This is a genomic window from Limibacillus halophilus (assembly GCF_014191775.1).
GTDB classification, from domain to species: domain Bacteria; phylum Pseudomonadota; class Alphaproteobacteria; order Kiloniellales; family CECT-8803; genus Limibacillus; species Limibacillus halophilus.
The window spans coordinates 114,722-172,392 of the sequence record NZ_JACHXA010000006.1; the positions used below are offsets into that span (position 1 = coordinate 114,722).

The 57,671-nt window shown below is 59.5% G+C and carries 53 protein-coding genes and 1 riboswitch (2 of these 54 running past the window's edge); of the genes, 28 read left to right on the forward strand and 25 right to left on the reverse strand.

Translation table 11 applies throughout. From position 1 onward, the window contains the following. The 9 genes from FHR98_RS11550 to FHR98_RS11590 form a co-directional block, all read right to left on the reverse strand. A protein-coding gene (locus FHR98_RS11550) for a phosphoglucose isomerase-related protein (RefSeq protein WP_183416848.1) crosses the window boundary here: on the reverse strand, positions 1-198 show its 5' end (the start). Its footprint begins 1,086 nt before the window's first position; only the first 198 of its 1,284 coding nucleotides appear in the window; its start codon is at positions 196-198; the stop codon falls past the left edge of the window. A 109-nt stretch (positions 199-307) separates the two neighbouring features. Continuing rightward, positions 308-1,708 (reverse strand): M16 family metallopeptidase, encoded by a 1,401-nt coding sequence (locus FHR98_RS11555; RefSeq protein ID WP_183416849.1) that lies wholly within the window; start codon positions 1,706-1,708, stop codon positions 308-310. A gap of 16 nt (positions 1,709-1,724) precedes the next feature. Beyond that, positions 1,725-3,074, reverse strand: a complete 1,350-nt coding sequence (locus FHR98_RS11560; RefSeq protein WP_183416850.1) for a M16 family metallopeptidase — start codon at positions 3,072-3,074, stop codon at positions 1,725-1,727. Positions 3,075-3,252: 178 nt separating this feature from the next. Then, positions 3,253-3,852, reverse strand: coding sequence for a DUF3035 domain-containing protein (locus tag FHR98_RS11565; protein WP_221205863.1), 600 nt, complete (start codon positions 3,850-3,852; stop codon positions 3,253-3,255). A 26-nt stretch (positions 3,853-3,878) separates the two neighbouring features. Further along, positions 3,879-4,376, reverse strand: coding sequence for a signal peptidase II (gene lspA, locus FHR98_RS11570; protein WP_183416852.1), 498 nt, complete (start codon positions 4,374-4,376; stop codon positions 3,879-3,881). Between the two features lie 5 nt (positions 4,377-4,381). Further along, positions 4,382-7,219, reverse strand: a complete 2,838-nt coding sequence (gene ileS, locus FHR98_RS11575) for an isoleucine--tRNA ligase (protein ID WP_183416853.1) — start codon at positions 7,217-7,219, stop codon at positions 4,382-4,384. Between the two features lie 91 nt (positions 7,220-7,310). Further along, on the reverse strand, positions 7,311-8,258 hold the full coding sequence (locus tag FHR98_RS11580) for a bifunctional riboflavin kinase/FAD synthetase (protein ID WP_183416854.1): 948 nt from the start codon (positions 8,256-8,258) through the stop codon (positions 7,311-7,313). 99 nt (positions 8,259-8,357) lie between these two features. After that, complete coding sequence (locus tag FHR98_RS11585; RefSeq protein WP_183416855.1) at positions 8,358-9,806, reverse strand: hypothetical protein; 1,449 nt, start codon at positions 9,804-9,806, stop codon at positions 8,358-8,360. Further along, positions 9,803-10,159: a hypothetical protein gene (locus FHR98_RS11590; RefSeq protein ID WP_183416856.1), complete on the reverse strand. Its 357-nt coding sequence runs from the start codon at positions 10,157-10,159 to the stop codon at positions 9,803-9,805. The genes FHR98_RS11585 and FHR98_RS11590 overlap by 4 nt, the downstream gene beginning before the upstream one ends. Before the next feature lie 206 nt (positions 10,160-10,365). On the opposite strand from FHR98_RS11590, the gene FHR98_RS11595 reads away from it, so the two are divergent. Beyond that, entirely contained in the window at positions 10,366-11,544 is a 1,179-nt protein-coding gene (locus tag FHR98_RS11595) for a YncE family protein (protein WP_183416857.1), read from the forward strand. Between the two features lie 27 nt (positions 11,545-11,571). Here the strand turns inward: FHR98_RS11595 and FHR98_RS11600 are convergent, their stop codons facing one another. The 5 genes from FHR98_RS11600 to FHR98_RS11620 form a co-directional block, all read right to left on the reverse strand. Then, a complete protein-coding gene (locus FHR98_RS11600; RefSeq protein ID WP_183416858.1) occupies positions 11,572-12,690 on the reverse strand; it encodes a glycosyltransferase family 4 protein in 1,119 nt (372 codons plus the stop codon). An 89-nt stretch (positions 12,691-12,779) separates the two neighbouring features. Continuing rightward, on the reverse strand, positions 12,780-13,727 hold the full coding sequence (locus FHR98_RS11605; protein ID WP_183416859.1) for a calcium/sodium antiporter: 948 nt from the start codon (positions 13,725-13,727) through the stop codon (positions 12,780-12,782). A gap of 268 nt (positions 13,728-13,995) precedes the next feature. Then, positions 13,996-15,090, reverse strand: coding sequence for an energy transducer TonB (locus FHR98_RS11610; RefSeq protein ID WP_183416860.1), 1,095 nt, complete (start codon positions 15,088-15,090; stop codon positions 13,996-13,998). Continuing rightward, a complete protein-coding gene (locus tag FHR98_RS11615) occupies positions 15,087-15,899 on the reverse strand; it encodes an ABC transporter ATP-binding protein (RefSeq protein ID WP_183416861.1) in 813 nt (270 codons plus the stop codon). The genes FHR98_RS11610 and FHR98_RS11615 overlap by 4 nt, the downstream gene beginning before the upstream one ends. Beyond that, complete coding sequence (locus FHR98_RS11620; protein ID WP_183416862.1) at positions 15,896-16,897, reverse strand: FecCD family ABC transporter permease; 1,002 nt, start codon at positions 16,895-16,897, stop codon at positions 15,896-15,898. Before FHR98_RS11620 ends, FHR98_RS11615 begins: the two co-directional genes overlap by 4 nt. An 87-nt stretch (positions 16,898-16,984) precedes the next feature. Continuing rightward, positions 16,985-17,207: riboswitch (cobalamin riboswitch) on the reverse strand. Between the two features lie 224 nt (positions 17,208-17,431). Between FHR98_RS11620 and FHR98_RS11625 the strand changes: the two genes are divergently transcribed. Further along, complete coding sequence (locus tag FHR98_RS11625) at positions 17,432-19,294, forward strand: autotransporter assembly complex protein TamA (RefSeq protein WP_183416863.1); 1,863 nt, start codon at positions 17,432-17,434, stop codon at positions 19,292-19,294. A 29-nt stretch (positions 19,295-19,323) separates the two neighbouring features. Beyond that, positions 19,324-23,517, forward strand: coding sequence for a translocation/assembly module TamB domain-containing protein (locus FHR98_RS11630; RefSeq protein WP_183416864.1), 4,194 nt, complete (start codon positions 19,324-19,326; stop codon positions 23,515-23,517). Between the two features lie 22 nt (positions 23,518-23,539). Here FHR98_RS11630 and glxR read toward each other — a convergent pair whose 3' ends face one another. Next, positions 23,540-24,433: a 2-hydroxy-3-oxopropionate reductase gene (glxR, locus tag FHR98_RS11635; RefSeq protein WP_183416865.1), complete on the reverse strand. Its 894-nt coding sequence runs from the start codon at positions 24,431-24,433 to the stop codon at positions 23,540-23,542. A 38-nt stretch (positions 24,434-24,471) separates the two neighbouring features. Further along, on the reverse strand, positions 24,472-24,759 hold the full coding sequence (locus tag FHR98_RS11640; protein WP_183416866.1) for a superoxide dismutase: 288 nt from the start codon (positions 24,757-24,759) through the stop codon (positions 24,472-24,474). 236 nt (positions 24,760-24,995) lie between these two features. Here FHR98_RS11640 and FHR98_RS11645 point away from each other — a divergent pair, with 236 nt between their 5' ends. From FHR98_RS11645 to FHR98_RS11665, 5 genes are all read left to right on the forward strand, one after another. Next, a complete protein-coding gene (locus tag FHR98_RS11645) occupies positions 24,996-25,934 on the forward strand; it encodes a cation diffusion facilitator family transporter (RefSeq protein WP_183416867.1) in 939 nt (312 codons plus the stop codon). A 60-nt stretch (positions 25,935-25,994) separates the two neighbouring features. Beyond that, positions 25,995-26,780, forward strand: coding sequence for a SapC family protein (locus FHR98_RS11650; RefSeq protein ID WP_183416868.1), 786 nt, complete (start codon positions 25,995-25,997; stop codon positions 26,778-26,780). A 23-nt stretch (positions 26,781-26,803) separates the two neighbouring features. Then, positions 26,804-27,313: an Lrp/AsnC family transcriptional regulator gene (locus FHR98_RS11655; protein WP_183416869.1), complete on the forward strand. Its 510-nt coding sequence runs from the start codon at positions 26,804-26,806 to the stop codon at positions 27,311-27,313. A 163-nt stretch (positions 27,314-27,476) separates the two neighbouring features. Then, complete coding sequence (locus FHR98_RS11660; protein ID WP_183416870.1) at positions 27,477-28,973, forward strand: NAD-dependent succinate-semialdehyde dehydrogenase; 1,497 nt, start codon at positions 27,477-27,479, stop codon at positions 28,971-28,973. 46 nt (positions 28,974-29,019) lie between these two features. Then, entirely contained in the window at positions 29,020-30,429 is a 1,410-nt protein-coding gene (locus FHR98_RS11665) for an aspartate aminotransferase family protein (RefSeq protein ID WP_183416871.1), read from the forward strand. Positions 30,430-30,489: 60 nt separating this feature from the next. On the opposite strand, the gene FHR98_RS11670 is transcribed toward FHR98_RS11665, so the two are convergent. After that, on the reverse strand, positions 30,490-30,831 hold the full coding sequence (locus FHR98_RS11670) for a winged helix-turn-helix transcriptional regulator (protein WP_183416872.1): 342 nt from the start codon (positions 30,829-30,831) through the stop codon (positions 30,490-30,492). A gap of 150 nt (positions 30,832-30,981) precedes the next feature. On the opposite strand from FHR98_RS11670, the gene gstA reads away from it, so the two are divergent. From gstA to FHR98_RS11685, 3 genes are read left to right on the forward strand one after another with little or no spacing between them, the layout of a single operon-like run. Beyond that, positions 30,982-31,596 carry a glutathione transferase GstA gene (gene gstA, locus FHR98_RS11675; RefSeq protein ID WP_183416873.1) on the forward strand — a complete coding sequence of 205 codons (615 nt, stop codon included), beginning with the start codon at positions 30,982-30,984 and terminating at the stop codon, positions 31,594-31,596. A 40-nt stretch (positions 31,597-31,636) separates the two neighbouring features. After that, positions 31,637-32,011 (forward strand): nuclear transport factor 2 family protein, encoded by a 375-nt coding sequence (locus FHR98_RS11680; RefSeq protein ID WP_183416874.1) that lies wholly within the window; start codon positions 31,637-31,639, stop codon positions 32,009-32,011. Positions 32,012-32,044: 33 nt separating this feature from the next. Then, entirely contained in the window at positions 32,045-32,257 is a 213-nt protein-coding gene (locus FHR98_RS11685; RefSeq protein WP_183416875.1) for a tautomerase family protein, read from the forward strand. A gap of 9 nt (positions 32,258-32,266) precedes the next feature. On the opposite strand, the gene FHR98_RS11690 is transcribed toward FHR98_RS11685, so the two are convergent. The 3 genes from FHR98_RS11690 to FHR98_RS11700 form a co-directional block, all read right to left on the reverse strand. Further along, entirely contained in the window at positions 32,267-33,082 is an 816-nt protein-coding gene (locus FHR98_RS11690; RefSeq protein WP_183416876.1) for a hypothetical protein, read from the reverse strand. A gap of 77 nt (positions 33,083-33,159) precedes the next feature. Further along, positions 33,160-33,930, reverse strand: coding sequence for a 3-methyl-2-oxobutanoate hydroxymethyltransferase (panB, locus tag FHR98_RS11695; protein WP_183416877.1), 771 nt, complete (start codon positions 33,928-33,930; stop codon positions 33,160-33,162). Between the two features lie 9 nt (positions 33,931-33,939). Next, entirely contained in the window at positions 33,940-35,985 is a 2,046-nt protein-coding gene (locus FHR98_RS11700; protein WP_281369949.1) for a methylmalonyl-CoA mutase family protein, read from the reverse strand. Between the two features lie 281 nt (positions 35,986-36,266). Between FHR98_RS11700 and ccrA the strand changes: the two genes are divergently transcribed. Both ccrA and FHR98_RS11710 read left to right on the forward strand, forming a co-directional pair. Then, complete coding sequence (ccrA, locus tag FHR98_RS11705) at positions 36,267-37,577, forward strand: crotonyl-CoA carboxylase/reductase (RefSeq protein WP_183416878.1); 1,311 nt, start codon at positions 36,267-36,269, stop codon at positions 37,575-37,577. Positions 37,578-37,604: 27 nt separating this feature from the next. Then, positions 37,605-39,308 (forward strand): acyl-CoA dehydrogenase family protein, encoded by a 1,704-nt coding sequence (locus tag FHR98_RS11710; protein ID WP_183416879.1) that lies wholly within the window; start codon positions 37,605-37,607, stop codon positions 39,306-39,308. Here FHR98_RS11710 and FHR98_RS11715 read toward each other — a convergent pair. Beyond that, positions 39,305-39,739, reverse strand: a complete 435-nt coding sequence (locus FHR98_RS11715; RefSeq protein WP_183416880.1) for a hypothetical protein — start codon at positions 39,737-39,739, stop codon at positions 39,305-39,307. The two genes, FHR98_RS11710 and FHR98_RS11715, sit on opposite strands and share 4 nt — an antisense overlap. A gap of 163 nt (positions 39,740-39,902) precedes the next feature. On the opposite strand from FHR98_RS11715, the gene FHR98_RS11720 reads away from it, so the two are divergent. From FHR98_RS11720 to FHR98_RS11740, 5 genes are all read left to right on the forward strand, one after another. Beyond that, positions 39,903-40,097, forward strand: coding sequence for a twin transmembrane helix small protein (locus tag FHR98_RS11720; RefSeq protein WP_183416881.1), 195 nt, complete (start codon positions 39,903-39,905; stop codon positions 40,095-40,097). 16 nt (positions 40,098-40,113) lie between these two features. Then, positions 40,114-40,677 (forward strand): cob(I)yrinic acid a,c-diamide adenosyltransferase, encoded by a 564-nt coding sequence (locus FHR98_RS11725; RefSeq protein WP_183416882.1) that lies wholly within the window; start codon positions 40,114-40,116, stop codon positions 40,675-40,677. Positions 40,678-40,915: 238 nt separating this feature from the next. Next, positions 40,916-41,665, forward strand: coding sequence for an electron transfer flavoprotein subunit beta/FixA family protein (locus FHR98_RS11730; protein ID WP_183416883.1), 750 nt, complete (start codon positions 40,916-40,918; stop codon positions 41,663-41,665). Positions 41,666-41,668: 3 nt separating this feature from the next. After that, positions 41,669-42,601: an electron transfer flavoprotein subunit alpha/FixB family protein gene (locus tag FHR98_RS11735; RefSeq protein WP_183416884.1), complete on the forward strand. Its 933-nt coding sequence runs from the start codon at positions 41,669-41,671 to the stop codon at positions 42,599-42,601. Between the two features lie 125 nt (positions 42,602-42,726). Further along, positions 42,727-43,620 (forward strand): 3-hydroxybutyryl-CoA dehydrogenase, encoded by an 894-nt coding sequence (locus FHR98_RS11740; RefSeq protein ID WP_183416885.1) that lies wholly within the window; start codon positions 42,727-42,729, stop codon positions 43,618-43,620. 85 nt (positions 43,621-43,705) lie between these two features. Here FHR98_RS11740 and FHR98_RS11745 read toward each other — a convergent pair whose 3' ends face one another. After that, complete coding sequence (locus tag FHR98_RS11745) at positions 43,706-44,377, reverse strand: DUF6134 family protein (protein ID WP_221205864.1); 672 nt, start codon at positions 44,375-44,377, stop codon at positions 43,706-43,708. A gap of 76 nt (positions 44,378-44,453) precedes the next feature. Here FHR98_RS11745 and FHR98_RS11750 point away from each other — a divergent pair, with 76 nt between their 5' ends. Beyond that, a complete protein-coding gene (locus tag FHR98_RS11750) occupies positions 44,454-45,101 on the forward strand; it encodes a class I SAM-dependent methyltransferase (protein ID WP_183416887.1) in 648 nt (215 codons plus the stop codon). Positions 45,102-45,130: 29 nt separating this feature from the next. Here the strand turns inward: FHR98_RS11750 and FHR98_RS11755 are convergent, their stop codons facing one another. Next, positions 45,131-45,709 carry a TlpA disulfide reductase family protein gene (locus FHR98_RS11755; RefSeq protein WP_183416888.1) on the reverse strand — a complete coding sequence of 193 codons (579 nt, stop codon included), beginning with the start codon at positions 45,707-45,709 and terminating at the stop codon, positions 45,131-45,133. Positions 45,710-45,748: 39 nt separating this feature from the next. On the opposite strand from FHR98_RS11755, the gene argH reads away from it, so the two are divergent. The 4 genes from argH to FHR98_RS11775 are packed head-to-tail and all read left to right on the forward strand — an operon-like array spanning position 45,749 to position 51,281. Beyond that, positions 45,749-47,176 (forward strand): argininosuccinate lyase, encoded by a 1,428-nt coding sequence (argH, locus tag FHR98_RS11760; protein ID WP_183416889.1) that lies wholly within the window; start codon positions 45,749-45,751, stop codon positions 47,174-47,176. A gap of 9 nt (positions 47,177-47,185) precedes the next feature. Continuing rightward, a complete protein-coding gene (lptM, locus tag FHR98_RS11765; protein WP_183416957.1) occupies positions 47,186-47,383 on the forward strand; it encodes an LPS translocon maturation chaperone LptM in 198 nt (65 codons plus the stop codon). After that, on the forward strand, positions 47,383-48,681 hold the full coding sequence (gene lysA, locus FHR98_RS11770) for a diaminopimelate decarboxylase (RefSeq protein ID WP_183416890.1): 1,299 nt from the start codon (positions 47,383-47,385) through the stop codon (positions 48,679-48,681). Before lptM ends, lysA begins: the two co-directional genes overlap by 1 nt. Before the next feature lie 20 nt (positions 48,682-48,701). Beyond that, on the forward strand, positions 48,702-51,281 hold the full coding sequence (locus FHR98_RS11775; protein ID WP_183416891.1) for a TIGR02302 family protein: 2,580 nt from the start codon (positions 48,702-48,704) through the stop codon (positions 51,279-51,281). A 26-nt stretch (positions 51,282-51,307) separates the two neighbouring features. On the opposite strand, the gene FHR98_RS11780 is transcribed toward FHR98_RS11775, so the two are convergent. Next, on the reverse strand, positions 51,308-51,955 hold the full coding sequence (locus FHR98_RS11780) for a zinc-ribbon domain-containing protein (protein ID WP_183416892.1): 648 nt from the start codon (positions 51,953-51,955) through the stop codon (positions 51,308-51,310). Between the two features lie 219 nt (positions 51,956-52,174). On the opposite strand from FHR98_RS11780, the gene ftsE reads away from it, so the two are divergent. From ftsE to FHR98_RS11805, 5 genes are all read left to right on the forward strand, one after another. Further along, positions 52,175-52,855, forward strand: coding sequence for a cell division ATP-binding protein FtsE (gene ftsE, locus FHR98_RS11785; protein WP_183416893.1), 681 nt, complete (start codon positions 52,175-52,177; stop codon positions 52,853-52,855). Beyond that, on the forward strand, positions 52,852-53,733 hold the full coding sequence (locus tag FHR98_RS11790; protein WP_183416894.1) for a cell division protein FtsX: 882 nt from the start codon (positions 52,852-52,854) through the stop codon (positions 53,731-53,733). Before ftsE ends, FHR98_RS11790 begins: the two co-directional genes overlap by 4 nt. An 18-nt stretch (positions 53,734-53,751) precedes the next feature. Continuing rightward, positions 53,752-54,357 (forward strand): YdcF family protein, encoded by a 606-nt coding sequence (locus FHR98_RS11795; RefSeq protein ID WP_183416895.1) that lies wholly within the window; start codon positions 53,752-53,754, stop codon positions 54,355-54,357. Positions 54,358-54,360: 3 nt separating this feature from the next. Beyond that, positions 54,361-55,077, forward strand: a complete 717-nt coding sequence (locus tag FHR98_RS11800; RefSeq protein ID WP_183416896.1) for a lysophospholipid acyltransferase family protein — start codon at positions 54,361-54,363, stop codon at positions 55,075-55,077. Between the two features lie 78 nt (positions 55,078-55,155). Then, on the forward strand, positions 55,156-57,507 hold the full coding sequence (locus FHR98_RS11805; RefSeq protein ID WP_183416897.1) for an adenosylcobalamin-dependent ribonucleoside-diphosphate reductase: 2,352 nt from the start codon (positions 55,156-55,158) through the stop codon (positions 57,505-57,507). A gap of 6 nt (positions 57,508-57,513) precedes the next feature. Here FHR98_RS11805 and FHR98_RS11810 read toward each other — a convergent pair whose 3' ends face one another. After that, positions 57,514-57,671 carry the final stretch of a gamma-glutamylcyclotransferase gene (locus FHR98_RS11810; protein ID WP_246377772.1) on the reverse strand. 460 nt of this gene lie beyond the right edge of the window, so 158 of the gene's 618 nt are visible here — the last part of the coding sequence; the start codon falls outside the window, past its right edge; its stop codon occupies positions 57,514-57,516.

The window sequence follows — 57,671 nt, forward strand, 5'->3', positions numbered from 1 at the left end:
CAAAGCCTCTATCTCGTCCAGATCCGATCGCCACTCCGGCACCTGCAGCAACGCCATCTGGCCACTTGTCCGCTGCCTGGCAAGGCCTTCGCAGGCCCGCACGGCGCGGCGCAGCATGCCGCGATAGGTTGCCTCCGCCAGTCCTTGTTCGCCGATAACGCTGGCCAAGCAACCGTTGCTGTCAATCCTGTAGCTCATATCTGTTCACTGCCCCCCATTTTTTCATAGAAGAACCGCGCCGGTTCCACAATGCAAGGGAAGAAAGCGAACAGGAAGACATTGAGCCCCCGACCCTATCGCCCGGGCCCTACCCCTGGGTTTTTCCTTCGGTGTCGGCGGGCTGCCCAGCCGGCGGCTCCTCTGGCGCCGCGCGGGTTGGCACGACGTTCTGCGGCTGTCCGACAACGACTACCGTCAAGTTCTTCACATCAAACAGCTTACGGGCGACGCGGCGGGCATCCTCCAGCGTGACCGCGTCGATATAGTCGTTTCGGCGCTCCAGGTAATCGATCCCAAGATTTTCGATCTGCATGCCCAACAACATGCCTGCGATCCGCCCGCTGTTGGAGAACCTAAGTGGGAATGAGCCGGTCAGATAGGTCTTGGCCGCTTCCAATTCCTCTGCCGTCGGCCCTTCTTCGGCCAAGCGTTCCCACTCCGCACGGATCAAATTCAAGGAATCGCCCACTCGTTCACCCGCGGTTGCGACGCCGCCATAAACCAACGCCGTATGGTCGAGCGGCAGCAGATAAGAGTATACCGAATAGGCAAGTCCACGCTTCTCCCGCACCTCGGCAAACAGGCGGGAGGTGAAACCGCCGCCGCCAAGGATGTGGTTGACCACGTAGGCGACGTAGTAATCCGGGTCGTCACGCTTTAGACCCGGTTGGGCAAAGGCAACGATGGATTGCGGAATCGGCGCGTCGATCACGACCGTTTCACCCAGGTTGGCCGGCGCGACATCGGCAACCAGGGTCGTATCGCCGGCCGCTGGCAGCGCGCCAAACGCTTCGTCCAGCAGGCTCGCAAGCTCGCTCGCCGTGATATCGCCTACGACACCAATTTTCAGGCGTTTCAGGTTCAAACGTTCGGCCACGAAGGCCCGCAGGTCCTCACTATCAATCGCTGCAATGCTGTCCACCGTTCCCGAGGTTTCGCGCCCATAGGCATGATCCGGATAGAGCAGTTGCCAGAGCGTCCTTCCCGCCAGCGCGTCGGGGTCTTTTTCGCGCCGCGCTATACCGGTCAGTATCTGCGCCTTGATGCGCTCCAGCGGTTCGGCGTCGAAACGGGGCTCGGTGAGCGAAAGCCGCAAAAGTTCCACAGCCTTTTCCCGATTACGCGTCAAAGTCCGCAAGCTGCCGGAGAAGGTATCCTTGGTCGCACTGTAAGAAAGGCTGATCGAATTGTTTTCCAAGGCCGTTCTGAAGGCCGTTGAGTCATAAGAACCCGCCCCCTCGTCCAACAGGCCGGAAACCATGTTGGCAAGCCCTTCCTTGCCGACCGGGTCTAAAGCCGCGCCGCCGGAAAACGCGAACTCGATCGCAAGAATCGGATTGCCGTGATCTTCGATCAACCAGGCTTCAATTCCGCCTGGGCTGAGGACTTTCTGTACCTCCGCGGCGCGCACCGAAGCCGCGAGCGAGAGGATTGTCAGGAGGGCGAGCCCAGCAACAGCCGAGAGCCGCAAAAATCTGAGATGCAGCATGTTACGCTTTCCTCTCTTAGCTCGTAGGCTTTGGCAATAGCAGGCGCGTGACCGAGCTATTGTCCTTTAGAATGGCGCGGGCCGCCGCTTCCACCTGCTCGGGGGTCACCGCCTCGATACGTTCCGGCCAAGATTCAATATCATCCAGAGTCTGGCCGGTTACCAACGCTTGTCCGATAGCACGGGGCGCCGTGGAAAGATCGTCACGCGCGAAAATCGCTGCGGCGGTAAGACGTTGCTTGGCATCGCTCACCTCCTGCGGCGTGACACCCCCTTCCAAAAGCGTGGCAATCTCGGCTCGCAGCGCTTCTTCTGCTATCTCCACGTCCACACCGGGCCTAGGCGAGATGTAGAGGCCGAAAGATGACAGATCATAGTCGCTGGCGTCGTACCAGCTTCCGGCGCCTGCCGCCAACCCCTGGTCAACCACCAGGCGTTGGTATAGTCGGGAAGAACTAGCGCCACCAAGCAATTCGGAAAGAATTTCCAACGCGTAGGGATCAGCCTGCGCGAATTCATCAGTGCTCCGATTGTAGCTTGGCGCGAGATACTCGATCGAGAGAGAGGGCTGGCGCACCTGCTCGCTTTCCAGGGAAACACGGCGCGGGGCCGTCTGTGGTGGTTCGCTTGGACGCACGCGGTCTGGAACATCGCGGCGGGGCACAAGTCCGTATGTCGACTCGGCAAGCGGCTTCACCTCTTGTGCCGTGACATCGCCGGAGATCACCAACACGGCATTGTTAGGGGCATACCATTGCCGATAGAAATCGATAGCATCCTGGGTCGTCAGCGCAGAAACCTCCTGCGGCCAACCGATAATCGGCGTTCCGTAAGGGTGATGCAAAAACAGTGATGCACGAGCCATTTCCGAAAGCCGCCCACCCGGCTCATTGTCGGTCCTGCTGCGGCGCTCCTCCAGGACCACGTCCCGTTCCGGCAAAACAATGGCATCGACCAGTTTCAGATTGGCCATGCGATCCGCCTCGTGGCGCATCATGATCTCAAGACGGTCCTTTGCAACGGTCTGATAGTACCCGGTGTAGTCCCAGGAGGTGAAGGCGTTCTCGCTGCCGCCATTGGCGGCGACGATCCTGCTGAACTCGCCCGGTGCAAGCTTATCGGTTCCCTTGAACATGAGGTGTTCGAGAAAGTGGGCGACACCCGATTTTCCGACGGGTTCGTCCGCGGCGCCGACCTTGTACCAAAGCATATGCGTGACGATGGGTGCGCGCGCATTGTTCACAACAACAACCTGCAGACCATTGTCCAACGTGAAGGATTCGGGATCGAAGATGCGCGCAAAAGCCGGAACCGAGAGCGCCAGCAAAACCGGCAGAAACAGTAATGGTAAGGTGAATCGGCGCATGCTCTGCATTCCCATCTTGTTTCATCTACCCACACTTGCGACAGCCGCCACGAGGAGCAGCCTGCTCAGTAGATAGCGCGAAAGGAAGCTTACGCAACTGCAGGATCGCGGATTTGGCAGGCGCGCACGATAGTTTGATGGCGCACTTTATCCGGTCTCAAGCTACCCAAGAAAGAAACTAGAACAGGCTGCCGCCGTCCAGCAAACCTTCAAAGATCGCTTTTTCCTTGCGCTGTATGCTCGGTGTGTCACCGGTTGTGACGGCTTGTCCCAATGCTTCGTTCTCGCGCAAGCGCTGCGATTCAGCAGTGGCGTCGATCACGGTGCCCGGCTCTTCCTGCTTGCGCCAGAAAATCAAGCTGTTGATAAAGCTGTCCTGCTCTTCGGCTAGAGCAGCCGCCTCGCGATTGACCTCCTGGCGAATCGCTGGGTTGGCATTGAGAGCGCCCGCTTGACGCAGCAACGCTACTTCGCCTTCGCTGCGTCCGTCGCTGACAGTCACCTGCTGGTCGAGCGGAACCACCTGCCCTTCACGCCTGAACACCGCATTGCGCGCTTGGTCTGTCGCAGAACCTTCCTGCGGACGCACAGCACCGGGCGCCGGCGGACGCAAAGCAAAATCAGGCGGCAGCGATAGCGGTGCGCGGGCAACCACGCGGAATTCATCAGGCGGCCGCTTGCGCTCCAACCCGAACTGTTCGCGTACGCCGCCGCAACCAACCAGCAGCACCGCCATCAGGCAGAGAATCGCCCCATTCATCTTGCCTCGTGCGGTCATATTCTGTCCCTTCGTGGAAACGTCCCTCATTGGCCCTTCGTTTTACTCTTTGTCGCGCCGCCAAACAAGCCATCCAAAAGGACAAGTGCGACACCCAGGAAAAGCGCGCTGTCCGCGACGTTGAACGCTGGCCAGTGATAACCGGCGGCATGTAAATCAAGAAAATCCACCACGGCGCCGATCCGCACCCGGTCCAGCGCATTACCCAGCGCACCCCCCACGATCAGACCGAAGGCAGCGGCAACTCTTGGGCCTGCACTGCGAAAAGCCCAAACCGTCAACCAAAGAGAAATGGCCACGGCTAACCCTGCCAGCAGATAAGGTTGCCATGCCAAGCCGAGTCCGCCGAGCATCCCAAAGCTGACCCCCCGGTTGAAAACCAGAACCAGGTTAAAAAACCCAGTAACCTGCACCTGCCATCCGATCCCCTCGGCCAGATCCAGAATCGCCAGCTTGCTTCCCTGGTCCAACAGAAAGGCGATCAGCGCCATCGATAGGAAGAGAAAGCGAGGACCGCGCACCATCTCGGTCAGGCCACCCCGCCCAAGGCGCCGACGGCATCGGCGCAGCGACGGCAAGTCCGTGGTACTTCTTCGATCTCACCGACCTCGGGAAGGACCTTCCAGCAGCGCTCACATTTCTGCCCCTCGGCGGTTATCGGCACCACAGCGACGCCTGCGATATCCTCCAATCTGAAGGCTTCATCGGGCCCATTTCCTGCTTCAACACGAATCTGGGAGGTGATGCAGATAGCCGCCAGATCGACACTCCCGACGACGTCGCGAAGACCGGCATCTTCGATATGAACCAGAGGGCAGGCTTGGAGAGATGAGCCGATACGCTTCTCGGCCCGCTCCAACTCCAACGCGCCGGTCACAACACGGCGAACGCGTCGGACCTTCTCCCATTTGTCGGCAAGCGCATCGTTGCGCCAGTCCGCCGGGATCGTCGGATGGACCCTCAGGTGAACACTTTCCGGCGCCTTGCCGCGCGCCAGCCAGGCCTCCTCAGTGGTGAAGCAGAGAATGGGCGCCAGCCAAGAGGTCAGGCAGTCGAAGAGAATATCGAGCACCGTTCGGCAGGCACGCCGGGTGAGATCGTCCGGGCGATCACAATAGAGCGCGTCCTTGCGAACGTCGAAATAAAAGGCGGAAAGATCGACGGCGCAGAAGTCGTGCAGCGCGCGATAAAGCGCATGGAACTCAAAGGAATTCGCCGCATCGCGCACTTGCTTGTCCAATTCCTGGACCCGGTGCAAAACCCAACGCTCCAGTTCCGGCATCGCTGCGACCTCGACACGCTCTTTCTCCTCAAAGTCAGAAAGCGCGCCTAGCAGATAGCGCAGCGTATTGCGCAAACGCCGGTAGGCGTCGGCCTGATGCTTGATGATGTGCTCGCCGATTCTCAGATCCTCCGAGTAGTCCGATCCGACCACCCAAAGGCGCAGGATGTCGGCGCCATATTTCTGCATGATGTCTTCAGGCGCCACCACGTTGCCCAGCGACTTGGACATCTTGCGAGCCTTTTCGTCCAGAACGAAACCGTGCGTTAGCACAGCGTCATAGGGCGCGCGGCCGCGCGTGCCGGAGGACTCCAGCAATGACGAATGGAACCAACCGCGGTGCTGATCCGATCCTTCCAAATACAGGTCGGCCGGCCACTTCAACTCTGGACGCGCCTCAAGAACGAAAGCGTGAGTCGAGCCGGAATCGAACCAAACTTCAACCACGTCGCTGATCTGCTCATACTCTGCGGGATCATAGTCGTTCCCGAGGAAACGGCTCGCGGGCGACGAGAACCAGGCGTCGCCGCCCTCCTCCTCGAAAACTGCCGCGATGCGATCTACGACGGCTTGGTCCCTCAGGGGTTCGCCGGTCTGCTTGTTGACGAAAATCGGCAGCGGCACACCCCAAAGGCGCTGACGGGAAATGCACCAATCCGGCCGTTGGGAAATCATTGATCGCAGTCGCGCCTGTCCCCCTGCAGGCACAAAGCGCGTGTCATCGATGGCCTTGAGCGCCTTTTCCCGCAAACCGTTCGTTTCCATGGATATGAACCATTGCGGTGTGTTGCGGAAAATGAGCGGCGCCTTGGAACGCCAGGAATGCGGGTAGCTATGGCGCACACTGCCTTTGTTCAGCAGTTTTCCTGCCGCCGCCAAAGCCCGAATCACGGCGACATTGGCATCACCTTCCTTGCCGTCGCTGGTGTAAACCACCGTACCGGCAAAGAGGGGAACGTGCGGCAGAAAGCGACCCTCGCCGTCGATGTTGTTGGTGATTTCCAACCCCTTGCGGCGACCTAGGTCCCAGTCATCGGCGCCATGTGAAGGCGCCACATGGACGAAGCCGGTGCCCTGGTCCATGGTCACGAAATCAGCCTCGTAAAGCGGCACCTCGTAGTCATAACCCTGGCCGCGCAGCGGATGAGCGGCAACGCTGCCGGCAAGCGCGGACCCAGGGAACTCCGCTTCGACTTCATAACTTTCCAACTTGGCGTCGGACGCAACCTGTTCAATCAGTGCCTTGGCGATCACGATGCGCTCGCCTGGTTCGGCCTTGCTGTTCTCCAGCACCGACCCGACCTTCAGCACCACATAAGTTTCCTCCTCGGCGAAAGCCACGGCGCGGTTCGAGGGGATGGTCCAGGGCGTGGTCGTCCAGATAACGATGCTGGCTCCCTCCAATTCACGACGGCTCGCCGTGACAACCGGGAAACGCACCCAGATGGTATGCGACTTATGCTCGGCGTACTCGACCTCGGCATCCGCCAGCGCCGTCTTCTCCACAACCGACCAAAGCACCGGCCTGGCACCGGCGTAAAGCCCGCCGTTCATCAGGAACTTGCCCACCTCGCGAACGATTTGCGCCTCGGCGGAGAACTTCATGGTGGTATAGGGGTTCTCCCAGTCGCCGATAACGCCTAACCGCTTGAACTCGCCGATCTGGATATCGATCCACTTTTCGGCAAAGGCCCGGCATTCGCGTCGGAAAGTAACCTTGTCCACGGCGTCTTTATCCTGGCCACGCTCGCGGTACCCTTCCTCGATCTTCCATTCGATCGGCAGGCCATGACAATCCCAACCCGGCACATAATGCGCGTTCTTACCGAGCATCTGCTGTGCCCGGTTGATGGTGTCCTTAAGAATCTTATTCAGGGCATGGCCCATGTGAAGATGGCCGTTCGCGTAGGGGGGCCCGTCATGCAAAACGAACAATTCGCGGTCTTTCGATTCCTCGCGCAGGCGATCGAACAGACCGAGCTTTTCCCAGTGTTCCAGGATTTCCGGCTCTTTTTGCGGCAGACCCGCGCGCATAGGAAATTCGGTCTTTGGCAAAAAGACGGTGGACTTGTAATCGACGGTCATCACTCAACACCTCGGGAGAGCGCTAGATTCGCATGATGCGAATGCGCCTTAAAGAACTTCGCGCGCGATGTTAGTCATGCGCGGGGCCGGGTCAAGCATCCCCTTGCCCCAATCGCGCTCGGGCCAAGGCCGCATCGCGGTGCATCTGCTCCGTCATAGCCTCCAGGCTGTCGAAATTCTCTTCCGCGCGCAGGAAAGAAATCAATTGAACCCTTAGATGTTTGCCATAGAGGTCACCGGACCAATCAAAGAGATGAACCTCCAGCAGTGTGTCCTTTCCCGCGACGGTCGGACGGCGCCCCAGATTGGCCACCCCATCGATGAAGCGCGTCGCCCCGCCTGCGTCGATACCGGCACGCACGGCGTAAATGCCATGCGCCGGTTCCAGATAATCGTCCAGCCTGACATTAGCGGTTGGAAAGCCCAAGGTGCGGCCAAGCTGCTTGCCTTTTTCGACGCGCCCTTCGATCTCGAAGGGGCGGCCCAATAGACGCGCAGCGAAATCCGGTCGCCCAGCTTGCAGTTCCTGACGAATCAGGCTGGAGGAATAGATCGCCGTCGAACCGTCGCGCACCGGCTCGACCACCGTCACGCCGAAACCCAATTCCGCTCCCTTGGCCCGCAGCAGCGCAGCGTTGCCCTGGCGCTTGTTACCAAAACAGAAGTCCCAACCAATGACCACATGCCCAACCCCCATACCCTCGACCAGGATGTGCTGGATGAAGTCCTCGGCGCTGATGGAGGCAAAAGCCGTGTCAAAATGCGCCACCACCATGTGATCAATACCCAACGCCTCGAGCGTGCGGGTCTTGATGCGGAATGGCGTCAACCGAAAGGGCGGCAGGTCGGGTTGAAAAATGGAACGCGGATGTGGCTCAAATGTCAGGACAAGGCTTGGAACGCCCAGAGCTGCAGCGCGTGTTCTTGCCTCGCCTAGCAATACCTGGTGCCCCAAATGCAAGCCGTCGAAGTTCCCGATCGCCACCACGCCCTTGCGTGCTTCTTGCGGCAAACGTTCGCTATGCCTGTAAATTGCCATCCAGTCCGATCACCAAATCCATTGACTTGCCCGCCACCTCTGGCGCGCCGCACCATAGCCGCTGGCGCCACAGGTGAACAGACCCGACGCGCAAACTTTCTAGGGTGAGACGACGACCGGCTGAGCGAGTATCCACAGCGATGCCATGGTAAAGCCGATCATCATTATTGTGATCGGCGTTTGGCTGCGGATTGCCTTGTCATCATTCGGAAATTGGCGCAGCGCCTCGTAGTGGGCCAGCACGACTGAAATTACATGCCCGGATATGACGGAGGTGATGGCCAGGTACCAGACCGCCTTGGCGTTCATGACGCTAACGTCGATGACATAATCTCGGGTGCCAAAAACGTTCCAACCCAGGCCGAAGGGGTCGGAAATCAGGGGAATTGCGTACTGCCCGGCGAGCGCCAGATAGGAGAAGTAGTGCGCAAGGTGGTAGGCAATGGCGATCGGCAGCAGCGTATGGGCAAAGCCGCGGACCAACTGCATCGTGGTCAAACCGCCCGCCAGACGCGCTGATATCCAGCAGGTCAGGACATAGAAGCCGGTGACAATCAGCGGCGCGGCCAACAAACCCAGCGTCTTGATCGCAGTCAAAGGCTCTATATCGGCCCGGACGGCAACAAGAAGCCAGGGCCTGACCTCCGCGCTTTCGGCAAACCACTGCAATAAGTCCACCCAAAGCGGTGTTTCGGAGAAGCCGTCGAAGGTGACCGTGGCGAGCACGGCCATGACGAACACAACGCCGGAGACCTCTCTTGGGGGGTCGCCGAGCAATCCCTGGGCGGGCAAACGGACGACCGCGAAGGCACCCGGGTCCTCTATGGATCGACCCATGAAGCCAAAACGCCCGAGCAGGTTAAAGAAGCGATGAAACGGATCGACCCGATCCAGCCAAACCTGCCGCCCGTAGAGCGCCATGCCAAGCCAAGTCATGGCGCTGTAGGCTAGTATCAACCACCCCAAGCGACGCGGATCGTCACCGAAATCGCCGATCATCTCCGCCCAGGCAAACCCCAGGAACATTAGCACCGCCGGCCAAACCCCGAGCCAATCCGGCAAAGCGCGCGGCGCCACGAAATCCGCGATACGGCTCCAGGAGAAAAGCGCTGACCAAGGGTTAAGGGCATTCCAAATGTTGCCGACAAAGGCCGTGAACAGGGCAAAGCCAACCCACCAGATGACCCACACGATCAAGGTGGCAAAGTTTCGCGTTGGCGATGGGTCGCCGAAAAAAGCAACCGACAGCGCGAATAGAAAAATGCCGACCCCCAGGATACGGACCGGCAGAACCAACCCCGCCAGCATCTCGCCAAAACCCCAATCCGACACCAGAGGATATTCCAAAGGTTCTGGCGAACTACGCGGCCGCCCGATGACAGTCAGTATCAGGAAGGTGATGGCAACCGCCGTGCCGGCGGCAAAGAGGTAGAAACCAATAGGCAGGGGCAGGTCATAACGGCCCCCAAATGCATGGGCGATTGCGTCCGTCGGACGCAACGACAGGACAAGAGCGGCCGCTATCCAAAGCCAAGTGCGGCGCATCATTTTGGATAGACTTCGTAATAAAAGAGGACGCCCTTGCCATGACCGCCGTCATAGTGATGGATCTCGGCCGGGAAACGTCCGGTGAGATGGCTCGGCAGGTCAATCTGCAGTGGCGTTCCGGCCTGCAGCGCATATTCCAGGTCGTAACCGTGCAGATGAACGATCAACGCTTTATCGCTCACAAGCGATAGTGAGACGGAATCATCCTGATTGACGGTGATGGTATCGCCTCCTTCGCTCAAAGCGCCGCCGACAGCCTGCAGCGCAAAGCTGCGCGTGTCAGCCAGCGCCGTCGCCGCCACAACCAGCAGGGTGGAACTCAACAGAAAGCCTGAAATCAACTTTCGGTTCAAACCTTAACGTCCTTTCGATCGTAAATAGAGTCTGCTGTAACGGGCATTCTAATTGACGAAACCGGGTTGGTGGCAGAAGATTTGTCGAGCTGAGTAATTCAAAAAACTGCATGAGAGGCTCTCAGCCGAGCAGCCCCCGAAGGCTAAGCGGCGATCACATCAAGAACAACACTCGGGGCGTTTCACCTACTAGGGAGAGAGTTCCTATGAAAGTTCTTACGATGACAACAGCGCTTGGCATTGCAGCAATGCTTCTGAGCGGAACATCCACGCAAGCTGAAATTCTCGCCATGATGAACTACGAGAGCAAGACAGCGGACTCGCTGAAAGCGCTAAAGCTATCCGGACCGGGCGAGCGGCGAGAGGGAATAGCGATTATCGATGTCGATCCGGGGTCCGGTTCCTTCGGCAAGATCATCATGGACATTCCCATGCCCGCCGATCAGGTGGTCCATCATATCTTCTACGACAGGACCATGACCAAAGCCTACGTAACCTCACTTGCACAGCCCTCGCTGATGGTGATGGACATGCAGCGCTATCCTTATCGCTTGAAGCCCATCGCGCTGGAGGGTTGTCAGATGGCGGAGGATGTCATTTTTGACGAAACCAACGAGCGGTGGTTCACGACCTGCATGAACTCTGCCAACGTCTTCGTAGGTCGCGTCTCCAACGATGAAGTTTTGGCGGAGATCAAGCTGCCGGGCACCTATCCGCATGGTCTGGCAGTTAACAGCAAATCCAATCGGGTTCTGGTCACCAGCACGATCAGCGGCGACCTGAAGAGCCCTGATGAAGTTGTTTCTGTCGTCGATGCAACGACCTATCAACCGCTGGGATCACACCGGCTTTCGATGAAGCCCGAGGGGTCCGGAGAAGCCCCTGTGGAGATTCTTTTTGTCCCAGGAGCAGAACCTCCAATAGCCTACGTCACCAATATGTTCGGCGGAACGCTCTGGACCATGACCTGGGACGAGGGCTCACAGGACTTCAAGTCGGAGCAGGTCTTCGATTTCGCTTCGCTGGAGGCAGGCGTGCCCCTTGAGATGTACTTCAACGATGCAGGCGACCGGCTCTACGTAACGACTGCCAAGCCAGGGCATCTCCATGTCTTCGATGTCGGAATGGACCCCGGCAAGCCGAGCTTGATCGAAAGCCTTCCCGCCGGAGAGGGTGCTCATCACGTTGCCATCACCAAGGACGAGAAGTACGGCTTTGTGCAGAATGCCCTACTGAACCTCCCGGGCATGAGCGATGGCGCCGTCACGGTCATAGACCTTCAGCAGCATAAGGTCCTGGGGTCGATGGATACCCTGAAGAATGCGGGCTTCAATCCCAACTCGATCGTACTGTTGCCTGAATGGAATCACTTAGCCGGACACTGACCGGGCTCACGCTGGCACCCTGGAGGTTCACGTAATCTCGCGATAAACCTCCAGGGTCGCAGCGGTAATTTGGGCGTCGCTGAAACGCTCCAAAACCAAATCCCGGCTGGCCTTGCCAAATTGCGCAAGGAGATCTTTGTCGCCCGCGAGCTTTCCCATCGCAGCCGCCAGGGCCGGGATATTGCCCGAGGGCACGATGAAACCGTTTCTTTTATCCTGGGCGATGGCCCGGCAACCGGGCAGTTCGCTGGCGATCAAAGCTCGGCCAACTGAAGCGCCTTCGAGCAGACAGCGCGGGATGCCTTCGCCGTAGGCGCTCGGCAGGACCACCGCATGAACCGAAGCCAAAAGGCTCGGCATGTCGGCGCAGTAACCGACCCATTCAATCGTGCCCATGCTTTCCCACCGCTCCAGCAGGGCGCGCTCCAGTCCGTCCGGATGTCCTGAATCCAGATCGCCGGCCAACAAAAACTCAGCCCTGACACCGGCTGCCCGAAGCTCGGCCGCGGCAGCGGCATAGCTTTCTATGCCCTTCGACTTAAGAAGCCTGGAAGCAAGAAGAAACCGAGTGGGGCCTTTGGGCAGCGGCGCCGGAGCGAAGCTTTCGGTATCCACGCCCGATCCGTCGATAACACGGGCGCGGGCGCGCAGACCCGGCGTCCAGGCAAGAAGAGCCCGGTCGCCTGAATGTTCGGTCAACAGCCTGGCCTGTGCAGGCGTCGCCAGACAAACCGCAAGTTTCACCGGCCAGCGCAGCAACCGCCAATCCCAGGACTCGGCGGTAAAAAGGTAGCCCAGGCCCGTCACGGCATGAACCATCGCCGGAACCCGGGCCAAGCGGCCCGCAAGGCCGCCCAAGACGACAGCCTTCAACGTCACGTGGTGCACCAGATCCGGACGCCGGGTGCGGTAAAGACGCCAGATTGCCGCCAGCGACAAAAAGGCGCCAAGGAGGTTGCGGCCATGACGGCGGAAAGGCAGTGAGTGGACGACAAACCCCAATGCGGCGATCTCCGCTTGCCGGGCGTTGGGGGCCGTGGCCACCTCAACCTCCCACCCGGCCGCGCGCGCCGCTTTCGCCAATGCCAGGCGATGGCCCAAAAAGTATCCTGCATCTGGAACCAGAAAGATTAGCCTTCGCACCATTCATACCTCGACTTCGCCAGGCGCGCCGCCAAGCTCAGGCAGAGATAACGGCTCTGTCGCCAAGGGGAAACAGGAAACCGCTCTCGCGCTTAGCTGTAGAGATAAATGATGTAGCCCGCATAGGCGGCGAGAAGGAGACTTCCCTCGCTCCGTGACAAGCGCTTCTCGCTCAGAATCAAGACTCCCACCAGAAGCGTCGAGGCAATGCAGATCCAGACATCGACCTGCGCTATTTCCGGAGAAAAGGGGATGGGCGTAATCAGGGACGCCGCGCCCAGTATGGCAAAAACATTGAAGATGTTGCTGCCCAGGACATTTCCAAGCGCCACATCGGAATGCCGGCGGATGGCGGCGACAATCGAGGTTGCCAACTCCGGCAGGGACGTCCCCACCGCAACCAGGCTAAGACCAACGACGGCCTCGGAGATACCAAACTGCATCGCGATGTCTATGGCACCTTCGATCAGCAAATTCGATCCCAGCACCAACGTCGCAATTCCGGCTGCGGAGACAACGGTACCCACACCCAGATTCGCCGCCGTCGACTTGCTTGGCAAGCGCATCTCATCGAGCAGTTCTTCCTCGGCCATCGGTTGACGGCTCTGCCTGCAATAGGTGTAGACCAGGAACGCAGTAAGCAACGCCAACATGACAATGCCCTGCCAGAACACGATGATTCCCATATAGCCGAGCGGTATCAGCAGCAGCGCACCGAACAATACGGCCAGCGCCTCTCGCCAGATCTGATTGAAGCGTGCGGGCATCGGATAAATAACGGCGGCAACGCCAAGAATAAGCAGGAGATTGGCGATGTTACTGCCGACGATATTGCCTACGGCAATGTCCGGCTTGTTCACCAAGGCCGCCTCGACCGAAACCACGAACTCCGGCGCCGACGTTCCAAATCCTACGATAACCACACCGACGAAAAGCGGTGAAACGCCCAGCGCTCGGGCCAGCACAACCGCACCACGAACGAGTGCTTCGCCTCCGACAAAGAGGAGAACCAAACCTGCTCCGACCAGAAAATAACTCATGGAATGATAGGCTCGTGCTGCAGCAATTCTATCCCCGATGGGCTATCCGGGTACCGGAGCCAAACGTATACAGATAAACGCAACAATTGGCGCATTATACGAGGACTTTTCACCCGAGCTATCACCGGAAGGCAATGACGCGTCATATTGGACCGCGCTGCGTGATTGCAAGGGCTTAGTTAAATTTGCCGGCCGGGGAGAAACGGCGGCGCATCGGCCTTATCACGCGAAATTCCAGCGCGAAGGAAGTCAAACCTCCTTTCCGCGCCTAGTCGGTCAGGCGAAACCGAACGGGTATTTCAAGCGTCGCTGCTATGCTTTGGCCAGCCCGCACCGCGGGTTGGAACCGCCAATCTTCCACCGCATCGACAGCCGCCCGGTCCAGGATCGAATGCCCGCTGCTGGTTGCGATCTGCACCGCGGCCACCTGACCGGCGGGCGTGACTTCCACACGTAACAGCACAAGCCCTTCCTGGCCGCGACGGCGGGCGATGTTCGGATAAGCGGGGGGTCGATTGCCTGGCGCCGCGACCGCCAAGCTGCCGCCAGCACCGCCGACAGCCTTGCCGTCCGAGGAAGCCAGGCTACCAATCGGGTCGACATTGTCTCCCGGTCCCACATTTTGCTTTGCGTCCAACGTGGCTGAGTGATCGGGCAAAGCTGCCGTTTGTCTGTCGCCGGGTTGCTCCCGAGGTTCTTCTATCGGGGCCCTCGGCGTGAGCGCCTGTTGATAAGCGACACCGGCATCTAGAGGCGGAGCCGGTTTGATCGGCGGCGGGTTGGGCAAGGCCTTTGCGAGGGAAGCTTCCTGAGGTTTTTCTGCCGAGCTTGGCGATGGCCGAGGCAACGGCGCTTCAGGATGAACCGTCACAGGCGGCTCCGAGGATAGGATATCGCTAGAAAGGGGCGACGCCTGTTCAGGCATGGATCCCGGTGGTGTGACCGGGTCCACGACCTTGGCAACGCTCGACTGCGTCGCCGCCACATCGTCCGGTTTTGTCGCCAAGGTTGGGCGGCTGAACCGCGATTGGGGCGGCACGGCGTAGGGAGCACTGGGTGTTTTTTCCGCATTTCGTTCATTCTGTGCCTCGCGCTGCGAGGGCATCTCCCGCCCTTCAGACGTCGGCGAAGCACTCTCAACCAACAACACCTCGATGGTCTGAATGTCCCCCATCTCAACCTGAGCGCTGCCACTCCATCCGATGAGCGCGGCCAAGGCGACGCCGTGCAGCAGCAATGACAGAAATGCCGTGATCAAGGTTGGTACGCCCGCAAGACGGCCTGACGAAACGATCGCCGTCGGCAACAAAGGCCGCTCCACCGCAGCTTCCAGACTTACACCATGCCGCACCACTTGGGTCATCGTGCTTTCCCACCCTCGGCGCTTTCCGAGCGCCCGCCGTCCAACCTGCGCCAAGGAACAACAAAGAAGCGGTCTCCCTGCTCGCCTGTCAGCGCCTCGACCCGGTAAATCTCCGCCAAGCGGGCAGCGGTCATTTCCGTCCTGGGATCACCTTCCGCGACAAGGCGGCCCTGATTGAACAGTGCAACGCGGTCGCAAAAGCGCCCGGCCAGGGTTAAATCGTGCAGGACCACGGCCACACCCATCCCTCGACCAGCCAAAACGGTCAGGCACTCCATCATCTCCAGACGGTGATAAGGGTCGAGTCCGGCGACCGGCTCGTCCGCAAGCAGCATCTTGGGTCGCCCGGCTAGCGCTCTGGCCAGCATCACACGGGCACGCTCGCCACCCGACAACTCCGTTGCGATTCTCCCGGCAAGGTTCTCTACATCGCCGAGCTGCATAGCCTCGGCCACCGCGGCCTCACCCTCGGGATCACGACCCCAACCCGTCTGGTGCGGCAAGCGCCCCAAAGCAACCACGTCGCGAACCGGAAGCGGCCAGTGGACCTCGGCAGCCTGCGGCAGGTAGGCAAGATCACGCGCCAGAAAAGTACGATCCCAGGTTTCAACCGGGCGCTCGGCAAACCGCACCGTACCCGCGCTCAGCGGCAGCAAGCCGACGCAAGCGCGCAGGAAGGTCGTCTTTCCCGCGCCGTTTGGGCCGATCAATCCCAGAACCTCGCCGGGGTGCAGCGCCAGTGAGACCTGCGAAAGCACACTCCGCCCGGCAAGTTCAACAGAGATTTGATCGGATTCCAGAAGGGTCATAGTGCCCTCCTCTGTCGCAGCACAAGCCAAAGGAAGAACGGCGCTCCGATCAGGGCCGTCACCACGCCCAGCTTCAACTCCTGCCCGTTCGAGAAGAGCCGTACCACCAGATCGGCGGCGAGAAGCAGCAGACCTCCACCAAGCAGGCTAGCGGGAAGAAGACGGCTGGGCCGCTGGCCAACGAAGGGCCGCAGCAGATGCGGCACCACAAGGCCGACGAAGCCGATAGCCCCGGCGACCGCCGTAGCCGCGCCAACAGCCAATGCGGTACCGCCCACCAAACGCCAGCGCAAGCGCGCGACGTCGACCCCCAAAGAAGCCGCTGCGTCCTCGCCAAGCGTCAGGGCATCGAGCGAACGGCCCGTGGACAGCAGCAGAAGCCAACCCACGAGAATAAAGGGCAACACCAACCACAACTGCGGGAAACTTCGATCGGCGAGTGAGCCGAGCAGCCAGAATACGATCTCCAATGCGGCAAAGGGACTTGGAGCCAGGTTCAAAGCGAGCGACGTCAGGGCCGAGGCAAAAGCGCTCACGGCAACGCCTGCCAGGATCAGGGTCACGCTACCGGCCTGCCGCCCCGCCAAAAGCTGGACCAGCAGCACAGCCGCCCCGGCCCCCAAAATTCCCGCCACCGGCAACAAAGCCGCAAGTTGCCCCGCAAGCCCGAAATAGAAGGCTAGAACGGCGCCCAGGGATGCCGCGGCTGAAACGCCGATGATCCCCGGTTCCGCCAGGGGGTTGCGGAGATAACCTTGAAGCGCGGCGCCAGCCAGCCCGAGGCTGCCGCCAACCAGCAAGGCAAGAAGCGTGCGGGGCAGACGTAACTCGCCAAGGATTATGACGACCCGTTCGTCACCGCCAAGCAGGCCCCGCCAAAGATCCAGGGGACCTATATCGGCCGGGCCTATAGCAAGCGAAGCCACCGCCGCCAGGAACACAAGCAGCAGCAACACCAGATACAATATACCTGAGGAGGAGGTCGACCCCTCTGCCATCAAAGCACCCGTCGCTATCAGCCCTACACCTTTCGGTGCGCCACCGCTACGGCTGACCGCCCTGTCGAAACACCCCGTTCGTCAGGTGGGTGACGCTTCATTTGGGCCGGTCTCCTGACTTTGCGGGTCACAGCCAGCACTGCCGCCTTCCCAGTCGCTTCGCCGTCTCATGAAGCTATACCAGTGGCCGATTGGCAGTGCTGCTCGCCGCTTACAGTTGCGGGGGCAGCCGCGGAATGGCACCGCGTTCCCGTAAGCCCCTTTCTCATCACATCGAAAAAGAGGCAAAACCCAAACTTCCGCGCAGTATCGTGACTTGCCCTGAAGCTGTCAACGAAGCGAGAACGACCGGAAATTCGCCGACATTTTTGCCTTTGCCTCATATGCCTCTAAATTAACGGTTCCCACGGAATCCCTTTCCGTGGGAAAGAGGCATTTCTGCCGCAATTGTTTGTTATTGCCTTGAAGGGCGCAGAACCAGGGGAGAGATAGACTATCGACGCTTACCGGTTCACATACCTTGCTAGTCTGGCCGTGCTGGTTCTTCTCGGAGCCGCGCAAACCCTGTCGGCTGAGGAACGCGATCTCTCTTTGGTCGGCGCCCCGAACATCGCCGATGATCTGGCCAAGCCGGCGAGCGACCCTGCGAACGTCAACACCAACACGGATACCGAGGAAAGTACGGGCGGCGAATCCTACAGTGTGACGATCACAGGCCTGGAGGAGTCGAAAAAACTCGAAGAGCTTATCCAGCAAACCTCACAACTGCTATCGCTTCAGGATCAACGGCCGCAAACCCGCGGTGGTTTGCGACGGCGTATCGACAACGACATCGAGCGCTTTTCGAAGACGCTCCGTTCGGAAGGCTACTACGACAGCAAACTGTCCTATGAGATTTCGGAGGGCGACCCGGCTGCCGTGATCATCTCCATCGAGCGTGGCCCAACCTACCGACTGGCGGAATACAAGATCATTGATGAAGCCGAGAATCAGCCCGGCGCAGCTTACGAGCAACGTCTGGAGGACTTGGGACTGGGCCTGGGACGACGTGCCCACGCGCCGACTATTGCCTCAGCCCAAACCAAGCTTTTACAGATGCTGCGTCGCGAGGGCTTCCCCTTCGCCAAAGTCACCGACCGCAAGGTCTATGTCGAACACGACAAGCAGATTCTGTCTGTGGAATTGTACCTGGATAGTGGTCAGCCGCACAAATTTGGCGAGGTCCGCTTCAATGGGGTCGAGAGCATTGATGAAAGCTATTTGCGGCACCTGATCGTCTGGCAGGACGGCGCGCTCTACGACGAGCAGTTATTGGACGAAAGTGAACGCAATCTCATGTCCAGCGAGCTGTTCGACAGCGTGACCATGGAGCCGTTAGCCGCCGAGGTCACGGATCACAAACTGCCCGTCGAGGTGGTGGTCCAAGAACGGCCTCAACGGACTATCGGATTCTCGCTCAATTTCGATTCCATCGATGGACCGGGTGGCTCGGCGCGCTGGCAGCACCGCAACCTTTTCGGCGCCGGCGAGCGTTTGACCCTTGAGGCAAAAGGCTCGCTTCTGGAGCAAAGTCTGACGGGCCGTCTGCGCAAGCCCTGGTTCCTGGGCGAGGATCAAACCCTGCTCGCAGAGGGGGGCTTTATCCGCGAGGACACCGACGCTTTCGAATCGAAGGCGATAACATCCTACCTTGGCCTGGAACGCACCTGGGGCGAGGATTGGACCTACAGCCTTGGCGGCAGTCTTGAGTTTGAGCAAAGCACCGACGCCCGCAATACGGAAGCCCGTACACTGGGGCTTGTCGGCGTGCCGATGGCCGCACAATACGACGGCACTGACAATTTGCTCGATCCGACGCATGGCCAGCGGTTGGGTGTCGTGCTGACGCCCTACTTCGCGACCATTGAAGAGAGCTTTTCCTTCACCTCGACGGAAATCAACGCTTCAACCTATCACGCCCTGGACGAAGACAGCCGTTACGTCTTTGCCTTGCGCGGCCGGCTAGGCAGCGCTTTCGGCGCAACCGCCGGGGAACTGCCTGCTTCCAAGCGTTTCTACGCTGGCGGCGGCGGTTCAGTGCGCGGCTACGCCTTCCAATCCGTCGGCCCGCTCGATGCGAGCAATGATCCGCTCGGCGGAAAATCGGTGGCCGAGATAAATGCGGAATTTCGCCTGCGCGTCACCAAGGACATAGGTGTGGTACCCTTCTTGGATGGCGGTATGGTCTCCAGCAACACAATGCCGAGCGGTAGTGAGCCGTTTCGCTGGGGCGCCGGGCTTGGATTGCGCTACCACACAGCCGTCGGCCCGATCCGCTTTGATTTCGCCGTACCGTTGAACAAGCGGGACAGCGATGACAATTACGCATTCTACATCAGCCTCGGTCAGGCGTTCTGACATCGGGGCCGCTGACGGAAGGGAAATCCTTGCGCCGAATTCGCCTGTTTATCCTGCTGCTGTTGTTGCCGCTGCTCGTGGTAACCGCCGCGATTGCCGCTGCGACCTATTGGCTTCGCAGCGCGGAGGGGCTTGCGTGGCTGAAGACGACCATTGAAGAAGCCGCCTCGACCCCCGGCGAAATGGAACTCCGCATCGCAGCCTTGAACGGCGACCCCTTCTCCAGCCTGGAGGTTACCGGTCTTTCGCTAGCCGATCCCGATGGCACTTGGTTGGGTCTCGATCGGCTGCGCCTGGAATGGCAAGTCGATGCCCTCTTCTCTCGTCGCCTGGAAATCTCCTCTCTTGAGGCAGGGACGCTTTCGCTTGCGAGATTACCTGCTGCAACCGCCGACGAGCAGGAAACCAGGAACGAGCTATCCATTCCTGACCTCCCTTTCGGTTTTCAGATCGACAGGTTGGTAATCGCGCAGATCGATCTCGGCCAGGATGTTATCGGTGAAGCGGCATCGCTCTCACTTTCCGGTCGATTGAAGGGCCGCGAACCGGGCGAATTGACCTCTTTCCTCGACCTGCAGCGTCTGGACGGCGATCTACGCGTCAAGGCCGATGCCGCCTATTCGATCGGCAGCGGCAGGTTGCGCCTCTCTCTTGACGCCTCTGAAGGCAGCGGCGGGTTGATCGCCAAGCTTGCGGGGGATCCCGCCTTACCGGCTGTCGCGCTGCATCTGACCGGCGACGCCCCCCTCACGGAATGGAAAGGAGAAATCGCGGCTTCGCTGGAGGGGCAGGCTACGCTGGACGGAACCCTTCTGATCAGTTCGCACGACGTACTTGAGGTTGCCTTCGACGGGCTCTTGGACCTGCCGCTCACCGCCGGCAGCGCAGCGGCAGAATTGTTGCCCGGCCATCAGGAATTCACCTTGCAACTACAACTCCCGGAAAGCGACCGACTTGAGATCAAGCGCTTCGTCCTTGCCGGGCCCGTGGCCGCCGCGCGCGTAACCGGGAGCGTCGATTTGACGAGTCTGGAAGCTGCGCTGGAAGGTAGCGTTAATCTGGTCGACGCAAGTGCGTTGACCAAACTGGCCCCCGATGTCCAGTTGGACAGCCTCGCATTCGTCTTTTCGCAGACCGGGCTACTGACGGCACCGGCCCTGCATCTGGAAGCGAGTATCTCGGGACTCCGCCTGCTGCAGCATCCTGGGACCGGGCCGAGCGCGACCTCGGCGAACCTTGTTCTCGACAGTCAACTTCTGGACCCGGAAAGCAAGCACTTGGCGTTATCAGGAGTCGTCAAACTGGAGGGTCTCGCGCTGCCCGACATGCCCCAGCCAGGTGTGCTTCTCGGCGGCAGCCCAAGCCTTGAGGTCGCAGGTGAACTCAATGGCGATGCACTGGTGCTGACCCTTTCGCGCCTGCACCTTCAAGGCGCTCTCCTCGATGCGCGTGCGAGCGGCGTTCTGCCCTTGAATGGGGGTGACGCCGACCTTTCGCTCGAAGCCGAGATACCGGATATCGCACCGCTGGGTGCAATGGCCGGACAAGCGCTGACCGGATCGGCCCTGCTGACCGCGAAGGTCACCGGCCCGCTCGATGGAAGCGGCGCCAAAGGGCAGGCAAAGCTGGATATCTCGGATTTCTCTGCAATAGACCAACCGCAGTTGGGCGCGCTCATTGAAGACAGTCTCGTCCTTGCCACCGACTTTTCCTTTGGTGCGGACAGCGGCGTGGCGCTTTCCAATCTTGCTTTAAGTGCAGCAAATCTTTCGGTCGGCGGAAGTTTGTTGCTTGGCGCGGATTTCGATGAATTGGGCGGAAACTACAAAGTTTCCATCGCCGATATTTCCAGGCTGGCCGTCGACCTCGGCCTACCAATCGAAGGTGGTTTCACGATTGACGGACAGCTTCTGGGGAGTATCGCACAACCCGGCAGCCGCTTTACCGCCTCCCTCCCCGGGTTGGAGGCTGCCGGCTCTCTTATCTTGCCGGCGAACGCGACCTTGCCCCAGGGGAATGTCACGCTCAGCGTTGCCGACGCCAAACACTGGCGCGCCCTCGCCGGATTGCCGCAGCTTCAAGGTAGCGGTCAGATGAAAATCACCCTCGCCGGCTCTACCGCTGCGCCCGAACTGCAAGCCGCCGGTAGACTGGATCAACTGGTGCTGGCCCCGTCACAAACGATCGAATCGGCGATATTCGAGGCCCGCTTGACAGATTTGCTCGGCAACCCCGGCGGGTCGTTCACACTCGATTTATCGGGCATTGCAGCGTCCGACACCACGCTGGAAACGGCACGCCTAACGGCCAAAGGAACAGCGGAAAAACTTGATCTGCGCCTGGACGCCAAGGGGACCCAACCACTGGCCAGCAAACAGCAGCCCCTTGCCCTGACACTCGAAGCCCGGGCCAGTGAGCTCGCTGGCGGCCAACCGCGAGTCGTCGCTCAAACGGGCCGCCTGGAATTGGCCGGTCAGGTTCTTTCAATCATGCAGCCCGTGGACCTGCGGATCACGGAAAATGGAATTCGGCTCGCCGCACCGGAACTGGCGCTGGACGACGCCAGGTTCGCCGTCACCTTCACCAAGAGCGCACGCGGTGGCGATCTCGACGCGCAGATCGCAAATCTGCCGTTGGAACTGATGGAGTTGGTTTCTCCCGACGCAGGCGTTGCCGGTCGCCTCGACGCCAAGGTCAAGGTAAGCGGCAATCCGATGGCAACAGGCACCATCGATGTTTCAGCCAGCGATCTGAAGTTTTCGGCGGAAAAACGCCTGAACCCCCTACGGGCTACGCTTGCGGGGCGGCTCGACGGGAAAACCCTCGACATGAATGTCGAAGCAACCGGCTTCGCCGAAGATCCCTTGACGGCAAGGGTCAGTTTGCCTTTCCGGGTGAACATGGCGAGTTTGTCCGCCGACCTGCCTCAGACCGGGCAGCTCACCGGCGAAATGACCTGGGCAGGCGATCTTGCCCCCTTCGTCGATATCTTCGGACCTGCCAACCAACGCATGGGCGGCCGGGCCAGACTCGATGCACGGCTTTCCGGCACGCTTGCCTCACCGCGCGTGGATGGCAGCTTGAACCTAGACGGAGGCTTTTACGAGAATCTGGAGCAAGGCACCCTGCTCCAGGACCTGACAGCAGCGCTCAGGTTCAATGGTGATCGAATCATTTTGGAGACCCTGACAGCGAGCGATGGCAGTTCGGGGACGCTGTCGGCAACGGGTAACGTCGAACTCCAGCCGGAACGTGGCTACCCGGTATCCCTCGCCGCCGAGCTGAGTCGCATGGATCTGGTAAAGCAGGATCATTTGAAGGCCACGATCTCCGGCGACCTCACCTTGCGGGGCAGTCTGGTCGACCCGATTCTGGAAGGTGATCTGGCCAGCGATTTGGTGGATGTTTCCATCGCCAACGATTTGCCCGCCGAAGTGGTGGACCTGGAAGTCATAGACCGCAATGCGCCGCCACCGGTTGAAGCAGCCAACCAAGGTCCCCGCCTGTTTGCCGACATGCAGCTTGCGCTGAATGTCGAGCTGCCTCGTCAAGTTTTTGTCCGTGGTAGAGGGCTTGATTCAGAATGGTCCGGCGGCTTCGACGTCTCTGGCAAGCTTAGCGAGCCTTCCGTCATCGGCAGTCTGGAAGTGGTGCGCGGCCAGATGACCATCGCCGGCAAGATTTTCAAGATAACCAAAGGCACCATCCGGCTGCCCAACCGTCCCGGCGCGCCGCCGGTGATTGACCTGACGGCGGAATACAAGACTGATGGCCTGCAAGTCATCGCCAAGATTTTTGGCCCCAGCGACGCCATCGAAGTGGAATTGAGCTCTGTGCCTACGCTGCCGCAGGATGAAATACTCGCGCGGGTTCTGTTCAACAAACGCGGCAGCGAGCTGAGCGCGGTGGAAGCTCTGCAACTGGCCTCTGCTGTCGGGCAGCTATCCGGGAAAACCGGCGGTGTCGATCTCATGGATTCCATCCGCCAGGGATTGGGTGTCGATGTCTTGCGGGTTGACGGTGGAAGCGAAAACGCAGGGCCCAGCGTCGAGGCCGGCACCTATCTATCCGAAGATCTTTTCCTGGGTGTGGAGCAAGGGGCCGACCCGCGCAGCAGCGGGGTCAGTGTTGAGCTGGAAGTAACGCCCAACATCTCGGTGGAGAGCAAGCTCAAGCAAAGCGGCAGCAGCAACCTCGGCGTCCTTTTCGAGTGGGACTATTGAGGCGCTGCCGCCGGGTAAGCGATCAATCCTCGGCAACTTTGCTGTTCGCCAGCTTTTCCAAGGCCTTCACCATTCCAGAATGATCCCACCCAGAGCCGCCCATGGCCGCACAGGCATTGAAGAGCTCCTGGGCTGTGGCGGTATTTGGCAGACTGACATTCAGCTCGCGTGCAGACTGCAGCGCCAAATTGAGATCCTTCTGATGCAGTTCGATCCGGAAGCCCGGATTGAAGGTCCGCTTGATCATCCTCTCGCCATGAACTTCCAGAATTTTCGATGATGCGAAACCGCCCATCAACGCTTCGCGCACCTTGGCCGGATCGGCGCCCGCCTTGGCTGCGAACACCAACGCTTCCGAGACGGCTTCGATGTTCAGAGCAACGATGATCTGGTTGGCGACCTTACAAGTCTGACCATCGCCATTGTTCGTGCCGACCAACGTGATGTTCTTTCCCATCAACTCAAAAAGCGGCTTGATCTTGTCGAAGGTTTCCTGCGCGCCCCCCACCATGATCGTCAGCGCCGCGTTCTCTGCCCCAACCTGCCCCCCGGACACGGGCGCGTCCAGATAGCCGCAGCCGGTAGCCGTGATACGCCGGGCAAAATCCTTGGTCGCCGTCGGGGAGATCGAACTCATATCGACGACGGTCTTGCCCTTCGACAGACCCGCCGCCACACCGGATTCACCAAACAGCACTTCCTCTACCTGCGGGGTATCCGGAACCATCAAAATGATAATCTCCGATTTCTCCGCGACTTCCTTGGCGCTGGCGCAACTGACCGCACCCTTGTCCGCATTGACTTTGGGAACCGGGCTTCGGTGAGTCACCGTAAAGAGTTCATGCCCTGCATCTTGCAAGTGGGCCGCCATGGGACTTCCCATGATCCCCAAGCCGATGAAACCGATTTTTGCCATGTCCTATCTCCCTCGAATCAAACCTGATCTATATCTCTTCACGCGTTTGCCGCGTTGACAATGCCGCGATACGGCGCAACCGGGTAGAACTCGAAGGTAAGCAAATTCTTTTGAGCTAGCGGCAACTCCGACAGGCGTTGACGCGCTTCGTCTTCGCTGGCTGCCTCGCAAACCATGACCGCGCCCTTGCCATCGCTACGGCTGTAAATCTCGCGCACGAAGTCTTCGGCCATCAAAGACAGTGCCTTTTTCGACTCTGGCCCAAGCAATGGCTGAAACTCCTCGGCGGGACGATCCGCACGCGTCGCGATCACAATGATTTTCATCTGATTTTCTCCTACTCTTGTTTGCCGTCGCCAGGCTAGGTCTCTTGGAAATGGATGTTGACCCCGAAAGGTGCGTGTTAGCGCGAGGGCTTCTTGAGCTGCCGGCCCTTCACCCGTTTGGCCGTGCTGAACTTGCCCCCGGCTGACATGTGGGTCAAAGTCTGGCGATATGAACCACAAGGGGCAAGCCTCTTGAAACGATTTGAGGAAACCCAGCCAATGAAGGTTTCGTGAGGATGGCCGCTTCAGGTTCCAAAACAGTTATTTATGCCGCCTTGGTCGGCAATCTCCTGATCGCGGTGACGAAGTTCGGCGCTGCCCTTTATACAGGCAGTTCCGCCATGTTGAGCGAGGCCATTCACTCATTGGTGGATAGCGGCAATCAGGGCTTGTTGCTCTATGGTCTTCGTCGCGCCAAGCGGCCAGCCGACGACCGCCACCCCTTCGGTTACGGCATGGAACTCTACTTTTGGGCTTTCGTGGTGGCGATCCTGATATTTGCGGTCGGATCGGGCGTCTCGCTTTATGAAGGCATCTTGAAGATACTTGAGCCGCATCCCATTACAAATCCACTCATCAATTATGTAGTCCTGGGCGCCGCCATCATTTTCGAAGGCGTTGCCTGGACAATGGCCTTCAAGGAATTCCAACGCACCAAAGGCACCCGCGGTTGGATGGAGGCCGTGCGTCAAAGCAAGGATCCGGCACTCTTTACGGTCCTGTTCGAAGATAGCGCCGCCATGGCTGGGTTGATTGTCGCGCTGGTCGGCATCTACCTGTCGCAAGCCCTGAACATGCCTTGGCTGGACGGCGCCGCGTCGGTGGGAATTGGCATCATCTTGGCCGTGGTTGCGATGCTCCTGGCTTACGAGTGCAAAGGACTCCTGATCGGCGAATCTGCCGACAAAGCTTTGGTCGATAGCGTATCCCGCATCATACGGAGCGAGCCGACCGTCAATCGCCTCAACGAGTTGCGTTCGATGCATCTGGGACCGCGAGATGTGCTGCTGGCCGTCAGCATCGACTTCCGAGACGGGCAAACCGTCGGCGAGGTTGAAAGCACGGTTTTCCGCCTGGAGCGGCGGATCAAACAACAGTTTCCTGAGGTTCGCCGCATCTTTATAGAGGTACAATCGCACGGCGATCATAAACGCATGGTCGCCTCGGAACGCTAGCGCTCACAGGCCCCTCGTGTTAGTGAAAGCATCGAGGAGTCAACAAGAAAGGGTAGGGGAATGAGCGACATAGCCGGATCTAATGGCGCAAGCACGAGCGGGAATGGCGAAACGACCCAGCCGCAACTGCCCCTGTTCTACAAGACCTTGGTACCATTGGATTCCACCAAGCACGCCAAGCTGCGCCGCAAAGCCGGTGCGAACTATGCCTTCGCACGCGGTAGCAACCTGGCTCCGTTGCTTGCGGTTGAGTTTTCCGTTGCACAGAAACACTACCCCATCGTCTTTGCCCGCAGCGCGCCCTATTTGCCAATGGCATTGCTGGGTTACGAGCAAGGCAAGAATGTCTTCGTGGACGCCGAAGGGAACTGGCAGCAAGGAAAGTATGTGCCCGCATATATGCGCCGCTACCCCTTCTCATTGGTGCCAACGACCCAGGATACCAACCAGTTGGCGCTGTGTGTCGATGAGACCAACACCGTGCTTGAGGAGGGACCCGATAGCGTGCTCTTCGAGGGTCGCGATCTCAGCGGCGCAGGCAAGAAGATAATGAGCTTTTGCCAAGAGTTTCATCGCCATCTCATGGCTACTCAGGAACTGGGCAAACTTCTCAATGAACTGGGCCTGCTGCAGGAGAGCTCGCTTCGCATTCAATCCAGCGGGCGTACTTCTGAACTCAAGGGTTTCATGATCGTCAGTGAACAAAAGCTGGGCCAACTATCCGACGACGACATGTTGAAGCTAAGGCCAAGGGGCCAGATCGGCGTCCTTTATGCGCACTTAATGTCGTTGGGCAGCGGGCAATCGGTCGCACTGCAAAACCGCGGCTTGCCGGAGATCGCTTGAACCCACGGATGGGGTCTTAACTCTTGGCCAGAAAACCGAACAACCTTGGCCTTGACGCCATCGACATTCGAATTCTCTCTGCCTTGCAGCGCGAAGGCCGCATCACCAAACTCAAGCTGGCTGAACGGGTGGGATTGTCCCCTACGCCTTGCTGGGAGCGTTTGCGACGCCTGGAAGCTGCCGGAATCATCGAGGGGTATCACGCTCAACTGGCGCTGAAAAAACTGACCGCGTTCACCGCCGTCCTGGCGGAAATCACACTCGAGCAGCACACCCAAGCCGCCTTCGAGCGTTTCGAGCGGGCGGTGATGGGCGTCCCGGAAATCGTTGCCTGTTGGTCCACGGGCGGCGGTGTCGACTACATCGTCAAGTTCGTGACTCGCGACGTGGACGCCTATCAGACTTTGATCGACCGGCTGTTGACGGCTGAAATCGGCATTGATCGCTATGTGACCTACATCGTCACCAAACCGGTCAAGGAAAGTCACGAATTGCCGCTGGCTCACCTGCTGAAAAACGACGATCGCAGCTAGGCTTCCGTCGGCGGCAGAAACCGCGGCAGAGAATAAATCTGGTTTCCCACCCGGAAAGCGTCAGAATTTCTTCGCGATGATCGACCTTTGGTCACACTCTCTAGGTTCTCTTGCATACCCTGGCCGTCTGGAATTCCGCTTCGGTATCGCAAAGGGCCCAGCGATGAAACAATCTGCAATGCACGTATCCTATTCCCGCGGTCTGGACAGTCTCCGTGACACCCGCTTGTGGCGCTCGCACGCCTATATCGATGGGCGGTGGGAAGCCGCGGACAGCGGCAGTGACCTCATGGTTTACAACCCAGCCAATGGTGCATTGCTGGGGCAGGTGCCAGCCATGGGCGTACGCGAAACCGAACGAGCCATAGCCGCGGCCCGTACCGCCTTTAGTTCCTGGCGGCGCAGCTTGCCACATCAGCGCGCCGCCCTGTTGCAAGCCTGGCACCGTGAGATCATCGCCGCCAAGCAGGACCTTGCGCTGATCATGGTTCTGGAACAGGGCAAGCCCTTTGCCGAGGCCTTGGGCGAAATAGACTACGCCGCCGACTTCGTCGCTTGGTATGCCGAAGAAGCAAAGCGATCCAACATGGAAGGAATCACCAGCCATCTGCCAGACGCCGAAATGAAGGTGGTCCGGCAACCGCTTGGTGTTGTGGCGCTGATCACGCCTTGGAACTTTCCCTGCGCCATGATCACGCGCAAGGCGGCCGCCGCCGTCGCAGCAGGCTGTACCACGGTCATCTATCCTTCGCCGGAGACGCCGTTTTCAGCGCTGGCCCTGGCGGTGTTGGCAGAACGGGCCGGTTTGCCTGCCGGCTTGATCAACGTGGTTACCGGGCACCCGACCGAGATCGGCTCGACACTGGCAACACACGCCGACGTTCGCGGCGTCAGCTTCACCGGCTCAACCGAGGTCGGCCGTCTCATCGCCAAACAAGGCTCAGCCACCGTGAAGCGTCTGGTACTGGAACTGGGCGGGCACGCACCGTTTATCGTTTTTTCCGACGCGGATCTGGAGAAGGCGGTGGACTCTGCCATCTCCGCGAAGTTCGCAACCTCGGGACAGGACTGCCTGGCAGCCAACAGAATCTATGTCCAACGCCCGGTCTACAATGACTTCCTGAAGGCCTATGCGGATCGGATAAGAGCGCTCAAACTTGGTGAAGGACTGGAGCCCGGCGTCGATATTGGACCCCTGATTCACGAGCGCGCGGTCACGAAGGTCGAAAGGCAAGTCGACGACGCGATGGCCAAAGGAGCAAAGCTTCTGGTCGGCGGAAAGCGGACATCGGCAGGCAGCTTATTCTATCAACCGACCCTGCTGGCAGACTTGCCGGACGACGCCTTGATGGCCCGCGAGGAGACTTTTGGTCCCGTGGCGGCCGTAAGCCCCTTTGACGAGGAAGCCGAAGTTCTGAGCCGCGCGAACGCGACCGAGTTCGGTCTGGTCGCCTATCTTCATAGCCGGGACCCTGATCGCATTCATCGCATGACTCGCGACCTGGAGTTCGGCATGGTGGCGGTTAATCGAACAAAAATCACCGGCGCGCCGATCCCATTCGGCGGGATGAAGCAATCCGGCCTCGGGCGCGAAGGGTCGCGCCTCGGCATGGAAGCTTTCACCGAGGTCAAGTACATCTGCCTGGACAGGCCCAATTGAACACAAACGACGCGATAGAAGATCGCTGGAACCAAGGAGACGGATCATGGATGACAACAGCACCCGCGTGAACCGCGACGAGCTAACCGCCTGGGACAGGGATCACTTCTTCCACCCTTCGACCCATATGGCCGGACATGCGCGTGGCGATACTGCAAACCGTGTGGTAACCGGCGGCAGCGGCGTGCGGATCGAGGACCGGGACGGCAAGGTCAGCCTGGACGCCTTCGCTGGGCTTTACTGCGTCAACGTTGGTTATGGCCAAACAAAAATCGCCGATGCAATCGCCGAACAGGCGCATAAGCTGGCCTACTACCACGCCTATGTCGGCCACGGCAGCGAACCCGCCATCAAGCTGTCGCGCATGATCGCCGAGCGGGCACCGGCAGGGCTTAATCATGTTTACTATGGGCTTTCCGGTTCCGACGCGAACGAAACCAACATCAAGCTGGTTTGGTATGCCAACAATATTCTTGGCCGTCCGGAGAAGAAGAAGATCATCTCGCGCTGGCGGGGTTACCACGGCTCGGGCATCATGACAGGCAGCCTGACCGGGCTGGAGCTGTTCCACAACGCCTTCGATTTGCCGCGCGCACCCATCCTGCATACGGACGCCCCCTACTATTTCCGCCGCACCGACCGCTCCTTGACCGAGGAAGCCTTCTCCCAGCTTTGCGCGGATAATCTGGAAGCCCTGATCCTCAAGGAAGGGCCGGATACGGTTGCTGCGTTCATCGGCGAACCCGTGCTAGGCACCGGCGGTATCGTACCCCCGCCGCAGGGTTACTGGCAGAAGATTCAACGCGTTCTGAAGAAGTACGACATCCTGTTGATCGCCGACGAGGTCGTCACCGGCTTCGGACGTCTTGGCAGCATGTTCGGTTCGGCGCACTATGGTATGGAGCCGGACCTCATCACCATCGCCAAGGGCCTTACCAGCGCTTACACGCCGCTGTCCGGCGTGATCGTCGCGGACGGTCTTTGGAAGGTACTGGAGCAAGGGTCGGACAAGTTGGGCCCAATTGGGCATGGCTGGACGTACTCCGCCCACCCGCTCTGCGCCGCAGCGGGTGTCGCCAACCTCGAACTAATCGACGAATTGGGGTTGGTCGACAATGCCCGTGACGTCGGAGCCTACTTCAGGCAGTCCCTCGCAGAAGCCCTGGGCGACCATGCAATGGTCGGCGAGGTTCGCGGCGAAGGCCTGCTCGCCGCCGTCGAGTTCGTCAAGGACAAGGACGGCTCCAAGGGCGGGCCGGTGTTCTTCGACGCCGCCTTGAAGGTCGGGCCACAGGTGGCCGCTTCGCTGCTCGAACGCGGAGTTATTGCTCGGGCCATGCCCCAGGGCGATATCTTGGGCTTCGCGCCGCCGCTCTGTCTGACAAAGGCCGAATCCGACGAGATCGTCGCGGCCACCAAGGGCGCTGTTGAGGCAATCGCAGCCAAAGTCCTGTAAGCTCAAAGCCTGCCTACAGAAACCATTAGAGCCCCTTCCGGTATCCGGGAGGGGCTTTTTCTATCGCTGCTTTATTTTGTGACCGACGGCAACGATGGCCTCGATAGCCGGCACCAGTTCTTCACCCAGCGCCGTCAGGGAATACTCGACCGAAGGCGGCGAAGTTGGTCTGACTTTGCGGTTTACGACACCCTTTTCCTCCAACCCGCGCAGCCGCATCGTCAACACCTTCGGCGATACTGGAGGAATATCCAGCCGCAACTCGCTAAAGCGTCTGGGGCCAGCCCGTAGACTCCAAATGACGTTCGGCGTCCAGGCTCCGCCGATAACGGACATGCACTCAGTAAGTGGGCAACCCGGAGGCGGCTCCGGGCTCCGGTTCTTTCGTATTTTCAATGCCATAGACGTTCTCTTCCATGGTATTCCGGTTACCGTTTGGAAACGCGATTCTACAAGTATCAAAAGGATATCACGTTTACAAAAGAAATCTCTACTCCTAGCTTCTGCGCCAGACGCTGCGGCGGTTCCGCAGACTCACTATGGAGATGGAATATGAAGCTGTTTTACAAACCAGGAGCCTGTTCCCTGGCGCCGCACATTGCGTTGCGGGCTGCTGGCGCGACCTTCGAGTTGGAGCAGGTCGACACCACGAAAAAGACCACTGCAAGCGGCAGTGATTATCAGCAGATAAACCCGAAGGGATACGTTCCCGCGCTGCTTATAAACAGCGGCGAGGTTTTGACCGAAGCGCCCGCCATTCTTCAGTATATCGCCGATCTCTATCCCGCAGCGGCCTTGGCGCCGTCGCCTCACGGCCTGGCGCGCGCGCGGCTCCAGGAGCATCTTAATTTCATATCCTCCGAACTGCACAAGGCGTTTTCACCCTTTTTCGGTGCGGCGCCGCTGGCAGACACCGAGCGCCCCGCGGTGGTAGAGAACATCTCGCGTCGCTTCGCTATTTTCGAGGCTCAACTATCCAAGGGTGGGCCTTACCTGATGGGCGACACCTTCACGGTGGCTGATGCCTATTTCTTCGTCGTGGCCAATTGGGCCAACTTTGTCGATATCAGTTTGAGCCAATGGCCACGTATCGCACACTACATGGACCGCGCCTCGGACCTGCCCGCCATCAAGCAGGCGATGGCGGCCGAAGGACTGATCAACTGACCATCATGAACGACATCAAACCAGCTGGAGTACTCTGAAAATGGATCCTCGCTACGCAGATGTGGTCGCATTGCTATCGCGCTATTTCGACGGGCTTTACACCAGCGACAATTTGGCATTGGCCGAAGTCTTCCACCCGAAGGCAATCTATGTCTGTGCCAGCGAGGAACCGCTGGTCCAACTTACGATGTCGGAGTACCTGCCCATCGTTGAGAAACGTCCCTCGCCCGCCAGCCGCAACGAGCCGCGCAAGGATCGCATTCTCTCGATCGCTTTTGCCGGCCCGGTGACCGCGTTTGCGCAAGTCAATTGCGCTATTGGAGATAGGTACTTCACAGACTTCTTGAGCTTAATTCAAACCGAGGGTCGCTGGCAGATCATCTCCAAGGTCTTCCATTACGATCGAAACCAATAACCCCCTCAAGTATCTACATTGCACGGAGCCAACATGCCTTACGTGAACATCAAGATCACCCGCGAGGGTGCAACATCCGAACAGAAAGCGACCCTGATCAAGGGCGTGACCGATCTACTGGAGACGGTGTTGAATAAAAACCCGGCAACGACCTTCGTCGTAATCGACGAGGTGGAAATGGAGCATTGGGGAATTGGCGGCCTGCCGGTGGAAGAGTATCGCCGGAAAATCGGCACAAAGCCTTAGACCAATTTCTCAGCCGCCGAGTTGCTGTGTCAGTAAGACCGCACCGACTGCGGGAGCCAGCAAACCGATGAGGAACACCAGCACGCGCAGGCTCCCAGCAACACTCTTGCCCAGGCCATCGTTGCCGCTGACCGAACGGGCGGCGAAAAGATCGGCGAAAAAGATCGGCAACAGGAAGATAACGGGCCAGGGACTGACACTGGTATAGAGCAGGAGGATCGTTGCCAGCCCCACCAGCGACCCGCCGCCTACGAGCAAGAGAGAGCCGCCCAGGACAAGGCCGCCGCCCCGTGCAAGAAGCAGACCAAAGGCGGCGCCAACCGTCCCTGCCCCAAGGGCCGCTATTAGCTTAGCCATGCCGTGTGCGTTGCTGTAGTGAGCGATGGCGGATAGTGCAAAAGCCGCAACCAGCAGCATCATGAAAGAAGCCCCACCGCCGCTTTCCCGCAGTCTTCCAACTGCAAGACTTCCGGCAAGCGCAATCGCGATCGCCGCTGCGATGGCAATCCAATCAGGCGCAGAAACCACCGGCCAGGCAAGCCAGCCAACCACCAGCCAAACCCAGCCCATGGCCACGACCTGCATACCGCGGCCGGCTGATACCGCCTCTATCAACAGCCCCAAGGCCAGGGCGACACCGGCAAGGTAGGACAGCTTTTCAAGGGCCCCGTCCGGCGGAAAATGCAAGGGGCCATGCAGAACCCAAGTCACGGCAACCAAAGCTGCCGCAAGACCCAGCGCGGGCCAGAAGTCAGGAACGCGGCCCCGTCCGATTACGACCGCACCCAGCCAAGTGATCAGGCAGGCGGCAAACAACGGCAGCACTAACGCCTGAAGGTTGGGGTTCTGTAGTAGATCCGTATTAATTACGCCTGCTCCTCACCATAATGATCCATGCCGGATCAAGCCTTTGGCTTGGTCAGACTCTCCGCAAACTCGCTGAGAGCTTTGCGCATGGCATCTTTGATACCGGACTCGGCCTCGACGAACCCCGGCGGATTCGGCGTTACGCCGAGCAAGTCCTCGGTAACACGAATCTCGCCGTCGCTCGCGTCGCCGGCTGCAATACCGATGGTCGGGACTTCAACGCCAGCCGTTACAGCGCGGGCGACCTCCTCCTTCACACCTTCAACCACCAGGGCAAAGGCGCCCGCCTGCGCAATGGCACGGGCATCGGCTACAACCTTATCAACATCCGACTCACGGCGAAAACCGCCTCTTGCGTGGACATGTTGAGGCATCAGGCCGACATGACCCAGCACCGCAATACCACGCCGGGTCAGGAAGGAAACGGTTTCCGCCATCTCCTCGCCCCCCTCAAGCTTAATCGCGTGGCAACCTGTTTCAACCAGAACCCGGGCCGCATTTTGAAAGGCTTGCACCGGTGATTCCTGATAACTGCCAAAAGGCATATCCACCACGACACACGCTCGCTTGCTGCCACGCATCACCGAACCGCCGTGCGCGATCATCATCTCCAGTGTCACGGGCAAGGTCGACTCAAAGCCATAAAGGACGTTGCCCAGGCTGTCGCCGACCAGAATCAGATCGGCGACTTCATCGACAAGAAGCGCCATGGGGTGGGTATAGGCGGTCAGACAGACCAGCGGGCCACCCTTCTTGGACCGTATGTCGCGGACGGTCAGCCGTTTCTTTGCCTTTAAGTAGGTCATAGCGCGGTACTATGCCGCCTCCAAACTGTGCGCGTCCACGATCTCGACGACTTTTCCCATGATTTCCGTCAAATTAAAATTCTTCGGCGTGAAAACAGCGGCTACGCCGGCGTTGGTCAGCGCGACCGCATCTTCCGGCGGAATGATTCCCCCGACAACGACCGGCACGTCGCCCAAGCCGCGTTCCCTCAGTAATTCGAGAACCGCCGTAACGAGCGGAAGATGACTGCCGGACAAGATCGAGAGTCCCACCACATGTACGCCCTCTTCGAGCGCCGCCGTGGCAATCTGGATCGGTGTCAGGCGGATACCCTCGTAGACAACCTCAAATCCACAATCGCGTGCCCTGACGGCGATCTGCTCGGCGCCGTTCGAATGACCGTCCAGCCCGGGCTTGCCGACCAGCATCTTCAGTCGACGGCCGAGCCTATTCGAAAGCTGTTCAACATTGCCCCGCACGTCCTCGATCGCCGTACGTCCGCCGCGTCCAAGCCGTCCGCTGGCTCGCCCGACACCGGTTGGCGCGCGATACTCACCGAATACACGGCGCAGACAGTCCCCCCACTCACCCGTGGTAACGCCGGCGTGGGCGCAGGCGATCGACGGCTCCATCACGTTCTCGCCGTCACGCAGCGCGATCTCCAAGGCCTTGAGGCTTTCGGTCGCGGCCTTCGTGTCACGCTCGCGCCGCCAAGCATTCAAGCGTTCGATCTGACCGCCCTCCTCCGCGGGATCCACGGTCAAGATTGCAGCCTCGCCGCTGGACAGGGGAGACGCTTCGGTTTCCTGATAGGCATTGACCCCGACCACAACCTGCTCACCGGATTCAATTGCCGCCAAGCGCTTTGCGTTCGATTCCACCAGGCGTTCCTTCATGTAGGCGTTCTCGACCGCGGCGATCGCACCGCCCATTTCCTCTATCCGACCCATTTCTTCGCGAGCCTCGGCGATCAACTCGGCGACTTTCGCCTCCACGACCGGTGAGCCGTCAAAAAGATCGCCATACTCCAGCAAGTCCGTCTCGTAGGCCAGGACTTGCTGCATGCGCAAAGACCACTGCTGGTCCCATGGTCTCGGCAGGCCCAGGGCCTCGTTCCAGGCGGGAAGCTGCACCGCGCGGGCTCGCGCGTTCTTGGAGAGCGTCACAGCCAGCATCTCCAGCAGGATGCGATAGACGTTGTTCTCCGGCTGTTGCTCGGTGAGTCCCAGGGAGTTTACCTGGACGCCGTAGCGAAAGCGCCGGTACTTCTCCTCTTCGACGCCATAACGCTCGCGGCAGATGCCATCCCAGAGCTCCGAGAACGCGCGCATCTTGCAAAGCTCCGTCACAAAGCGCAGCCCGGCATTCACGAAGAAGGAAATTCGCCCGACAACCTTTGGAAAATCCTCGGGCGGCACCTGCCCGGAGTCCCGCAGGGAATCCAACACCGCGATCGCCGTCGACAAAGCAAAGGCCAATTCCTGCGCCGGTGTCGCCCCGGCTTCCTGCAGGTGATAGGAACAGACGTTGGTTGGGTTCCAGCGTGGCACCTGCCCATAGGTAAAAGCCACGACGTCGGTGGTCAGCCGCATCGAGGCCTGAGGCGGAAAGATATAGGTACCGCGGCTTAGGTACTCCTTGATGATGTCGTTTTGTGTCGTGCCCGAGAGCGCAGTGCGCGCGATTCCCTGGCGCTCGGCGGCGGCGACGTAGAGCGCCAGCAGCCAGGGCGCCGTTGCGTTTATCGTCATCGAGGTGTTCATGCGATCCAGCGGTATGCCGTCAAGCAGCGTCACCATGTCGCCTAGATGAGAGACAGGGACGCCGACCTTTCCGACCTCGCCGCGCGCCAGCACGTGATCGGAATCATAACCGGTCTGCGTCGGCAAATCGAAGGCAATGGAAAGGCCCGTCTGTCCTTTTGCGAGATTACTGCGATAGAGCGCATTCGAAGCAGCCGCCGTCGAATGCCCTGCATAAGTGCGAAAAAGCCACGGTCGGGAGGGCTCCATCGTCGCCTTGGCGTCCTCGATTTGCGTTGCAGCATTTTGTGGGTCTTTGCCCAATCTTGCCATATGTTCCTCCAAAAACCGCCTTTTTATTGCTGATATTATGATTGAAGCGATCTAAAATTTCTCCATTGATATTCTAATAGAAAGAAAACCACATTTGTGCATTGCAAACAATCCCAGGAGCCGGTAAGAGTCAAGAAAATCATAGAAAATGACTGGATTTTCAAAACGACGATCAAAAAAATTCTGCTGCAGCGCACGCAAAATGGGTGAAGCCGCCCGCAACCAGCAGGATCAACCGGGTTCAATGAACGGACGAACAGGAACGGGAAAGGGAAAGAGGCATGAGCCAAGGTACAAATCAGGCCACGAAGAGTCAGGAAGCTGACGTGATAACGCTCGATACGCCTCAGCGGCCGCAAAAGGCGCTTTATGAAATCGGCGAAATTCCTCCGCTCGGCCACGTTCCTAAACAAATGTACTCCTGGGCGATTCGCCCGGAGCGGCACGGGCCGCCCGAACAAGCCATGCAGCTTGAGGTCGTCGACACGCCGAGCATCGATCCCCAGGAGGTTCTGGTGATGGTGATGGCGGCGGGAGTGAACTACAACGGCGTGTGGGCCGGGCTCGGGACTCCAATCTCAGTTTTTGACGTGCATAAGGCCGATTACCATATTGCCGGGTCCGATGCCGCGGGGATCGTCTGGGCAGTCGGCGACAAGGTAAAGCGCTGGAAGGTCGGCGACGAGGTTGTCATCCACTGTAACCAGGACGACGGCGACGACGAGGAGTGCAACGGCGGCGACCCCATGTTCAGCCCCAGCCAGCGTATTTGGGGATACGAAACCCCGGATGGCTCCTTCGCCCAGTTCACGCGCGTTCAGGCGCAGCAGCTCATGCCGCGGCCAAAGCATCTGACCTGGGAAGAAAGCGCCTGCTATACGCTGACCTTGGCGACGGCCTACCGCATGCTCTTCGGGCATCGGCCTCATATCCTGCGACCCGGTCATAATGTGTTGGTCTGGGGTGCTTCGGGTGGCCTTGGCTCCATGGCCATTCAGCTCATCGCGACTGCCGGCGCGAACGCCATTGGCGTCATATCAGACGATAGTAAGCGCGATTTCGTCATGCAGATGGGCGCCAAGGGCGTCATAAACCGCAAGGATTTCAACTGCTGGGGCCAACTGCCGCCGGTCAATTCTCCAGAATACAAGGAGTGGTTCAGCGAAACGCGCCGCTTCGGCAAAGCCATTTGGGATATCACCGGCAAGGGCAATAACGTCGACTTCGTCTTCGAGCACCCGGGCGAGGCGACTTTCCCGGTCTCCTGCTTCGTGGTCAAACGCGGTGGCATGATCGTGTTCTGCGCGGGCACCACCGGCTATAACATCACCTTCGACGCCCGCTATGTCTGGATGCATCAGAAGCGCATCCAGGGTAGCCACTTCGCCAACCTGAAGCAGGCCAGCCAGGCCAACAACCTGGTCGTCGAGCGCCGCCTTGATCCCTGCATGAGCGAGGTCTTCTCGTGGGACGATATTCCCCGCGCCCACACCAAGATGTGGAAGAACGAGCACAAGCCGGGCAACATGGCGGTTCTCGTCCAGGCGAAACGGCCAGGTCTTCGCACACTGGAAGATGTGGTCGAAGGCTGACATCGACAGAGGGCTTGGGAGCGGATCATGAACCACGCAAAAGCCGTCCCGGCACCGGAGGGCTCTCCAGGAGTGCGCCTTCCCGCGCTCTTGGAGACCTGCTCGAAAGCTCTCGCGGCGGCAGAAATCTATGGCGCTGCCGCCCGCCAGGGTCTGATCGCCCTAGTCGCGCCGAACGGCAGGGTCGACGGAGACCTTTTGGAGCGTGAGCAGTTCGCCGCCCACGGCTATGCCTGGCTGGCGACTTACCTCGCGGCGCTGCGTGAGATGCTGGCTTGGGCGACCCACCTGGAAACCGCCGGGAAACTGGGCGAGCTCGAAACCCTCATGTTGCAGGCCGCATACGGCGAGTATCTGAATCAGATTTTGGGCGGTTTACCACTCAGTCAGGTCGAAGTCGTGCGGCCTGACGACCTCAAGGCCGACGCAGCCGCCCGATTGCTGGCTCAGAACGAAGCGGTCGCCACTCTTTGCCGCTCGGGAAACACCGCTGCCCTGCGGAGTCGGCTCGCCACGCTTCTCGCCGAGGCCCTGGAAGGCGGTTCATTCGGCGACGCGGACCTGGGCGACGAAACCCTGGTGATGATCCGCGATCAATTTCGCAGGCTCGCGGATGAACACCGCGAAGCCGCCCACGGCTGGCACCGCGACGACAGCTTGATCCCGATGGAGGTCGTCCAGCAACTTGCCGATCTTGGTGTCTTTGGCCTGACGATCCCCGAAGAATGGGGCGGTTTGGGCCTTGGCAAGACTGCCATGTGTGTTGTGACCGAGGAGCTGTCGCGCGGCTACATCGGCCTTGGGTCACTCGGAACCCGTTCGGAGATTGCCGCCGAGCTCATACGCCTTGGCGGTACCGAGTCGCAAAAAGCTCACTGGTTGCCCCGCATCGCCAGCGGCGAAATTCTACCAACCGCCGTCTTCACCGAACCGGGCACCGGCTCCGATCTCGGTGCTCTAAAGACGCGCGCGATCAAGGACGGCCAAACCTATCGCATTACCGGCAACAAGACCTGGATCACCCACGCGGGACGCAGCGACATTATGACGCTCCTGGCGCGGACCGACCCGACCGAGACGGGCTATAAGGGCCTTTCCATGTTCATCGCCGAGAAGCCACGTGGCAGCGATGCCGACCCCTTTCCGGCTCAGGGTATGACAGGCGGCGAGATCAAGGTGCTCGGCTATCGCGGTATGAAAGAGTACGAACTGGGATTCGACGGCTTCGCGGTGGCCGCGGAAAACTTGCTCGGCGGCGTGGAAGGCGAAGGCTTCAAGCAACTGATGGCGACCTTTGAGTCGGCCCGCGTCCAAACGGCCGCACGGGCGGTCGGCGTTGCCCAATGCGGGCTGGAACTGGGTCTTGCCTACGCCCGTGAGCGCCTGCAGTTCGGCAAACCTATCTATAGCTTCCCGCGCGTGTCGGGGAAGCTCGCCTGGATGGCCGTCGAGACCATGATCGCCCGGCAACTGACCTACCACGCAGCGCGCGAGAAGGACAGCGGCCGACGCTGTGATATCGAGGCGGGGATGGCGAAGCTGTTGGCCGCGCGCGTCGCTTGGGCCAATGCCGATAACGCCTTGCAGATACACGGCGGCAACGGCTATGCGGAGGAGTATCCGATCTCGCGGGTGCTGTGCGATGCGCGCATCCTCAACATCTTCGAAGGTGCCGCGGAGATCCAGGCGCATGTCATCGCCCGCGGGCTGCTGGCACCAGGACGAAATTAGAGGCCGAAACGTAGCAGAAAGAGTCGGCCTGCCGGCCTCCACAAAGACCAAGCGTAGAAAAACCCGGCAAAGATGGCAGGTAAAATCCCGCTTACAAGGAACAATCCCTGCCACTTCGGTCCGCCAAAAAGGGCTAACTTGGCGTCCAGCGTCGCGCACAACAACGTGCAAATGACGCCAACAAGGCTGAAGATCGCCACACTCCAGATGAAAGCGCGCCCGCCTTCAAGCCTGCCGGAAACCATGACGAGCGTTAACCCACCAATCGTCATGCCCATCCCAAGACCGCAAATGGCCGCCCAAGCGAATTTGGCCGCAATGCTCCCCTCGGGGAAAAGTAGCAACCCCCAAACCACCAGGTAAACCGCCTCCGCACCAAGGGTCATCGCCGTCGCAAGAAGCAACGGCCTAATCGTATCCTGTCTCGTCATCGCCGCACCTCCCTATCTCTTTCCAGGCGCTAAATGAATAATTAATGCAATTTCTAGGAGTGCTGCGCAATCGCTTCAAATTTTCCGATGTGTATCGGCTTGCGCCGTTGAAGCTCGACATTCTCTCTCGACCGCCGATTACAAAGGGCCTATATCGACGGATATGAGCAACTTGATTTTCATACTGATCGGCATCGCAATGGCTATCACCCTGGGCGTGCTGTTCGCTGGCATCGTCGTTATGGCCAAGGGTGGCCAAGTCAATGCCAAGTACGGGAACAAACTGATGCGTGCGCGCATCATCGCACAGGGTTGCGCTTTAGCGCTCCTGGTGCTGGCATTCCTTATCGGCAAGTGAACGGGGGAACCGTGCGATGGTGCAACTGACGCGCATCTACACACGTGGCGGCGATAAGGGAAAGACCTCGCTGGGCAATGGCCAGCGACGCCCCAAGTATGATCGGCGGATCAGCGCCTACGGCACAGTTGACGAAGCAAACGCGGTTCTGGGGATCGCCCGCCTGCACTGCGATGGGCGGTTGGACGAAATGCTCGGCCGTTTGCAGAATGACCTTTTCGACCTGGGTGGCGATCTTTGCACACCCGAGGAAGACAATCCGAAGTATCCTCCCTTGCGCATTGCCCCTGAACAGGTGTTGCGGCTAGAGCGGGAGATCGACGAACTCAACGCCGATCTGCAGCCTTTGAAGTCCTTCGTCCTTCCCGGTGGTAGTGCAGCCGCTGCATACCTGCATCTCGCCCGGACCGTGGCCCGCCGCGCGGAGCGGGAAATGGTCGAATTGGCGGAAATCGAAACGGTCAACGCAGAGGCGATTCGCTATATCAATCGCCTCTCCGATTTGCTGTTCGTCATGGCCCGGTGGGCCAATGACCAAGGCCACGCGGAAGTGCTTTGGGTGCCGGGACAGAACCGCTGACTTTGCTCTGCAGGGCAGTGAGTTCAAGAAAGGCGGAAAACGTACAGTAATGGACGCTCCGGGTCGATTGACTCGCTTCGGGCATGAAATTATTGTGCAGGCGCGAAAAACGCCGGGAGCGAGCCTGGGCAAATGGCAGAAATAAACTGCCCGCCGATGGTGCCGGGGCTCAAAACTATAATATCCGCGTCGGTGGCCCCGCCAGGAGGCCGCTCGCGCGACGGACCGAGAGGGACCCATGAAAGTTCTCGTCCCCGTTAAACGGGTGATTGACTACAACGTGAAGGTGCGTGTGAAGGCGGACCAGAGCGGCGTCGAGTTGGCCAATGTCAAGATGGCCATGAACCCCTTCGATGAGATCGCCATAGAAGAGGCGATCCGGATGAAGGAATCAGGCAAAGCAACCGAAGTCGTGGCAGTCTCAATCGGCCCGGCGCAAGCGCAGGAAACCATCCGCACGGCCTTGGCCATGGGTGCTGATCGCGGCATTCTGGTGCAGACCGATGAACTGGTTGAACCCCTGGCCGTTGCCAAGATGCTCAAAGCACTGGTCGAGAAGGAAGAGCCTGGAATCGTACTTCTCGGCAAGCAGGCCATCGATGACGACGCCAATCAGACCGGCCAAATGCTTGCCGGCCTGTTGGGCTGGCCTCAGGGCACCTTTGCCTCGAAGCTGTCTTTCGAAGGCGATGGACTCAAGGTTACGCGCGAAGTGGACGGCGGCTTGGAAGCCATTCAAGTCAAGCTACCGGCGATCGTGACGGTCGACCTGCGCCTTAACGAACCGCGCTATGCCTCGCTGCCGAACATCATGAAAGCCAAGAAGAAGCCTATCGATACCATGGCGCCCGCCGATCTGGGCGTCGAGGTAGCGGCACGGCTGAAGGTCTTGAAAGTCACCGAACCGCCGAAGCGCGCGGGCGGTGTCAAGGTCGCGAACGTCGCCGAACTGGTCGATAAGCTCAAGAACGAAGCGAAGGTGATCTGAACCATGGCCATTCTCGTAATCGCAGAACATGATGCACAGAACCTGGCGCCGGCGACCCTGAATACTCTGGGCGCTGCAAAGGCCATCGGCGGCGACATCCATGTGCTTGTTGCCGGTCAGAACATCGGCGGCATCGCCGAGCAGGCCGCCAAGGTCGAAGGCGTCGCCAAGGTGTTGAAGGCGGATGCCGAAGCTTATGCGCATTCCGTCGCCGAGGCTTTGACGCCCCTGATCGTGGCGCAAGCGGCCAACTACAGCCATGTCCTGGCGCCCGCCACGACTTTTGGCAAGAATGTGTTGCCACGTGCGGCAGCGCTCTTGGACACGCAACAGATTTCCGACATCTCCGGCGTCGAAAGTGCCGATACCTTCGTGCGCCCAATCTATGCGGGCAATGCGTTGGCGACGGTTCAGTCCAGCGACGCCATCAAGCTGATCACTGTCCGTTCGACGGCTTTCGAGCCGGTTGCTGCCGAAGGCGGCTCCGCCGCCATTGAAGATGTCCCTGCGACGGAGAGCCAGAACCTCGTCAGCTTCCTGGGTCAGGAACTGACGAAGTCCGAGCGTCCGGAATTGACTACGGCAAAGATCGTTATCTCCGGTGGCCGCGGCATGCAGTCTGGCGAGAACTTCGTCATGCTTGAACGTATCGCCGACAAGCTGGGTGCCGCCGTTGGCGCCAGCCGTGCCGCAGTGGACGCGGGCTTTGTGCCGAACGACTATCAGGTCGGCCAGACCGGCAAGGTCGTGGCGCCTGACCTCTACGTCGCCGTCGGTATCTCCGGCGCCATCCAGCATCTGGCGGGCATGAAGGACTCCAAGGTGATCGTCGCTATCAACAAGGACGAGGAAGCGCCGATTTTCCAAGTGGCCGACTATGGGCTTGTGGCAGACCTCTTTGAGGCTGTCCCGGAACTGGAGAAAGAGCTGGGCTAGAAACGACCTGAGCCGGCGATAAGCCGGAATTGAAGCACCGATGCGGCGAAAGTCGCCGCTTCGGTGTCTTGCCCTTCCATCCGGAAAGGCGCAAAACGAAAAAGACAAAAGAGATAGGCAACTCAATGAGTGAATCGACCCTGCCCGAAATCAAGACAGTCGGCGTCATCGGCGCCGGTCAAATGGGGAGCGGCATTGCCCACGTCTGTGCGCTGGCCGGATTGAAAGTCCTCGTGTCTGATATCAGCGAAGCGCAACTCGAAAAGGGTGTTGCTTCGATCGGCCACAATCTTGATCGGCAGATCAAGAAGGGGTTGATCTCGGAAGCTGACAAGAGCGCCGTTCTGGATCGCATTTCGACCGGCACCAGCCATGACATTTTTGGCGATTGCGATATCGTCATCGAAGCCGCGACCGAGAACGAAGAAATCAAGCGCAGTATCTTCAAGGAGCTCTGCCAGCATTTGCGGGACGACGCGATCATCGCGAGCAACACCTCCTCGATCTCGATCACCCGTCTGGCATCCAACACTGACCGCCCGGGCCGATTCATCGGCATGCATTTCATGAACCCGGTGCCGTTAATGCAGTTGGTCGAGTTAATCCGAGGTATTGCCACCGACGAGGACACCTTCGCCAGCGTCAAGCAATTTACCGACAAGCTGGGTAAGAACGCCGTTGCGGCGGAAGATTTCCCCGCCTTCATCGTCAATCGCATCCTGTTGCCGATGATCAACGAAGCCGTCTACACGCTCTACGAGGGCGTTGGTTCGGTGGAAGCCATCGATACCGCGATGCGATTGGGTGCCAACCACCCAATGGGACCGTTGGAGCTGGCGGATTTCATTGGCCTGGATACCTGCCTGGCCGTGATGTATGTGCTTTACGAGGGCCTTGCCGATTCCAAATATCGCCCCTGCCCGCTGCTCGTGAAGTATGTCGAGGCTGGTTGGGTCGGTCGCAAATCGGGGCGCGGGTTTTACGATTATTCGGGCGACAAGCCGGTTCCGACCCGCTGATTACCGCCGCCGAAGAAAGCAAAAAGCCCCGGCTACACACCGGGGCTTTTTTTTCGCGCTGGTAGATTGTGGCCACTGGTCTCCGTCAGCGGCGCCGATATTCGATCTGTGAATCCCGACTGACGAAAGTCATCAGCAACAACCGACCCTGGTCGTCATACCAGAGATCTCGGGCGAAGGCGCCGCCGGTGCGCAGATGTTCGGCTTCAAAAGTACCCGCGGGCACCGTAATGCTTTCCGTGCCCAGGGTCTCCAGCGTTACCGGATCATAGATTTCGTCGCTTTGCGCCGAAAGACCCTTGGGTTTGCCAGTTGCCAGGGCGCGATTCCAGTCGGGAACCGGCGCAAAATCCGCACCGAAGCTCTCCGTATTACCGTTGACCGTTCGCTTGTATCCTTCACCATTCTTGACAAGTTGGAGGGAATAGGGCGTTCCATCATCGTCGGTTTCGGCTTCGAGATGCACGAGATTGCCGCCATCCCATGTCTCGACACGGCGGTGGGTCCGGCGATAGACCGTCACGAAGAGCGCCTTGACGGATACTTCCATGGTGACCGTCACTTGATCGCCCGCAATCTCGACGACCTGGGCGCCGACATCACTGCCGTCGCGCAGTATCTCGTATCTCAAGGTTTCTGCCGTTGCGGTCTGCCAGGCCGACAACCCCAGAAAAACGACGATCGCCCAAAAGCAACGCAGCCAAGTCCTGTACCGCAAAACCAGCCTCCAAAATTTGCTCGCTATCCACTTGCGCATTATATCGCTCTCCGACCTACAAGAGCGCAGTTTTTTGTCGTATGCTCGTTTCGGGAGAATACAAGCGAGGCTACACGTGAGTTATGAATTCGACCCGAGCCTGAAAAAATATCAGCAAAATCCAGCCACCTGGGGTGCCAAGGACCCACGATACCGGCAAGCGAACACGCACGATCTGTTTCGCGAAAAACTGAAGGCCATGCACCAACCGCGCGTTCTGGAGATCGGCGTCAAGCGCAGTATTCCGGATCGCCCCACCATTCATCGCGGTTGGGCCCCTCACGCTTCATCTTACATCGGCGTTGATCTCGAAGACGGTCTCGATGTCGATGTGGTTGCCGACATACACGAACTGAGCCACCACATTTCGCCCAACAGCATCGATGCTTTGTTGTGCATCTCGGTACTGGAGCACGTTGAACGCCCCTGGGTCGCCGCTTGTGAGATCGCGAAGGTCCTAAAGCCGGGCGGATGGGTCTTCTGCGCAACGCATCAGACGTTCCCGATTCACGGGTTCCCAAAGGACTATTGGCGTTTCACCCGAGAGGCGCTGGAATCATTGTTCAGCCCGGAGGTTGGCTTCGCCGACGTTACGTCGTTCTATGCCTTTCCCTGCGATATACGAGCGGAGGAAGCAAGCGACACCTGGCAGCACTTTTCCTTCCTTCATGCCTCGATCGTGGCGCGGAAGGAACGTGACCCCAAGGAATGGGTTTTGCGATAGCCCGGCCGCAAGCAGCGGCGTAAGTGGGATCAACTGTCCTTGGGCTTGTCTGCCAGGTAATAGCGAATCAGGTCCAGGACTTCCGGCGCGTCCCATTCAAGCGGACCCTCACTTCCGCCCACGAGGCGCCCCTGGCGATCTACCAGATAGGTCGAGGGCAGACCGCGCAACCCATACTCCTGTGCGTACTCACCTCTAGGGTCCAGGAAAATCGCAAGATTCTCCAGCCCCAGGCGCTGGTAGAAGGGCAGCACAGCATCGATCCCGCCGCGATCGATCGATACGGCCATTACCTTGAAACCCTCGTCGGAAAGCGCGGCCTGCAGCCGGTCGAGCGAAGGCATCTCCCGCACGCAAGGTGCGCACCAAGTGGCCCAGAAGTTCACCAGAACCACCTGCCCGCTATAGTCCGCAATCGAAACCGCTTCACCAAATTCCCCGGACATGGTCTTGTTCGGCGCTGGAACCGGCTCGTCGAGCAGGGTAAAGTTGCCCTCCAACTGGCCCTTGAGGGGCGGTTGATCGACAGCGGCAAGCGAAGGCGCAAACGGCACGGCCAACGCCAGCAAGAAGACGAACACCAAGCCGCATCCGATGACACGAAGCATTATTTTCCGATTTAGGGGCAGCAAGACGCAATCTCCATCATGACAGCATCCAAGAAAAAGAACGGCAACGAAAGCACCCAGGATTCCAGCGCCAACAGCATGTGGGGCGGTCGTTTCAGCGAAGGTCCCGCCGAGGTTATGGAGCGTATCAACGCCTCGATAGGCTTTGACAAGAAGCTCTATGCCCAGGATATCGCCGGTTCCAAGGCGCATTGCCGCATGCTGATGAAACAAAAAATCATCTCCAAACAAGATGGCGAGCAGATCCTCAAAGGTCTAGACACGATCCTGCGAGAAATTGAAGCGGGCGATTTTGTTTTCGACGCCAAGCTGGAAGATATCCACATGAACGTGGAAGCCCGCTTGTCGACCCTCATCGGCGCAGCGGCAGGCAGGCTGCACACGGCACGGTCGCGCAACGATCAGGTGGCGACGGATTTCCGCCTCTGGGTGCGCGGTGCCCTGGATGATCTGGATCTGGCTGTGCAGGGCTTGCAAGCCGCACTGATCGATCAGGCCGCAGCCAATGCCGAGACAATCATGCCCGGCTACACGCATCTGCAAGTCGCGCAGCCGGTTACACTTGGCCACCATTTTTTGGCTTATGTAGAGATGCTGGGCCGCGACCGCGGCCGCCTGAGCGATGCACGGGCGCGGCTTAATGAAAGCCCGCTGGGTGCGGCGGCCCTTGCCGGGACGGCGTTCCCCATCGACCGCGAAATGACCGCCCGCGAATTGGGTTTCGATCGAGCGATGGCAAACTCCCTGGATGCGGTATCGGACCGCGACTTCGCGTTGGAGTTCCTGGCGGCCGGGTCGATCATCGCCATCCACCTCTCGCGGCTGGCTGAAGAATTGGTGCTTTGGACCAACCAGGGCTTTGCCTTCGTGGAGCTGTCGGACTCCTTCACTACCGGGTCTTCGATCATGCCGCAGAAGAAAAACCCCGATGCCGCCGAGTTGATCCGCGGCAAGTCAGGCCGCGTCATCGGTGCCCTCAACAGCCTCCTGGTTACCATGAAAGGGCTACCGCTGGCCTATGGCAAGGACATGCAGGAAGACAAAGAGCCCGTGTTCGACGCCGCCGATACATTGTTGGTTTCGGTCACGGCCATGCAGGGCATGATTGCCGACTTGAAGGCGCGGCCAGACAAACTGCTGGCCGCAACCACGGCCGGGTTCATCACTGCAACCGATTTGGCGGACTGGCTGGTGCGCGAACTCGGGCTGCCGTTCCGGCAGGCGCATCATGTCACCGGCAGCCTGGTTGCCGAAGCCGAGCGTGCCGGATGCGACTTGGCGGAGTTGCCGCTGAGCAAGATGCAGGCCGTCGAGCCCGCTATTCACGGTGGCGTTTTTTCCGTTCTCTCGGTAGAAAAGGCGGTCGCGTCACGCCGCAGCTATGGCGGTACGGCGCCGGACCAGGTGCGGGCTCAGGTTGCGCGCGCTCGTGAACGATTTTTGTGAGGAAGCCTCATGACCCGACGCTTGTTGCTGATGACACTGCTGATGGCCGCCACGGCGGGCCTGTCGGCCTGCGGCAAGCGGGGCGATCCGCATCTGCCGGAAGGCACGGTCGGCACCTATCCGCGCGCCTACCCGGACCCCGCCACGGTACGCCCGAATACAAGTGCGGGTAACAGCGGTCAGGAATCCGAAGAGCAGACAAACTGATGAACAGCACGACCCTCTTGCCGCAGGAAGGTTTTTCCTTCCGCGAAGGTCTTCTTCATGCCGAAGGCGTTCCCATCGACCGGATCGCCGAACAGGTCGGCACGCCTTTTTACCTCTATTCTTCGAGTGCGATGGAAGCGGCCTATCAGCGCTTCACCGCCGCGCTTACCGGGCTCAATGCCAAGGTTTTCTACGCGATGAAAGCCAACAGCAATCAGGCCGTCGTGCGCAGTTTCGCCGAATGGGGTGCCGGGTCGGATGTCGTCTCCGAAGGCGAGTTGCGGCGCGCTTTGGCAGCCGGCGTTCCTGGCAACAGAATCGTCTTTGCCGGCGTCGGCAAGACGCAGCGGGAGATGGCCTTTGCTTTGGAGGCCGGCATTCTACAATTCAATGTGGAGTCCCTGCCGGAGTTGGAGCAGCTCAATCAGGTTGCTCTGAGCATGGGCCGAAAGGCGCCGGTCGCCTTGCGCGTAAACCCGAACGTCGATGCCCAAACCCACACCAAGATTGCCACCGGTCGAAAGGCCGACAAGTTCGGTATCGATCTTGACCACGCACGCACCCTCTACCGCGATGCACAGGTCATGAAGGGGATTGCCGTCGAAGGGTTGGCGGTTCACATCGGATCGCAATTGACGCGCATGGAGCCTTTCCGCGACGCTTTTCAGAGGACGGCGGATTTTTACCGCGAGATGCAAGCCGCCGGAGTTCCGTTGCTGCGCCTTGATCTGGGCGGCGGTTTAGGTGTGCCTTATCATCACGATCAAGCACCCGATCTGCAGCGTTATGCCGAAATTGTGAAGGAAACGACCGCGGGCTTGGGTGCCGAGCTCGCCTTCGAGCCGGGCCGCTACCTCGTTGCTTCGGCAGGCCTTCTGGTAACCAGGGTCGTCTTCGTTAAGGAAGAACGTGGGCGCCGTTTCATCATCGTCGACGGTGCGATGAACGACCTGATCCGGCCAACGCTTTATGAAGCCTGGCACAACATCATTCCCTTGCGTCAGGCCGATTCCGGGGCCGAACTGACGCCCTGCGACGTGGTCGGGCCGGTATGCGAATCTGGTGATTTCTTTGCCAAGGAACGCGATCTCCCGCCGCTAAAGAGCGGCGATCTTCTGGCGCTTTGCGACGCTGGCGCATACGGCTCCGCCATGGCGTCGAATTATAATTCACGGCCATTGGTACCCGAAGTCATGGTGCGCGGTGATGAGATGGCGGTCGTGCGTCCGCGTCAGGATTATGCCACAATGATTGCCCAAGATCGTTTGCCCGGTTGGCTTCCCGCCCTACATAATTAGTCAGGCGGACCGGCCGGACGGTGATTGAAACCACCGTTTTGCAAGAGCAGTCTGGTGGCAAGGGAGTTCTGGCGCTGGTGACGGAACGCAAGCGTGCCGAGGAAACAGTGAAGGACCTGGAAGGTGTGATGCCTCTGGTCTTGGTGGCGCGTTCGTTCCTGTTTTGGGAGAAACTTTGGCCCGCTCTCTGGCCGTCCCTGGCAGTGCTTCTGGTCTTTGTCAGCCTCGCCCTGAGCGACGCGCTCACGCTTTTGCCCGGCATCTTGCACTTATTTATCCTGCTCGCCTTCGCAATGGCTTTGGCCGCCAGTCTGTGGGTTGGATTGCGACGGGTCCGGTTACCCAACACGACGGCAGGACTGCGCCGCTTGGAGAACGATAGCAATCTGCGCCACAGGCCCCTCACCGCTTTGGCCGAAATCCAGGAAAGCGGCACCGCCGACCCGCAGAGCCGCCAGCTATGGGAAGCGCACCGACATAGCGTACAGCAACAGTTCAAGAATCTTCGGCTGAAGGTGCCGAGCCCCGGTTTGCCGGTGCGCGATCCGATAGCCGTGCGCGTGCTGCTGAGTTTGGTGCTTCTGGTTACGCTGGTGCGCGCTGGCGACGACTGGCAGGAGAATCTGATCCGGTCGGTCCAACCGCACCTATCCGGCGCAGTTGCCGCTAATAACATTCAGCTTGATCTCTGGGTCTCGCCCCCCGCCTACACCGGTCAAGCACCCCTGGTGCTGGCAACAGCGAATTCCGACAATACGGCGGATGACGAGCCCGATAGCGCAATCGATCAGCCCGTACAGCACTACGAGGTGCCGCAAAGCAGCAGTTTGCTCGTGCAAATTCAAGGTGGCGAGGGTCCGGCATCGGCGACGATCAACGGACTTTCGACCGCAACCTTCAAGACATTGTCGGGCAACAGCTTGCGGGCGGAAGGCACGATTAGCGGGTCCGGCACCCTTCAGGTCACCCGTGGTGGTGAGACGCTTGGCAGTTGGAATATCACCGTCATCGCTGATGAAGTACCAACAATCGAGTATCTGAGCCCGCCCCAACGCAGCGAACGCGCATCGTTGCAGGTCAAGTACAATGCTGCCGACGATTATGGAGTCGCCTCCGTATCTTTACGGGTCACGCTTTATGATCGGCCCGACCTTGCGCCCGAGTTGGTGGAACTGCTGCGCCCACGACCCGGCATCACCGATATCGACCAAAGCAGTTTTCAGGATTTCACGCCACACCCCTGGGCCGGCCTGCCGGTCGAATTGACCCTGTTGGTCGAAGACGCACTGGGTCAGAAAGGCGAGAGCGATCGGATACTCACGGTGTTGCCGGAGCGTATCTTTCAGCATCCGGTCGCCCGCGCGCTGGTGGAGCAGCGCAAGGCCTTGACGCAAGACCCCGAGAAACGTTTTCCCGTCGCCCGCGTACTGGCGCAGCTTTACCAACGGCCGGAGCACTTTTTCGACGACATCGTGGTCGCCCTGGCCATACACAGCGCGCAGCGGCGCCTGCTTTTCGACAAGAGCGACGAGGCCATCCCCGCCGTGCAGGATTTGCTATGGAAAACAGCGCTTCGTATCGAGGAAGGCGAGCTGTCGCTTGCCGAACGGGATTTGCGGGAGATCATGGAGGCGTTGCAGCGCGCGCTTGCTGAGGGCGCTCCCGATGAAGTCATAAAACGCTTGATGGATCAGTTGCAGGCTGCCCTGGATCGCTACATGGATGAACTGGCACGCCAAGCCATCAAGGACCTGAACGAAGGCAATTTTCCGCAAGCCAATATCGATGACAACAGCCAGACAATGGGCCGCGAGGATTTGCAACAGTTGCTCGACGCAGCCCGTCAGATGACCGAAGCCGGCGCCAACGAGAGCGCCCGCGAACTTCTCGCCCAGTTGCAGCAGATGCTCGAAAACATGCGCGCCGCCACGAGCGGCTCGCAGGAAGCCCGTGAGCGCCGGGAAGCTATGGAAACCATGGAGCGCATGAACGGCATGTTGGGCCGTCAGCGCGAACTGTTGGACCGAAGCTTCGAGCGCTCGCAACGGGGCGAAAGCAATCAGGGGCAGCCACAGGGAGAAGGCGAGGACGGACGCGACCAAAATCGTGGCGAAAACCAGCGCGATGCGTTTAGCCAACAACGCTTGCGCGACGAACTCGGCCAGATGATGGAGCAACTTCGGGGCATGTTCGGCGGCGATGTTCCGCAATCCCTGGGTGAAGCACAAAATGAAATGCGGAGCGCCGAAGAGGCACTGCGCGGTGATCAACCCGGTCATGCCGTCGAACCACAGCGGCGCGCCTTACAGGGGCTTCAGCAGGGCGCGCAAAGCCTTGTTGATCGCTTCATGCAGCAACTTGGCCAAGGCCAGGGGGGCAGCGCCGGAACCTTCGGCGAAGGCCCTGGCACTAGACGCGACCCGTTGGGCCGCAACCCGGAGGGGCAAGGCATGGGGCGTGTGGAGGGTGTCGAGGTTCCCGGTGTCTCCGAGCGGGAGCGCGCGCTAGGCATCAAACGGGAGTTGCAACGCCGCGCCGGTGAACGTGATCGACCACGGTTTGAACTGGACTATCTGGAAAGACTGCTCCGCCCCTTCTGAGAATGGGGATGACAAGGCCGAAGGCGCTACTCTGGTTCGATGAAACGGATCGCAGCCTCGGTCTGAACCGAAGGCGCATCGCGAAGCGTACTGGAGAAAAACACCTTTTCACCCGCTAGCAGACTGGGGCGCGGAAGCGGCGTCACCCAACGCTCCAGCTCCTCACCGGCCTGGTCGATCAGACGAATTTGCAAAGCGGGCAGCATTTTCTCGGAATTCGTCGGATTCTCAACAGTCCCCTCGACGATCAGTGTTCGCGTACCCTCGTCGAGACGGGACACCGAACGGACCCCTGTCAGCAGCAATCCCTCGCCGGGTACACTGTCAACAAAGCTCAGGGAATCATAAAAGGTCGCCATCCCTGGAAACTGCCGCACCAACGAATCACGGCCCAACCATAGGATCATCGCAATGCTGACGACCACCAACAACGCAGCCAACAGGATGGTGGATACCCTGCCGTTCGTCCCTGGCGAATCGGCATCGCCCGAGGTCTCCTTTAGCTTGCTGCGAAGGCTTTCGACCGGATCGGCTACGGGTTCTTCTTCCAGGTCCGCCTGCTGGGCATGCCACTGGTGGCTACAAAGATGGCAGCGGACTTTCGCACCCGAATCGCTCAATTGCCCACCATCGATCTGGTATCGGGTGGCACAGGAGGGACAGGTGAGAATCATGAATTACCCATTTCTTTTCGGCGCGGCTCGAATTATGGGCCACTTTAGGTAGGCTCCCCAAGACGTGCAAGCCGTCGCAGACCCCTTTGCGAAGAGAGAGAGCCAAGGCTATTGTCCCAGAAGGCGTTTGTCCCGGCGGCGCTTGTCACAACGAACCCGGGGCGAGTGATCTTGAATCGAAAGACCGGAAGCGGTCCAACGGGCGGCAGGAGAAGAAGCTTGATCCAATTCGAGGATGTGGCGGTGCGCTATGGCAGGATGGCAGATGTCCTGTCGGACGTCACCTTTCGCCTTGAGCCGGGATCGTTCCACTACGTCAGCGGACCCAGTGGCGCCGGAAAATCTTCGCTATTGAAACTGATGTATCTGGCCATGCCTCCGACGCGCGGACGCATCAGCCTGTTCGGCCGCGATGTGGAGAGTCTGGACCGAAACGAGCGCGCCCTGCTCAGACGCATGGTCGGCGTGGTTTTCCAGGAATTCCGGCTGCTCAATCACCTGACGGTTTTCGAGAATGTCGCCCTGCCGATGAAAATTTCCGGCGAACGCCCGTCGCGGCGCCAGGCCCATGTCAAGGAACTGTTGGAATGGGTTGGCCTTGGCAGTCATCTTCATGCCGCCCCCTTGACGCTTTCAGGCGGTCAGCAACAACGTGTCGCCATCGCCCGGGCGGTCATCACGCGGCCAAAACTTCTGATCGCCGATGAACCGACAGGCAACATGGATGATCGAATGGCTGTCAGACTCATGTACCTATTCGAGGAGTTGAACCGGATCGGCACTACGGTGGTGATCGCCACTCACAACGATCGTTTGATCGAGCGCTTTGCGCACCCGGTCATACATTTGAATGAAGGCCGACTGTCGATCCTGGAGCCAGGTGAGCAGGTGCTCGCATGATCTGGCGCAGCGACGTACCGCTACAAAGAGACCCTTCGGCGAGATTTCTTCCGCTGCTCGTTGGCTTCATGGTGTTCCTTGCTGCCCTGGCGCTGGGCGCCTCGCTGGCGATGAACCGTGTCGTGGGCGAGTGGGAAACCGCCTTCACAGGGAAACTAACTGTGCAGTTGCCGCCCCCGGAGGAAAGTGGCGGAGACCAGAAGCAACGGCTCGACAAGGTCGTGGCGCTGTTGGAGGCGGTACCAGAAGTCACCGACCTTCGCGTTCTGCCGGAGGCGGAAACCCGCGCGCTCGTCGAGCCCTGGCTTGGCGCTGGCGCAAACGTCGAGGAATTGCCAATTCCAGATCTCATCGCGGTCTCATTTGACAGCGGGAGTAGTCCCGATGTCACTGGCCTTGCTATTCGCATTGAAGAAGCGGTGCCGGGGGCAACTCTGGACAATCATCAGCAGTGGTTGTCTGACGTACTGGAGAGTATGCGCTTGTTGGAGATTGTAGCCCTATTGGTGGTTATCGTGGTCGGCATCGCGGCAGTGCTGGCGGTAATCTTCGTGACCCGAACCGGCCTCGCAATCCACCGTGATGTGATCCAATTACTACACTTGATTGGCGCCAAGGACAGTTATGTGGCGCAGCAATTTCAGCGACACGCGCTCGTATTGGGATTGAAGGGCGGTATCATCGGACTGCTTCTGGCGCTGCCTGCTATTTTCCTGATCGGAAAGTTCCTCGGCAGCAGTCAAACCGCGATCCTACCGACTGTCGATTTCGGTTGGTTCGAGTGGACCGCCCTTGTCAGTCTGCCGTTCCTCGCTGCCTTAATAGCCAATCTGACGGCTCGCCGCACCGTCATGCGAACTTTATCCCGACTATCTTGACCGGGCGTTGCTATGCGAATGCACTTCAGACCCACCCGCCATCGATTGGCAAAACGCCTGGGCTTGCTGCTTTTTCCCTTATTAGCCGCCTGGATAGCCGGACTTATATGGTTTGCCGCGCAAATTCCCGACAATGAGGAAACTTCGACGACTGCGAATGATGCCATCGTCGTTCTGACAGGCGGGAGCGAGCGACTGGGCGAAGGCGTTCGGCTGTTGGCCGAAGGGCAGGGCAAGAAGCTCTTCGTTTCCGGGGTTTATCGAGGAGTCGACGTGCGTGCCTTGCTACGGTTGTCACAAGATGCCCCGGAAGAGCTGGCGTGCTGTATCACCCTCGGTTACGAAGCGGATGATACGCGCGGAAATGCCCGGGAGACGGCTGCCTGGATCGCAGAAGAAGGGTATAGCTCCCTCCGCCTCGTCACGGCTGCCTACCACATGCCGCGAAGCCTATTATTGTTCCGCCGTGCCATGCCCGATGTTGCCATCCTGCCGCACCCTGTTTTTCCTGAAGGTTTTCGCAGGGAGGACTGGTGGTTACGTCCGCGCAGCGCCTGGCTGCTGATCAATGAATACAGCAAGTTTCTCGTCGCCTTGGCAGTTAATCACATTCGGGATATTTAAGGGATGCGTTACCTAGGCTCCATAGCGTTCAATATCCTCTTTATCGTCTGGACCTTGCTGATTTTCATTATCGGGCTGCCGGTGCTCTTGCTCCCTACCCGCTATGTTTTTGCGTGGGGGTGCCTCTGGGCCTGGGTGACGTTGCAGTTGCTGCGCTTCATAGGCGGAGTCGACAGCCGTTTCATCGGTATGGAGAAACTGCCGGAGGGACCCTTCATCCTGGCCAGCAAGCACCAATCGACCTGGGATTCTTTGGTGCTGCCGCGCCTTGCGCCAAACTCCGCTTACGTGCTCAAGCGCGAGCTGACAGAGATTCCATTATTCGGTGCCTACGTGAAACGGGCAGGCATGATCCCGGTGGACCGGGAAGCCGGCGCACCGGCTATTCGCTCCATGCTGCAGCAGGCCAAGGCCGCCGTTGCCCAAGGCAAGATTATAGGCATCTATCCTCAGGGAACGCGCACGGCGCCGGGAACGAAGCTACCCTATCATCCGGGCGTCGCCGCGCTTTACACACACTTGAAACTACCGGTGGTCCCTGTCGCCCTGAACTCGGGCCTTTTCTGGGCGCGCCGCGCCTGGTTCCTGCGGCCCGGCACGATCACGCTGGAGGTTCTCGACGTCATTGAGCCTGGCCTCGATCGCAAGACCTTTCTGTTGGAGCTGGAACGCCGCATTGAAGAAGCCAGCGATCGCCTCGCCCGCGAGAGCGAACAATAAGGGAACATTTCTTGACCGACGACCCTTCGCCGCCTACTCTTTAGGCTAGGAGAGGCAGCCCAAAGCTGCCTGCTGACCATGACCAAACAGGTAAAGACGGACACGCGCGATCTGCCCCCCATCTCTCAGGACATCTGGGAGATGAAGTATCGATTGCGAGCCCTTTCCGGCGACGCGCTGGACGAGACACTTGACGATTCCTTCCGCCGCGTCGCCAAAGCCTTGGCGGCTGCCGAGGAAAAGCCGGACGACTGGGAGTCTCCCTTCTTCGAGGCCATGCGCGACCTGCGGTTCCTTCCTGCCGGACGCATTCTTGCAGGGGCTGGAAGCGACCGTGACGTCACGTTGTTCAACTGCTTCGTCATGGGGCAGATTCCCGACAGCATGGATGGCATTTTCAGCCAACTCCGGGAAGCGGCCCTAACGCTGCAAATGGGTGGTGGGATCGGCTACGATTTCTCGACCCTGCGCCCACGTGGCGCGGCTGTCATGGGCGTTGGCGCCGATGCGTCCGGCCCGCTCAGCTTCATGGATGTTTGGGATTCCATGTGCCGCACGATCATGAGCGCGGGTTATCGCCGGGGCGCGATGATGGGGACGCTGCGCTGCGATCACCCGGACATCGAAGATTTCATTGCCGCCAAACAGGATCCCGGCAGGTTGCGTATGTTCAACCTATCCGTCCTGGTGACGGATGCCTTCATGCAGGCCCTTCGCGAAGACAAAGATTGGGATCTGACCTTCAACGGCAAGGTGACACGCAGCCTGCGCGCGCGCGACCTCTGGGATAGGATGATGCGCGCGACCTATGACTATGCGGAACCCGGCGTGATATTCATCGACCGGATCAATCAGCAAAACAATCTCGCCTATGCCGAAGAGATTTTCGCGACGAATCCCTGTGGCGAGCAGCCTTTACCGCCCTACGGGGCCTGCCTGCTTGGGTCGGTGAATTTGGCGCGGATGATTGACAACCCCTTCAAGAAGACCGCGACGCTGAACATCGAGGCCTTGAAGAATACCATTGGAACCGCCGTGCGGATGCTTGACAACGCAATCGATGCGTCCCGCTTTCCGCTTCCGGCACAGCGCGACGAGGCCATGGCCAAACGGCGCATCGGCCTTGGCATAACCGGCCTGGCGGATGCCCTGATTTTCTGTGGCCAGCGCTATGGGAGTCGAGAGGCGGTTGCCACCGTCGAGCAATGGATGCGGGCATTCCGCGACGCCGCTTACGAGACCTCCATAGAACTCGCCAGGGAAAAGGGCGCGTTCCCGCTCTTCGAGAAGGAACCCTACCTGAACAGCCCGCAGGTCAAGGACTTACCCGAGACGCTCCGCCAAGCGATTGGCGAGCATGGTATCCGTAATGGTCTTGTTACCTCGGTCGCGCCGACAGGTACCATTTCCCTTCTTGCCGGCAATGTATCCTCAGGCCTGGAACCGGTGTACGCCTTCAGTTACCGCCGTAACATTCTGCTGCCGGACGGTAGCAGCCGCCAAGAAATCGTCGAAGATCATGCCATGCGCCGGTTCCGCAAGATGTTCGGTGACACGGCAGAAGTTCCCGAAAGCTTTGTCGACGCCCAACATCTGGAGCCCGGGGCTCATTTGGTCATGCAGGCAACGGTGCAGCGTTTCATTGATTCTTCGGTTTCCAAGACCATCAATCTGCCCGAGCAAATTTCATTCGATGGCTTCAAGGATGTGTACCTGCGCGCCTATGAAATGGGTTGCAAGGGATGCACGACCTACCGCCCCAACCCGACGACCGGCGCGGTACTGGAGCCCATGGCGGCGGTTGAGCAAGGTGACCCTGCGCCTGCCGCCGGGTCAATCGAGGCCGATGGCCAGGTCGTCTACATGTCCCAACCCCTGGACCGGCCGCAGGCCCTGCCGGGGCGCACCTACAAACTGCAGTGGCCCGAAAGCGATCACGCCATATACATAACACTCAACGATATCGTGCAGGATCAGCGTCGTCGGCCTTTCGAAATCTTCATCAATTCCAAGAACATGGAGCATTACGCCTGGACCGTTGCTTTGACCCGCATGATCAGCGCCGTTTTCCGGCGTGGCGGCGACGTGTCCTTCGTCGTGGAAGAGTTGAAGGCCGTGTTCGATCCGCGCGGCGGCGCCTGGGTGAAGGGCCGCTACCTACCGTCGCTATTGGCGGCCATTGGCGAGGTAATCGAGCGGCATATGCTGGATATCGGTTTTCTTGCTCGGCCCGAGACCTTGGTTGAGCCGCAGCAGGAAACAGCGCGCGAAGGCGCTAAGAGCGACCCTCCCTACTCCATTTCTTCGCACAGCAACCACCAACCCGGCCAACGTGGTCCGGCACAGTGTCCCCGCTGTGGCGCAGCGGCTGTTATCAAACAGGAAGGTTGCGATCTCTGTACGGCTTGCGGTCATTCGCGCTGCTTCTAAGCCGTGTCAGCGAAACTTGGTCGTTTCAACCAACTGCAAGAGCCTGTGCAGGCTTCGGTCATGCATGCCCAAAGCTTCCAGATGGCGGACGGTGTTGCGCAGATACTCCTGACATGCGCCTCGTTTGCCGGCACCTTGGCAAATCAAGGCGGCCGTTTCGCTGT

Excerpts from the sequence above, each read along its gene's own strand:
- FHR98_RS11605 (WP_183416859.1), bottom strand. The coding sequence starts at position 13,727 with ATGAGTTATTTTCTGGTCGGAGCAGGTTTGGTTCTCCTCTTTGTCGGA.
- FHR98_RS11615 (WP_183416861.1), bottom strand. The coding sequence starts at position 15,899 with ATGACCCTTCTGGAATCCGATCAAATCTCTGTTGAACTTGCCGGGCGG.
- FHR98_RS11555 (WP_183416849.1), bottom strand. The coding sequence starts at position 1,708 with ATGCTGCATCTCAGATTTTTGCGGCTCTCGGCTGTTGCTGGGCTCGCC.
- FHR98_RS11715 (WP_183416880.1), bottom strand. The coding sequence starts at position 39,739 with ATGACGAGACAGGATACGATTAGGCCGTTGCTTCTTGCGACGGCGATG.
- FHR98_RS11795 (WP_183416895.1), top strand. The coding sequence starts at position 53,752 with ATGCACTTCAGACCCACCCGCCATCGATTGGCAAAACGCCTGGGCTTG.
- FHR98_RS11595 (WP_183416857.1), top strand. The coding sequence starts at position 10,366 with ATGAAAGTTCTTACGATGACAACAGCGCTTGGCATTGCAGCAATGCTT.
- FHR98_RS11700 (WP_281369949.1), bottom strand. The coding sequence starts at position 35,985 with ATGGCAAGATTGGGCAAAGACCCACAAAATGCTGCAACGCAAATCGAG.
- FHR98_RS11720 (WP_183416881.1), top strand. The coding sequence starts at position 39,903 with ATGAGCAACTTGATTTTCATACTGATCGGCATCGCAATGGCTATCACC.
- FHR98_RS11685 (WP_183416875.1), top strand. The coding sequence starts at position 32,045 with ATGCCTTACGTGAACATCAAGATCACCCGCGAGGGTGCAACATCCGAA.
- FHR98_RS11745 (WP_221205864.1), bottom strand. The coding sequence starts at position 44,377 with ATGCGCAAGTGGATAGCGAGCAAATTTTGGAGGCTGGTTTTGCGGTAC.
- panB (WP_183416877.1), bottom strand. The coding sequence starts at position 33,930 with ATGACCTACTTAAAGGCAAAGAAACGGCTGACCGTCCGCGACATACGG.
- FHR98_RS11620 (WP_183416862.1), bottom strand. The coding sequence starts at position 16,897 with ATGGCAGAGGGGTCGACCTCCTCCTCAGGTATATTGTATCTGGTGTTG.
- FHR98_RS11660 (WP_183416870.1), top strand. The coding sequence starts at position 27,477 with ATGAAACAATCTGCAATGCACGTATCCTATTCCCGCGGTCTGGACAGT.
- FHR98_RS11730 (WP_183416883.1), top strand. The coding sequence starts at position 40,916 with ATGAAAGTTCTCGTCCCCGTTAAACGGGTGATTGACTACAACGTGAAG.
- FHR98_RS11580 (WP_183416854.1), bottom strand. The coding sequence starts at position 8,258 with ATGGCAATTTACAGGCATAGCGAACGTTTGCCGCAAGAAGCACGCAAG.
- FHR98_RS11755 (WP_183416888.1), bottom strand. The coding sequence starts at position 45,709 with ATGCTTCGTGTCATCGGATGCGGCTTGGTGTTCGTCTTCTTGCTGGCG.
- FHR98_RS11640 (WP_183416866.1), bottom strand. The coding sequence starts at position 24,759 with ATGAAAATCATTGTGATCGCGACGCGTGCGGATCGTCCCGCCGAGGAG.
- FHR98_RS11600 (WP_183416858.1), bottom strand. The coding sequence starts at position 12,690 with ATGGTGCGAAGGCTAATCTTTCTGGTTCCAGATGCAGGATACTTTTTG.
- FHR98_RS11680 (WP_183416874.1), top strand. The coding sequence starts at position 31,637 with ATGGATCCTCGCTACGCAGATGTGGTCGCATTGCTATCGCGCTATTTC.
- FHR98_RS11710 (WP_183416879.1), top strand. The coding sequence starts at position 37,605 with ATGAACCACGCAAAAGCCGTCCCGGCACCGGAGGGCTCTCCAGGAGTG.
- FHR98_RS11650 (WP_183416868.1), top strand. The coding sequence starts at position 25,995 with ATGAGCGACATAGCCGGATCTAATGGCGCAAGCACGAGCGGGAATGGC.
- glxR (WP_183416865.1), bottom strand. The coding sequence starts at position 24,433 with ATGGCAAAAATCGGTTTCATCGGCTTGGGGATCATGGGAAGTCCCATG.
- FHR98_RS11740 (WP_183416885.1), top strand. The coding sequence starts at position 42,727 with ATGAGTGAATCGACCCTGCCCGAAATCAAGACAGTCGGCGTCATCGGC.
- FHR98_RS11665 (WP_183416871.1), top strand. The coding sequence starts at position 29,020 with ATGGATGACAACAGCACCCGCGTGAACCGCGACGAGCTAACCGCCTGG.
- lspA (WP_183416852.1), bottom strand. The coding sequence starts at position 4,376 with ATGGTGCGCGGTCCTCGCTTTCTCTTCCTATCGATGGCGCTGATCGCC.
- FHR98_RS11790 (WP_183416894.1), top strand. The coding sequence starts at position 52,852 with ATGATCTGGCGCAGCGACGTACCGCTACAAAGAGACCCTTCGGCGAGA.
- ccrA (WP_183416878.1), top strand. The coding sequence starts at position 36,267 with ATGAGCCAAGGTACAAATCAGGCCACGAAGAGTCAGGAAGCTGACGTG.
- FHR98_RS11610 (WP_183416860.1), bottom strand. The coding sequence starts at position 15,090 with ATGACCCAAGTGGTGCGGCATGGTGTAAGTCTGGAAGCTGCGGTGGAG.
- FHR98_RS11725 (WP_183416882.1), top strand. The coding sequence starts at position 40,114 with ATGGTGCAACTGACGCGCATCTACACACGTGGCGGCGATAAGGGAAAG.
- FHR98_RS11585 (WP_183416855.1), bottom strand. The coding sequence starts at position 9,806 with ATGATGCGCCGCACTTGGCTTTGGATAGCGGCCGCTCTTGTCCTGTCG.
- argH (WP_183416889.1), top strand. The coding sequence starts at position 45,749 with ATGACAGCATCCAAGAAAAAGAACGGCAACGAAAGCACCCAGGATTCC.
- lptM (WP_183416957.1), top strand. The coding sequence starts at position 47,186 with ATGACCCGACGCTTGTTGCTGATGACACTGCTGATGGCCGCCACGGCG.
- FHR98_RS11565 (WP_221205863.1), bottom strand. The coding sequence starts at position 3,852 with ATGACCGCACGAGGCAAGATGAATGGGGCGATTCTCTGCCTGATGGCG.
- FHR98_RS11805 (WP_183416897.1), top strand. The coding sequence starts at position 55,156 with ATGACCAAACAGGTAAAGACGGACACGCGCGATCTGCCCCCCATCTCT.
- FHR98_RS11670 (WP_183416872.1), bottom strand. The coding sequence starts at position 30,831 with ATGGCATTGAAAATACGAAAGAACCGGAGCCCGGAGCCGCCTCCGGGT.
- FHR98_RS11780 (WP_183416892.1), bottom strand. The coding sequence starts at position 51,955 with ATGATTCTCACCTGTCCCTCCTGTGCCACCCGATACCAGATCGATGGT.
- FHR98_RS11645 (WP_183416867.1), top strand. The coding sequence starts at position 24,996 with ATGGCCGCTTCAGGTTCCAAAACAGTTATTTATGCCGCCTTGGTCGGC.
- FHR98_RS11560 (WP_183416850.1), bottom strand. The coding sequence starts at position 3,074 with ATGCGCCGATTCACCTTACCATTACTGTTTCTGCCGGTTTTGCTGGCG.
- ileS (WP_183416853.1), bottom strand. The coding sequence starts at position 7,219 with ATGACCGTCGATTACAAGTCCACCGTCTTTTTGCCAAAGACCGAATTT.
- gstA (WP_183416873.1), top strand. The coding sequence starts at position 30,982 with ATGAAGCTGTTTTACAAACCAGGAGCCTGTTCCCTGGCGCCGCACATT.
- lysA (WP_183416890.1), top strand. The coding sequence starts at position 47,383 with ATGAACAGCACGACCCTCTTGCCGCAGGAAGGTTTTTCCTTCCGCGAA.
- FHR98_RS11800 (WP_183416896.1), top strand. The coding sequence starts at position 54,361 with ATGCGTTACCTAGGCTCCATAGCGTTCAATATCCTCTTTATCGTCTGG.
- FHR98_RS11735 (WP_183416884.1), top strand. The coding sequence starts at position 41,669 with ATGGCCATTCTCGTAATCGCAGAACATGATGCACAGAACCTGGCGCCG.